The sequence below is a fragment of the Actinoplanes sp. NPDC049598 genome, from assembly GCF_040675435.1.
GTDB lineage: Bacteria > Actinomycetota > Actinomycetes > Mycobacteriales > Micromonosporaceae > Actinoplanes.
In genome coordinates this window covers 1-55412 of record NZ_JBFAOX010000035.1, presented here as the reverse complement: position 1 = coordinate 55412, position 55412 = coordinate 1, and the positions used below count along the sequence as shown (strand labels likewise).

The window sequence follows — 55412 nt, the reverse complement described above, 5'->3', positions numbered from 1 at the left end:
CACTGCCTGGATTCGGTCGACGAGACGAGGGAGCTGCTGGCGCTGGCCGCCGAGGACCCGTTGATCGGAGCCGTGGTCGGCTGGGTGGACCTGACATCGCCGGCCGTCGGCGACGTTCTCGACGAGCTGAGCGCGAGGCCGGGCGGCGCGTACCTGCGCGGTCTGCGCCATCTCGTCCAAGGCGAACCGGACCCCGGCTGGCTGCAGCGCCCGGACGTCGAGCGCGGGCTGCGGGCGGCCCGGCACCGCGGGCTCGGATACGACCTCCTCATCCGCAGCCACCAGTTCCCGCAGGCCATCCGCCTGGCCGAACGGCTACCGGAGCTGCCGATCGTCCTCGACCACGCGGGCAAGCCACCGATCGCCGGTGGCGATCTCGCGGACTGGGAACGGCAGCTGCGCCGCCTGGCCCACCATGAGCAGGTGACGTGCAAGGTCTCCGGACTGATCACCGAGGCCGACCATGCGCTCTGGAGCCCGGCCGACATCCGGCCGGTCGTCGAGGTGCTGCTGTCCGCGTTCGGTCCGCGGCGGCTGATGTTCGGATCCGACTGGCCGGTCTGCACGCTGGCCGGCGGCTGGGACCGGTGGGCCGCGACGATCGAGGATCTGCTGTCCGGCTGCTCACCCGAGGAGACCGGCGCCGTGCTGTCCGGCACCGCTCGCTCCTTCTATCGCCTGGGCCGCGGCGCCGACGCGAGGCCGACCGGGTGATGACCGGGCGACGCGGTCGCCGGAACAGAGCGCGCCGCGAGCCGGCGACCAACAGGCCGGCCCCGAACCTCTTCATCGAACCCGAGCAACCCCGCCATAGACCGAGACAGCGGCATCCGGCTCGGTGCTGGACTCGCCGGGCTGTGGACGCCACTGGGTGAGCACCTGCAGTCCCGGATCGACCAGGTCAAGTCCGTCGAAGAAGCCTTCGATCTCGGCCCGGGACCGCACCCGCATGGTCACGCCCTGCCGCCGGTAGATCTCGGTCACCGCCGCCCACGACTCGGGAGCGAAATCGCCGGTCAGGTGGGACAAGGCGACGAAACTGCCCGGTGGCAGCGCCTCGGTCAGGGTACGCACGATCCCGTACGGGTCCTGGTCGTCACCGATGAAATGCAGGACCGCGACCAGCAGAAGCCCGACCGGACGTTGGAAGTCGAGGACCGCTCGGACTTGCGGGGCGGTCAGGATCTCCGCCGGGTGGAGCAGGTCGGCCTGAACGAAGTCGGTCACGCCGGCCGGATCCCCGTCCAGCAGGCCTTGTGCGTGGGCCAGCACGATCGGATCGTGGTCGACGTAGATCACCCGCGCCGCCGGATGCACGGCCTGCGCGACGTGATGGACATTGGGCGCGCTCGGGATGCCGGTTCCGATGTCGAGGAACTGGTCGATGCCCTGCTCGGCGGCGAGGTATCGGACGGCTCGGCGAAGAAAAGCCCGGTTCTCCCGGGGCGGCACGCGGCTGGCCGGGTTGGACTTCATTCCCTGCTCAGCGGCTATCCGGTCGGCTTCGAAGTAGACGTCGCCGCCGAGAAGAAAGTTGTACACCCGGGCAGGATGCGGCCGGTCCGTATGCAACTCCATGCCCGCATCCTAGGCGCCCGCAGGAATCACTTCGACCCATCGCCGTACGTCGATTGACAGTTGAGAGGTCCGGGTGCACGCTAAGTGCCATACGACGCGTGTCCGCCGGTGCGCGACACGGCCGTGGCACGGCGGTCGGCGCTGATCACGGCGCCCGTACGGGTGAGGACAGGGCAGATCACCCGCACGTCTCACCGGCGTTCGGCGCCGGTGACCACCGCGGGCTCGGCCGCCATCCCCTCATGGGCTTTTGCGCGGGCGTGACTTCTCCGGCGCGGGCCCGACGTGCTCCAGGAGTGACGACTATGAAGATCAGACGAAGTGTGTTGTACGGCCTGGCCGCCCTGCTGGCCGTGGCCGGTCTCGCCGTCTCGGCGCCCCGTGCGGCGCTCGCGGCCTCGCTGACCGAGGTGACCAGCTTCGGCAGCAACCCGGGCGGCATGCGCATGCACATCTACGTGCCGGACTCCCGCCCGGCCAACCCGGCGATCGTGGTCGCCATGCACGGCTGCGGCGGTTCCGGGCCCGGCTTCTACTCGGGCAGCGAGTTCGCCTCGCTGGCCGACCGGTACGGATTCCTCGTGATCTACCCGTCGGCGATGCAGGAGGCCGGCTTCGGCAAGTGCTTCGACACGTGGTCGGCGGCGTCCAAACAGCGCAACGGCGGCAGCGACCCGGTCTCGATCGCCTCGATGGTGGCCTACGCCGGTCAGCGTTACGGCGGCGACCTGACCCGGGTGTACGCCACCGGCAGCTCCTCCGGCGGCATGATGACCCAGCACATGCTCGCTCTCTACCCCGACCTGTTCAAGGCCGGCGCGTCCTTCATGGGCGTGCCGTTCAACTGCTTCGCCAACGCGGCCGACTACCCGCCGGGCGGCCAGTGCACGGGCGGCAGCATGAACCGCACACCTCAGCAGTGGGGCGACGCCGTGCGCCAGGTGAACCCCGGATTCAGCGGCGCCCGCCCCCGCGTCCAGCTCTGGCACGGCACCAGCGACACCCTCGTGCCGTACTCGCTGCTGCAGGAATCGGTCGAGCAGTGGACCAACGTCTTCGGGCTGAGCACGACCCCCACGTCCAGCGACACTCCGCAGTCGGGCTGGAACCGCCGCCGCTGGGCCGACGCGTCGGGCACGGTGCAGGTCGAGGCGTACAGCATCCAGGGCGCCGGGCACTCCCTGCCCAGCAGCGGGATGGCGGCCGCCGCCGTCGCCTTCTTCGGCCTGACCACCCCCACGACTCCTCCGACGACCCCGCCCACCACTCCTCCCACGACCCCGCCCACCACGCCTCCGACGACCCCGCCGGCGACCTCGGCGTGCCGGGTCACCGCCACGGTCAACGCCTGGAACAACGGGCTGACCGCGAACCTCACCATCACCAACACCGGCAGCGCCGCGATCAACGGCTGGCAGCTCGCCTTCGACCTGCCCTCGGGCCAGACCATCACCGGCGGCTGGAGCGCCTCGTACGCACCGGCCTCGGGACGGGTCACGGCGACCAACGCCGGCTACAACGGCAGCCTGGCGCCCGGCGCGTCGACCACGGTCGGATTCCAGGCCACCCACTCCGGCAACAACGGCGCCCCCACGGCGTACGCGCTCAACGGCTCCGCCTGCGTCGCCGGCTGAGGTAAGCCCCGGTGGGGACGGCGCGAGGCGCGCCGTCCCCATCGGTGGCGTGGGAGGATCTTCGGTAGTCGTCAGCCCCCGACTATGCCGGAGCCGTCGCGTGACCAGCCCGTACGACATCGACGAGATCTTCCCGGACGACGCGGCGGGTACGGTGCGCCTGCCGCGCCGCCAGGCCGGCAACTCGCCGCAGGATCTGACGGTGACCCTGCTGGCCGACTACACCCTGCGCACCCGGGCCGAGCTGCCGTCGGCCGCCATCGTGGCCCTGCTCGCCGAGGCCGGCGTGAGCCCGGCCGGGGCCCGCACCGCTATCAGCCGGCTCGCCCGACGCGGGGTGCTGCAGGTACGGCGTCAGGGGCGGCGGAGCGCCTACCGGCTCACCCCGGAGGCGGCCGACTTCCTGGCCGTCGGCGGCAGCTGGATCGCCTCGGCGGCCACCGGCGCCGAACCGTGGGACGAGCACTGGACGCTGATCGCCTTCTCGTTGCCTCAGTCGGAACGGGCCCGGCGGCAGGAGCTCCGCAACAGGCTGCGCTGGATGGGGTACGCCCCGCTGTACGACGGTCTGTGGATCTCGCCGCACGATCTGCCGGAGAAGGCCCGGGAGCAGTTCGCCCTCATCGCGCCCGGCGCGATGACGGTGTTCCGCGCCAAGCACGTCGAGCTCGGCGCCGGCCCCCACCGGAACCCGGTGGAGGCCTGGGACATCGCCGCCATCGCCCGCGAGTACGAGAAATTCCTCGACCGTTGGCGCCACGTGCCGGCCCGGATCGCCGCCGAGCAGCCGGCCGGGGCCGAGGCGGTGCGGTTCCGCACCGAGGTGATGGACACCTATCGGCGTCTGCCCGTTCTCGACCCACGCCTGCCCCTTCACCTGCTACCGGCGGGGTGGCTGCGGCAACCCGCCCGGGATTTGTTCGTCGCCGTCTACGACGGCCTGGCCGGCACGGCGCAGGAACACGTCCGGACCGTCGCGGCGGGTGTCACCGACGGGCCGGTCACCGGTATCCGGGCGCACACCGTCGCCGACCTGTCCGCCGGCCTGCCGTCCGGCCCGGCCGAACCGGCCGTCGGCCGCACCCGGGTCCGGCGGGCCGCCCGGCCGGAAGACGCCACGGGGCGCCCGGGAGGAGCAGGCTTTCAGTATGGATAGCCCGGCACGCCCAGCTCGATGGCGGCGATTCCGTAGTCGCCGCTGCGCCCGGCCGTGATGTAGAGCGTGCGCCGCTCCGGCCCGCCGAACGCCGCGTTGGTCGCCTCCGGGCCGGCCGTGATGGTGCCGAGCTCGGCGCCGGCGGGCGTGAAGACGTGCACCCGGCCCTCGTTGTGCGACACCCAGTAGACGTTGCCCGCGCAGTCGACCGTGACCCCGTCCGGGCTGCCGATGGAAGCGAAAACCCTGCGCGCGCCGGTGCTGCCGTCGGGCTGCACGGCATACGCGTAGATGACGTTCTCCCCGTACGCGCCGACGTACAGCGTACGACCGTCGGGCGACAGGGCGATGCCGTTGGGCTGGCGCACGGTGTCGTCGACGAGTCCCACCTGGCCGTTCACGACCCGGAAAACCCCGGTGCGGCCGCGCATCTCGTCGCTGCGGCGGCCCCGCTGGAAATTGGGATCGGTGAAGTAGACGACGCCGTCGGCGCGGACCGTGACGTCGTTCGGCGAGTTGAACGCCCGGCCCTGGAAGTTCGCCGCGACCACCGTGCGGGCGCCGTCGGAGAGCCGGAACGCGGAGACGCCGCGGTTGTCATGCGTCGCCCCGATGATCTGCTGCCCGTCCGGGCTCAGCGCCAGGCCGTTGCTGCCCGAGGCGGCCACGAAGGTCTCAGCCGGCGCGCCGGGGGTCAGCCGGTGGATGGTCGACGGCTGGACCTGCTGGGCGCCGGCGGCCGGGCGGAGATCGGAGACGAGCAGATGGCCCGGCTGGTCGATCCACACGGGCCCTTCGAGGAAGGCGAAGCCGCCCTGCACCCGAGAGGCGGACAGCGTGGGGCCGGGAAGGGGTGGCTCGGACGGGGTGGAAGCCGCGCACACGCCGGGCGGCGCTCCGGCCGGAGTCCCGGGGTCGGTCGCGGCCGAGGCGACCGGCACCCCGGCCAGGACCAGGCAGGCGGCGCCGAGAACGGCGGTGACGGGCCGGGCCAAGGATCGTCTGACATCGACGTTCATGATTGTGAACGTAGCATCCGGGGGTGGATGCGCAACCGAGGACGCTCCGCGCCGAATCGCCCGTTTGCATCGATCGCCGCCGATTCTGGCCGACCTATTGAGGGTATGGGAGCGCTCCCGTAACGTGCCAGAAGGACGTGTTAACGATAACAAGCGTCAATCTCTCATCCCCGCTGTCCTTCCCCAGGTCAGGAGATTCCATGAAGCTGTCGAGATCGACCAAGATCGCTATAGTGTCGGCCGGCGCGGCCGTGCTGGCGTCGACCGCCGTCGCCGCGGCCGGGCCGGCCGGCGCCGCGGCGACCGGCTGCTCCGTGACCTACGCCGTGTCGTCTCAGTGGCAGGGCGGGTTCGGCGCCAACGTGTCGATCACCAACCTGGGCGACGCAGTGTCCGGCTGGACGCTGACCTGGTCGTACGCCGCCGGGCAGAGCGTGACGCAGGCCTGGAACGCCACGGTGACCCAGAGCGGCTCGGCCGTGACCGCCAAGAACGCCGGCTACAACGGATCGATCGCGACCAACGGCACGGTGTCGTTCGGCTTCAACGGGTCGTGGACCGGCAGCAACCCCGTTCCGGCCACCTTCGCGCTCAACGGTGTGACCTGCACGGGAAGCACCGTGCCGTCGACCCCACCGCCGTCGACGACGCCGCCGTCCACGCCACCGCCGTCGACCCCGCCACCCACGGATCCCACGTGCACGCTGCCGTCGAGCTACCGCTGGACCTCGACCGGCGCGCTGGCCGAGCCCAAGAACGGCTGGACGTCGCTCAAGGACTTCACCAACGTCGTCTACAACGGCAAACACCTGGTGTACGCGTCGAACGTGTCGAACGGCTCGTACGGATCGATGAACTTCGGCCTGTTCACCAATTGGTCGGACATGGCCTCGGCCAGCCAGAACGCGATGAGCCAGGGCACCGTCGCGCCGACGCTGTTCTACTTCGCGCCGAAGAACATCTGGGTGCTGGCCTACCAGTGGGGACCGACGTCGTTCAGCTACAAGACGTCCACCGACCCGACCAACGCCAACGGCTGGTCCAGCGCGCAGACGTTGTTCACCGGGACGATCTCCGACGCCCCGTACGGTGTCATCGACCAGACGCTCATCGGTGACGGGCAGAACATGTACCTGTTCTTCGCCGGCGACAACGGCAAGATCTACCGGGCGAGCATGCCGATCGGCAATTTCCCCGGCAGCTTCGGCGCCTCCTACACCACGATCATGAGCGACACCACGAACAACCTGTTCGAGGGCGTCGAGGTGTACAAGGTGGCCGGGCAGAACCAGTACCTCATGCTCGTCGAGGCCATCGGCGCGAACGGGCGCTACTTCCGCTCGTTCACCGCGAGCAGCCTCAACGGCACGTGGACCCCGAACGCCGCCACCGAGAGCAACCCGTTCGCGGGCAAGGCCAACAGCGGCGCCACCTGGACCAACGACATCAGCCACGGCGACCTGGTCCGGAGCAACCCCGACCAGACCAAGACGGTCGACCCGTGCAACCTGCAACTGCTCTACCAGGGCAAGAACCCCAACGCCGGTGGCGACTACAACAACCTGCCGTGGCGTCCGGGCCTGCTGACCCGGCAGCGATGAGGGGAACCGACATGAGAAGAGCGCTTCTGGCGGCCGTTCTCGGTTCCGTCACCGCCGCGGCCGTCGCGTTCGGCGCGGCCCCGGCCGACGCGGCCGTCGGCGGGTCCGGCCCTTACCCGGCCGACTACGAGACCTCGGCCGGGCTGTCCAACCACACCATCTACCGGCCGCAGACCCTGCCGTCGCAGTCGATGCCCCTGTTCGTGTGGGGCAACGGCGGCTGCTCGGCCAACGGGCTGTCCCAGCAGAACTTCCTGCGTGAGATCGCCTCGCACGGCTTCCTGGCCATCGCCAACGGCGGCCCGAACGCCTCCGGCTCGACCAACTCGGCGATGCTCACGCAGAGCATCGACTGGGCGGTGGCCGAGAACTCCCGGTCCGGCAGCAAGTACTACGGGAAAATCGACACCAGCAAGGTGGCGGTCGGCGGATTCTCGTGCGGGGGGCTGGAGGCGTACGCGGTCTCCAGCGACCCGCGCGTCACCACGACCACCATTTTCAGCAGTGGGCTGCTCAACGACGCCGACGACTACCAGTTGCGCCGGCTGACCAAGCCGATCGCCTACTTCATCGGCGGGCCCAGCGACATCGCCTATCCGAACGCCATGGACGACTGGGGCAAACTCCCGGCCGGGCTGCCCGCCTTCATGGGCAACTTGAACGTCGGCCACGGCGGCACCTACGACCAGGCCAACGGGGGCGAGTTCGGCCGGGTGGCGGTGCTCTACCTCAAGTGGCGGCTCAAGGGTGACACCACCGCCGGCGCCAACTTCGCCGGTTCCGGTTGCGGTCTGTGCCGCAGCGGCCAATGGCAGGTCCAGCAAAAGAACCTGACCCTCGACGGGGACACGCCGCCGCCCACCGAGGAGCCGGGCACGGGCTGCTCCGCCACCTACGCGGTGCAGGACCAGTGGAACGGTGGCTTCGTCGCCAACGTCACCGTCACCGCCGGCTCGGCCTCGCTCAACGGTTGGCGCGTCTCGCTCGGCCTGCCGGGCGGAGCGTCCATCAGCTCACTGTGGAACGCCGTGGCGAGCGGTAACAGCGGCGCGGTCACCGTCACCAACCAGAGCTACAACGGACGGCTGGCCGCCGGCCAGAGCGTCACCTTCGGCTTCCAAGGCACCGGAAACGGCAGCGGCGCCACGGTAACCTGCGCCGGGAGCTGAAGGACTCCGGTGACCGGACCCGCGATGGGCCGCGGGTCCGGTCACCGGCTCATCTCGGCTTCCCTGCCGCGCGTCGACCACCCAAAGGATTGGCGATTCCCGTGTCCGAACCCGAATCCCTCGCCGGCGTCCGCTCCCGCATCGATGACCTCGACACCCAGCTTGTGGCGCTGCTGGCCCAGCGCCAGCGGCTGGTCGAGACCGCAGCCGGTTTCAAGCGCGACGAGAACGCCGTCCGAGCACCCGACCGGGTCGACCAGGTCATCGCCGCCGTCCGCGCCAAGGCCACCACCGCGGGCCTCGACCCCGCGGTGGCCGAGGCGGTCTGGCGCTCGATGATCACCGCTTTCATCGAGCTCGAACTGGCCCGGCACCGCAGTGCGGCGGAACTATGACGCCGACGGCCGCCGCCGGATCGCGCGAATTCCGACCGCGGAAAAACTGTTACGTCGTCCGCCGATAAATGTCTTGGAAGCGGCCTCTTGAGCACCGGGAAACAAGCTGGCAATATCGGCGTACATAAATGGGAGCGCTCCCATTCCTCGACTTCTCACCTGAGGATCGACCATGAACGAGAACCATGATGAGCTGATGGCCCCGCCGTCCCGGCCGCTGCGCCGCAGGACCGTCCTGACGACGTTGGGAGCTCTGCCGGTCGTCGCGGTCGCCGGGTCGGTCCTCACGGCCACCGAGGCCTCGGCCGCGGCGGCCAACGTCAACCCGTCGGCGCCGCGGCAGACTATCCGGGGCTTCGGCGCCATGTGTCACGCGGCCTGGATCGGCGACCTGACGGCGGCGCAACGGGACACCGCGTTCGGCGCCGGCGACGGCCAGCTGGGGTTCTCGATCCTGCGGATCCCGGTCAACGAGAATCAGTCGGACTGGGGCCGTGATCTGGCCACGGCGCAACGGGCCGTAGCGCTCGGGGTGACCGTCTTCGCCTCGCCGTGGAACCCGCCCGCCGGCATGACCGAGACCTTCAGCCGCGGGAAGCGCCTGAAATACAGTTCGTACGCCGCGTACGCCCAGCATTTGAACGACTTCACCACCTACATGCGCAACAACGGGGTCGACCTGTACGCCATTTCGGTGCAGAACGAGCCCGACTATGCGGAGACCTGGACGTGGTGGACCGCCGCCGAAATCGTTCAGTTCCTGCGGGCCAACGCCGGCTCGATCAGCACCCGGGTCATCGCGCCCGAGTCCTTCCAGTACATCAAGTCGATGTCGGACCCGATCCTCAACGACGCCACGGCCCTGGCCAACGTCGACATCATCGGCGCGCACCTGTACGGCACGCCGTACGCCAACTTCCCCTACCCGCTGTTCCAGCAGAAGGGAGGTGGCAAGGAACTGTGGATGACGGAGGTCTACTACCCCAACAGCAGCGATTCGGCCGATGCCTGGCCCGGGGCGCTGGAGGTGGGGGAGCACATGCACCACGCCATGGTGGACGCCGGCTTCCAGGCGTACGTCTGGTGGTATCTGCGGCGCAGTTACGGCCCGATGCGCGAGGACGGCCGGATCAGCAAGCGCGGCGCCGTCATGGCGCAGTTCTCCCGTTTCGTGCGGCCCGGCTACGTGCGGGTCGACGCGACGGCGAACCCGGCGTCCAACGTCTTCGTGTCGGCGTACCGGGGCGGGGACACCGTCGTCATCGTCGCGGTCAACAAGAACACCTCGGCGGTGAGCCAGCAGTTCACCCTGGCCGGAACCACCACGTCCGGGACCGTCGCCGCCTGGCTGACCGACGCCGGCAACAACGTCGCCCGACAGAGCGCGCTGAGCATGGCCAACGGCTCGGTCACCGCCACGCTGCCCGCCCGCAGCGTACTGACCCTGGTCACCAGCGTGACCGGCCCGACCTCGCCGCCTCCGACGACTCCCTCCGCCGGCGCCGGGCCGAGGGTCGGCTACACGATGAGCACTTGGAGCTCGGGCTTCACCGCGACGGTCAGCATCACCAACACCGGCGCCTCGGCCATCAACGGCTGGACGCTGAGCTTCGCCCTGCCCTCCGGGCAGGCCATCACCTCCGGCTGGAACGCCACCTACTCGCCCTCCAGCGGGACGGTGAACGCCCGTAACGTCGACTACAACGGCACGCTGGCCCCCGGCGCCACCGTCGAGATCGGCTTCCAGGGCACCCATACCGGCAACACCGCCGAACCGGCTGCCTTCACCCTCAACGGCGTCGCCTGCACTGTGGTCTGACCGCAGCCCACGGCGCCACGTAGCCGTTTGCGCCGGTTTCCAGGCCGGTTGATCTCACAAGCCGATCGAGGATTTGGCGCCGACGTAGCTTCCCGCATTGGGGAAGCCAAGTTGCACCAGCTGGGCGAATCGCCCACTGAAGCCGAGTGACTCCAGCGACGTCACGGCGACGTAACGGACGGCGCGTATGGGGTGGGAGTCGGCGTCGGAACGAGCACGGCCGAGACTGCCGCCGACCCGCGCGACCTCGAACATCATGTGTACGACGTGACGGTTCCCGGCGCCGAAGTAGTCCGACACATAGAGGAGACGCTGGACCTTCACTTCCAATCCGGTCTCCTCCAGCATCTCTCGGCGGAGTGCGTCGTTGAGCGTTTCCCCCTCTTCCACCGCTCCACCCGGAAGACTCCACGTTCGATCAGAATCGGCATCCTGATCGAGCAGCAGGATTTCGTCATTTTCGACCAGCACGCCAGTGACCCGAATCAACACGAGGGCACGGTAACACCGTCCAGTGCCGATGGTCGCGTCGCGTCCCGCATGAAGCTCAGCTTCGAATAGAAGGTGGACTCATGCCGGATGCCCAGATCCGTCAGCACTCCGCCGAGAAATTCTGTCACTCGTTCGAGCTCAGGTGTGATCGATTCTTCGTTTGGCGGCAGGTAGCTCCTGGTGTGTACATACTCCACCTCGCATTGGCGCAAGGTCGGTTGCTCCCCGTCGCCTTCGACCCGCGACTCGTCGGCAACGATGGTGTAGACGTGCCCGGTCCTGCCGGATTCAAGGTGCGCTTCGTAGGAAACCCGTCTGAAAGCGCCCAGCCTCCGCCCGTCCAGGCCCAGCTCGTTCAGCTCACCCTCGAACGTCCCGGCCGCGAGTTCGTCTGTTCTCCAGATACGTTCCCCGCGGTCGTAGCCGTCGGACGTGAACCATTTCTTCTTGATGATCCACGGGCCGGCCGCCGTCGGCGAGAAGGACATGTAGCCGCGATGTTCCGGAGGTCCGGTGATCTCATACATGGTATTCAACGCGTCGAAACGTTTGAGCTCGTCACCGAACTCGACCGTGAAACCGTCGAGCTTCCCGCGGGCCACGCGCGCATGACATTCGCTTGTTATACCCCAGAGGTCGACAGGGGCCAGGAGTTGGTACTTGGTTTCGAGTTCCCGGTCCGGCAGAAGGCGGCGGTAGGTTCCCCGGGGATTCCCCAGTGCTCGCGCCCCGGCGTCCTGGAGTCGGCAGGCGCGGGAAAACAGGGTCCGGACGTCGTCGTCCCAGCTACCGCCTGCGGACTCCGTTTCTTCCTCGGCCAGCCTCAGGAACAGCGCGTCCTGCCCGTTGAAGCGAACTTGACCGAAGAGGCTGTACGTCTTACCCCCTTCGGAAGGGCGCACGTAGAACAACGGGATCCAGTTCTCCACGTCCTCGGCGTCCGTCGTACACGCGGCAACGAGGTCACGGACCCACTTCACGAGCCGCGAATTCTCGTACAGATCTCCTTGGCTATCAAGGACGAGCGTCCGCGGGGGACCCTGCTCGCTGAGGAGTGCGCACGCCGGCGCACCGGCAGTCAACCGTCTCCGGACGTTGTTGGTCTCATCCGCCGCCCTCCGATCGTCCGGTACGACGAGATAGGTAGCCACCTTCCCGCCGTGAAGCGCGCGAGAGTTCCCGATGATGAAGAAGGGAGATCCCATCAGATCATGCATACGGTCCACCTGAATACCTCAATTCTGCGACGGGAGACGGCGTCTGTTCCGGATTGCCGCCTCGACCTGATCTCTCGTCCCGGCGTCTGCGGTGTTCCGGGCCCGATGGCCGCCTAGATCGCCGGCTTCGCGGCCCGGTCCACCAAGGACCTCGCGATCTCCTCGGCCCGAAGGGCGAGGAGACTGAAGGATCCGGCGTCGCCCATGCCGTGGCTTGTCTCGCAAAGCCCGTTCAGGTAGATCGACGGAGCGTTGCCGTCCTGCATCTCAAGGCGATAGTCGCGTGCGACGCGAGCCTGCCCCTCGCTCCCTCGGGACACGTCATCGCGGAAGCCCTCCAGGACCTTGGGCAGAAACTCGAAGCGGCCCTCGTCATCGGCGCCCAGGTCCTTGAAACCGGTAGCCAGGACGACCAGGTCGACGTCCAGGGAACGTTCGGCCCCGCTGTGTCGCTCGCGCAGGTCGAGCGTCACGCTGTCGTCGCCGGAGTGACAGCGGATCACGTCCGTGGAGCGGAGGACCTGCGTACGCCGTGTCCCGTTGATGCGGTCCTCGTGCAAGCTGAGGTAGAGGCGTTCGATCACATCGCGGTCAGCCGCCGAGTAGTTCGTGTACCGAAGATCGGCGCTGAGTTCCCGCTTCGAGTCGTCACTGGCGGAGTAGTAGTAGTCGATGAACTCCGGGAAGTACACCTCGTCCATGAACGGGCTGGTGTCCTTCTGCCTGTAGCCGAACGTACGAAGTACGCCGTGGATCTGGGCGGACGGGTAGCGGTTCCTCAGATCGAGCATCAGCTCGACAGCGCTCTGACTACCACCGACGACGGCCACTCGCGGCCGTTCGATGCCCTCCAGCTGCCGTACGCAATCGAGGTACTTCGTGAAATGCCGCACCCTGGCATCGCCGTCGGCCGGGAAGGGAGCCGGTATGTTCGGCGTCCTTCCGGAAGCCACGACAACGGCCTTGGCCCGGAAGACCTCGCCGTCGCCGGTCACCACGTTCGCCATGCCCGGCCTGTCTCGGTCACGGCCGACCCGCGACGCGCGGGTATTGTACAGAACGTCGGCTTTGAGGTTGCTTGCGGCCCATTGCACATAGGAGGCGTACTCCTTGCGGAATGGATAGTGGAGGCCGAGGTTCAGGTATTGGAAGAAGCGTCCCGTCTCATGGAGGTAATTCACGAATGAATAGCGGCTGCGCGGGTTCACCGGGGTGATGAGGTCCCGAAGGGGATTGTTCTGGATGTCGGACCCGTCGAGCAGCATGCCTGGTTGCCAGAACGGGCCGCTCTGGCTCTCCAGGTAGACCGCGCGAAGTACCGGATATCGTTCGGCAAGTGCTATGGACAGAGCTATGTTGCTCGGGCCGTACCCGATCCCGATGACATCGACTTCCTGAATGGTCACAGTTTCCACTCCCCGTAGATTGTCCTGCTAAGAATGCCGCGCGGTCGCACTGAGGCGGGAAACGACTTCGTCGAGCGCGCCCCACCAGGCGTCCGACCAAGGATTGCCAGTCGCTCTCAGCCATGGCACCCGGAATGCGGCCTCGGTCAAACCGGGAGACGCGCGGAGTCCCAGTTCGTCGATGATCCAATGCGGCTGCACCCGATCGGTGAAATGGCGAATCGGGCCGTTCGCCAACCGGCTGATCGACGGCCCGTCCAGAGGCGCGATCGATACGCCCGAGGCGGACAGATCGATGTCGGCCTGAATCACGAGCCGGAGGGGTGCATCGGCCTGGCACGAGGTGGCCAGCGCATGTGCCAGCTGATCGGGCCAAAGATAGAGCTTTGACTTCATGACGCGACTGGATCGAGTCACGCGGAGTTCCGGGATGTCGCCGAGCGAGTCGGTGGAGATCGCGGCCGACATGGGGAGGCCGTAGATGGTCCCCGACTCGTCGATATGGAGCTTGTCGTTCGAGATGAAGGCGTACTTGCCGCTGCGAAGGGCCGACAACATGAACGATGTCTTCCCGGCCCCGCTGTCGCCGACGAAGACGATGCCGAAGTCGCCCTTCGCCAGGGCCGATCCGTGGAACTTCTTCCGTCCGCTGCTCTCGGCTACAGCCTGAATCCAACCTCGCACCAGCTGGAAGGCGTCAAGCTCCCAGTAGGTCTGCCCGTATGGGTAGACCATGTCCAGGTGGATCTGGCCCACCGATGTCGCCGTCACCGTGTAATGGGCCGGCTTGTCGAGATTCTCCACCTCGAGGGCGCCGTCAGATCGACGGAGACCACGGCCGGCTCGCTCGGCGTGCAGGGTCAAGGAGTCGGCGTCTGCGCCGAGCGGCGACAGCTCGTCGGCGAAGTGAATCGACGCGGTGAGGCTTGGTGCCGGCTCCGGCCCGAGGGCTTCCTCGAAGCCGCTGAACGTCTCGGCCCATTGATGCCAGTGGGGAAGCTCCTCCGCCGACTCCACGCGAACCGAAGCGGGCCCCATCGAATACGTGTACCTGTTCATGGCAAACCCTTAGCCTTGACGAAGTTCATGGCGTGCGCGGTCCCGACTCATCGTCCGGCCCGCGCCAGAAGAACGAGCTCACGGTTCAGTTGGTCGATCTCAGGGCGCCGGTGGAGCCATCCAAGGATGCTCAGGGCGACGGCGCAGTTGAGGGCGATTCCCGACCACAACCACAGAGGTCCCATCGCCAGCAGGGAGGTCGTCAGGATCGGGACCAGGACGGAGGCGATCGACCACGACAGGCCGTATGTGGCCATGAACCTCCCTTGGTGCTCCTCAGGCGAGAGCCGGAGCGCGAGTGCGTCCGACGGGGGGCCGGCGGTGAGCTCACCCACGGTGAAGACCACCATCGCCACGACCGTGGCAATGAGAATCACCGTGGTGCCGGAGAAGGAGCCGGCGAGGAAGAAGATGGCGGAGGACGTGATCCCGCAGAACGCCGAGAGAAGAAGCATCTTGGTCCGGGCCCGGGTTTCTCCCACAGCGACGACCGGACCTTGCAGGAACACCACCATGAGACAGTTCAGGATCCAGAGTCCCGATCCCGCCCACGCGGGTGCGTGCAATGTCTCCAGCACGTACAGGGGCACGATCGCCGGAACCGCGAGAAGGCAGAAACACAGCTGTGTCTTGGCCAGAGTCAAGGCCAGGAACTCCGGGCCCTCCATCAGCACTCGCCAGGTCGCGCGCTTCTTTCCCCTGACGCGGGCCGCTCCGGCCGCCGCGATCGGCTGGAGCATCAGAAAAAGTGCCGCCATCACGAAGCTGAGAGCCTGAACCGCGACAACTGTCCTCAGCCCGGCGTCCTCAGAGGCCGACACCAGAAGTCCGGCCACCATCGCGCCCACCGCAATGCCGAGATTCCGGGTGCTTCCGACCAGGCCGAACCATCTTTCGCGATCGCGGTCGCTCGCGATTCTTCTGATGATCAGGGGATGGGCTGACCAGTAGATCCGGTCTCCGGCGACGGCGAAAACGGCGACAAAGACGAACTGGAACAGATCGTCGACCAGCAGGTAGCCGCCATACCCGGCTGCCCGCGCCACCATGCACACGACAGCGAGGCTCTTCAGGTCGACACGGTCGGCCAGCCAGCCGCCCAGCATCGAGAAGAGGATGCCAGCCAGGCGGCTCAGAGTCAGAACCGCACCGACGGTCGCGAGAGGGATTCCGGCTTCTTTCGTGAAGAACACGAGAGAGAAGGGAATGAAGATGCCGGCACCGACAGCATCGACCAGCATAGCTGCGGCGAATCCATAGTTCCGGCCTATGTTCGGCAAGCCCATGCGATCACGCCATGGGCGCCGTGAATCCCTGGATTTCTTTAGCATCGTTCCCCTTGCACGACATCACGCGGTGCTCAGTCAATGTAGTCGACCGGTGCTGACCGCGCGGCCCAGTAAACACGCACCTCAATGTTTGTTGCAAGGGGTGGGCGCCTCCGATAAGGGTCGCCCAAGGTACTCGGCGGTCGTACCCAGGTAGGGCGTCAGCGTTCGGGCGCTCCGGCCGAAAACGAACCTGGATGGTAGGATATTGGCCGGCCGCGCGGCATTGTGCCGATCTGCCGGCGTGGGGATGTCCGGCCGTCCCGAGCTCGTGAGGATCGATGCTCGTAGCGGTGTCGGCGGCGAAATCCGGTTAGTTCGCCGGAGCTCCGGCCGGGCGGCGAAATCAGGTCGTTAGACCAGGTGGCGGGCGGGATTCTTGTCCGCGAGCGCACTTGCTCACGTCGATGTCAGAGGTGCTTCTCGGGGGCCTTGAGCTGCGTGTTCGCGTCGACGAGGCCGCTGTGAGTCCGTGCCCCCGCACTCATTGACATGTACCGAATCTTCGTGCCACGATCCCTGAGATCAACTCACTGACGTACAAGGCGGGGCGAGAACGTATGGGTCATTAGTTGCTAGCCTACGGGGGTTTAGTGACTTCGCTAAAGGGTTTCAGCATCTAGGGGCCAGAATCCAGTTGCCGAGATGATCGCGACTGGCCTGCGGCGTCAATATATTCCGAGCTTGCCGGCTCTGTGCGGCCGCATTATCGTGTCGAATCCGTGCATGACATCGGCGCAGCAGCCGGTTGGCGACTGTCCTTGCGCGCCGATATTCACAGTCGGCCGACTCTGCCACCCGGCCCGAGCCGGCTGGGTTTTCATCGGAATCGCTGATGCTGTCCGCGCGCACAATCTTGAGTCGGCCAAAGGTCCCCGCCGCGAAGCGACGGATCCGAGTCGATCGGACTTTCAAACGGATGAAACGGCCGAATGGAGGGTCATGTCATGACGGATGACACGGTGTCGAGCCCGGTGTCTGTCATATTTGTCGGGTGCGGTGAGCACGCATTCGAAACGCTACTTCCCGCGGCCTCCTCCATCGGGGAGCTGGAGGTCGTCGCCGTGGTGGACAGCGAACTGGATCGCGCCCGTAAGGCGGCACAGCAGTTCGGGGTTCCCGCTTACCTGGCCGGTGTCGAAGAGGCGCTGGAGTCCACGCATGCCGAAGCCTTGATGTTGGCCGGACCTCCGCAGATGCACGTCGAGGCGGCGACCCTGGCCATGAATCGCCGTATCCCGGTCTTCGTCGAGAAGCCGCCCGCCCCGTCGACGGACAAGATGGCCGAGCTGGCCAAGATGAGCGTCGATGCCGAGTCGGTGACGATGGTCGGGCACAATCTGCGGTACACCGACGCGTGGCGCCAGGTCGTCGGTCTCCTGGAGGGCGATGAACTGGCCAGCGTGCACGTCAATTACCACGCTTCCGGGCCCAAGGGGCCGAGGTGGGGCTACCCGCCGGTGCAGGCCTTCAAGCTGACCCACGTCGTGCACGTGTTCGATCTGCTGTCGTCCCTGCTCGGGCCCGGCGCGACCGTCCGAAATTCGCTCTCCGAGGTGGGCCCGGGCCGCGAGCGCCTTCTGCTGCAGTCCTCCTGGTCGGGACGGGGCGGCGCCGTGGGCTCCGCGGTGATCTCCACCGCCGCCCCCCGATTCGAGTGGAGCGTCGAACTGCTCACTCACTCGGGCACCTTGATTCATGTCGAGTCGCCGACTGAGGTCGAGGTGCAGCGCAGCAAGAAGCCGGGGGACTGGGGTGGCGGCCGGAGAGAGACGTGGCACACGCGGACCCTGGGCAACGGCTACTACGGCGCGGGTTACGCACGGGAGCTGACCCAGTTCGCCCAGGCCTGCCGGGGCCGTGCCGAGGCTTGCCCGACCTTCGCGGACGAGCTCGCCGTGTACGAGGCCATGGATGACATCCGAGACGAGGTGCGCTGAGAATGCGTGAGTACGTGCGAGGGTCCGGTGCCCACATCTTCACGTCGGACGGCGATGCCGTCGTCGATTTCGTCTGCGGCTACGGGCCCGTCATCCTTGGGCACGGCCATGAGCGGGTGAACAAGGCGATCGAGAACACCCTGGCGACGGGTGTCCTGCTCCCCGGGAGCGCCCGGCTCGAGAACCAGGTGCGCGAGCGCCTCCAGTCCCTGTTCGGCGACCACCGCGACGTGCACTTCCTCAAGACCGGAAGTGACGCGGTCGCCGCTTCGATCCGGCTCGCACGACTTGCGACGGGCCGGTGGAAGGTCGCTCGCTGCGGTTTCCACGGCTGGCACGACGGTCTCATCGACGGGAAGATCGGCTGGCACAACTGGGACAACGTACGCCAGGAGGCCGCGAAGGTCCCCGGCACTCTAGGAGCCTTCAGCGCGGACGGCGTCGAGCTCGCCGCGGAGTCGACCCTCGGAGAGTTTCAGCGGATCTTCAGCGACCATGGCCACGAACTGGCCGCGGTGGTCATCGATCCGATCCAGCTGCTCGACCCCGAGGTGGAACTGCCCGCCATCCGTGAGCTGGCACGGCGGAGCGGCGCCCTGTTCATCCTGGACGAGACGAAGACGGCCTTTCGGACCCACCCCGCCGGCATCGACCGGATGTACTCGCTGAGATCCGACTTCATTGTGGCCGGGAAGGGCCTGGCGAACGGTCTTCCCCTGTCCTCGGTCATTGCTGATCCGTCATTGCTGAACACGCGGAAGGCCCGCATCAAGGGGACGTTCAACGCCGAGCTGGCCGCCCTCGCGGCCGCGTCGGAGACGCTGGCGGTCCTCGAGGAGGAGGACGGAGCGCAGCGGCTGACGGCCACCGGAACAGCATTGATCGACGGGCTGAACAAGCTGTTCGCCGAGCACGATGTCGCTTCGCAGCTGAGCGCGGTGCCGTACCGATGGCCCAGCATGCCGCATGTGCACGCGGCAACCGATGATCCCGGAGCTCAAAGCCTTCGCACGGCCTTCATAGGCGAGTGCGAGAAGCAGGGCGCGCTGTTCATGGACGGACACAACTCGTTCTTGTCCCTTGCTCACGATGTGCAGGACATCGACCACTCCTGCGCGGCTGCTGCGGCCGCGCTGGAGAAGGTGTTGCGTTGAGGACCCGGGCCGATGGATAGCAGTGCGCCAGGGAAGCGCAACGGGTTCGTGATCATGGCGCAACACCGGTCCGGAAGCTCTTTCCTGCACAACCTCGTGAAAGTGCACGACGAGGTCCACTCGATCAACGAGCCGTTCTCCCAGCACATTCTGAGCTTCCGGAGGAACGAGATCGATCGTTGGACGGCCGGTCAGGTGTCCGACGGCCGGTATCACCCGACCATCCAGCCGGGTTCCATCGTTCATGAACGGCTGGCGTCGCTTGCCCGCTGGGTCCAAGCCGGTCATGAGACACACGGATTCAAGGAGACCCTTCTTTTCCGGAAGTTGGACTGGCTCGACGCCGTGGTCCGGCCTCGCGCATACGTGTACCTGGTGCGGGACCCACGAGCCACGATCGCATCGCTGTTGAAGCTCGGTGATGTCAACGCCTGGTGGTCCTACGCGGCATTCGCGGACAGGTTCATCGAAGCCGAACTGGCTCCTTTGCCCAGCGGATACACCGGCAGCCTGCTCGAGAAGACCGCCCTGGTGTGGAACGTCCGAGCGCAATGGCTCGCCGATGCGGCCACGGAAGGACGGTGGATCATCGTGCGACTGGAAGACATCATGTCGAGTCCCGATCGGGAGGGAGAGCGCATCATGACGCACCTGGGTCGCGTCTGGACGCCACGTCAAGCGAAGTGGGTCAGATCGACCTGGTCGTCCGGACTCGAGCAGCGGCGCGACGACGCCTTCTCCTACGCCCGCAGTCAGGGCGAGGTGGTCAATGGTTGGAAGAAGGCTTTCGACCGCCGCCAGGTGTCGTTCATCGAACAGCTCTGCGGGCCGTTGATGCAGCGCCTCGGGTACCCGATCTCATGAAGGACCGGCTGACGTTTGCGGTGCCGGCCGGCACATACTCCGTGGGACCCGAGGAAACCGAGATCCGCCTCGGCCGCTTCTACGTTTCGGCCGCGGCCGCCACCGTGGCCGAAGTCATCGAGTGCATCAATGCGCGCGGCGGCGAACCGAGCCCTGATTCCTATTCGTTCGTCAACTTCGTGAACGAGCACCTTCCGTTCTTCCGGAAGCCTGACGGAACGGTGACTCTGAGAAAAGGGTTTTCTTCATCGACCCCGGCCGCCGGACTCACCTTCGCCGGGGCGATGCTGTACTGCGAAATGGTCGGCGGCCGTCTGCCGACCGAAGCCGAGTGGGAAGTGTCGATTCGGATCAGCCAGGACATCGCGGCTGCTGACAACGTGGCGGACGGTCAGCGCCGTCTCGTGGATTGGCAAGATTTGCGACAATGGTGCTCCGACATATTCCATCCCGATCATCCGTACGCGGGATCGCTGGATGAGAGCCTTCCCGAGACGGAGATGCGCGTGGTCCGCGGCGGTTCGTACAACCGAAGCGAACTCGATGTCTCCTGGTATCGGCGATCGGGGAAGTGGATGTGGCACGGGGGTGACGCCACCGGCGTCCGTGTCGTGTACGAACGGGAGCCGAAATGACGTGTGTAGTTGCCGTCGAAGGAATCGACGGGGCCGGCAAATCGAGTCTCGTGGCGGAGCTGCGCTCGACGCTGACCGGTAAAGGCTATTCGGTCGGCGTCGGTAGCCGGGAGCGTCCTCTGCGCCGGGAGTACGGGCGGCGCCTACGTACCACTGATGAATTCCCCGACTCGACGCTCAGTCTGTTCTGGGGGCTCGCGAGCGCCTACGACATCCGCACGGCGGCCCTGTCCCGGGACCAGCCGAACTTTCTGATTCTGGATCGCTACGTCGCCTCTCCGATCACCGATGCGATTGCCGCAGGACTCGATCCTCGGCATTGTCTGGGCACCACAGGTCTGTTGCCCCGGGCCTGTGTCACCCTCCTGGTCGATGTCTCGGCCGAGCTGGCCCTGGCGCGCCGTCCTGACCTTTCGTACGCCGAGGCCGGCGGGGAGACCTGGTTGAGCGCCGGCGATACTCCGCAGGAGCGTTTTCTGGCCTATCAATCGGCCGCGCGGAACGCCTTTCTGGAGATGAGCCGGGACTCGTCGTGGCTGGTGCTCGATGGCGCGGACCTACTGAGTGGATCGGTTGGTGCGGCCCTGGGCGCCATCGAGGGACGACGATGCAATTGCCCGGGCCGGGATTACTGAGGCATGGCCGGGACGAGGCCGGCATCACCCGGTTGCTGGTCGAAAGGAGGAAAGAATGCAGCGAGTTCTGCTCATCAACACAAGAAAAGCCGAGACGGTCCGGCGGCTCATGGCATTGCCGGATGTGGAGCTGGTCGCGGTAACGGAGCCTCGCAACACCTTCCTGTATCCGGACGGCGTCGAGGTCTACACGATCGAGGATCTGACGGATTTCCGGGCCATACGGGGAATTGTCATGCAGGCTCAGCGCAACGGCACCCTTGACGCCGTAATCACGCCGGCCGAACGGGCGATTCAGGTCGGCGGATATCTGCGGTCGTTCTTCGGCTTACCGGGAATCGACTATGAAACGGCGAACAGGTTCACGAACAAGGCCGTGATGAAGAAGGCACTCGGTGATCACGGCATCGACGTCGCGCCGCACCGGGTCGTGTACAGCATTGCCGAAGTGCCCTCCGTCGGCGATGCGCTCGGGTGGCCGGTTGTCGTGAAGCCGGTGCTCGGGACGGGCGCATATCACGCCTTCAAGGTCGACTCGCCCCGCTCGTTCCCTGCATTCCGTGACGGCGCTGCCGGGGCCACCTTGACTCGCCTCGAACTGCCGCTGCTGGTGGAGAAGTTCATCGACATGGAGGCGGAGTACCACGTCGACGCGGTCGTACAGGACGGCGAAGTGCAGTTCGCCGCCGCGTCCAGGTACTTCACGCCGCTGCTGGACTCGCTGGAGGAATTCACCGGATCCTATTTCCTTCCCCACCGGGACCGCGATCGGATCGCTCTCGAAGCCATCAACGCCGACGTCTTGAAAGCGATGAACCTCGAGTCCGGGGTGACCCACCTAGAGGTCTACAAGCAAGGTGACACGTGGGTGGTCGGGGAAGTCGCCTGTCGCCCCGGCGGAGGAGGAATCGCCCGCGCGGTCGAGCTTCAGTACGGGATCGACATCTGGCAGGCGTACTTCGACATCTCCATGGGGCGACGGGCCGTGCTCGATGTCCAAGAGATTGACGGAATCGTGTCCAACTGCGATCTCCCGCTGCGGCCCGGCCTGGTCACCGAAATCTCCGATGTCAACGACGTGCTGCGCGTCAGCGGCGTGGTCGAGGCCAAGGTGAACTACAAGGTCGGAGACGTCATCAAGAGCCCGTACTTCGACTCCTCGGCTGCCGCCGGGATCGCGTTCTTCGTCACCGCGGATGAGGAGACGGTCGGCGAGACAGTGCGAGAGCTGACGCGCGAATTCGTATTCGAGGTCGAGCCGGAGGCTCAGGCGTGATGCCGCAAATTCCACCTGCTCTGAACGTATTCGCGACTCTGGAGTCGGAGGTGCGCAGTTACTGCCGGGGCTGGCCGGCCGTGTTCGACCGAGCCCAGGGCAGCCATCTGTACGACGAGGACGGTCGCACGTATCTCGACTTCTTCGCCGGCGCCGGAGCACTCAACTATGGGCACAACAATCCGCTTCTGAAGCGCGACCTGATCGCCTATCTGGAGCGGGACGGCATCACCCACGGGCTGGACATGGCAACCACGGCCAAACGTACGTTCCTGCAGACGTTCCACGATCTGGTGCTGCGCCCGCGCGGCCTGCGGTACAAGGTGATGTTCCCGGGGCCGACTGGCACCAACGCCGTGGAGGCGGCACTGAAGCTGGCCCGGAAGGTCAAAGGCCGGGAGGGCGTGGTGTACTTCGATCACGCCTTCCACGGGATGTCGCTGGGCTCGCTGGCGGTGACCGGAAGCGCGTACCACCGCGCCGGCGCCGGCGTCCCATTGCTGAACAGCACCTCGGTGCCGTTCGACCCCGTTCAGGAGGGGGCGGTCCCGGATTTCTCGCACGTCGAGCGGCTGCTGACGGACTCAAGTACCGCGTTCGGCCATCCGGCGGCGGTCATCGTCGAGACCGTGCAGGGTGAGGGCGGTATCAACGTCGCCAGCTCGGAGTGGCTCCGAGCCCTGGCCGACATGTGCGGGCGGCACGACATGCTGCTTATCGTCGACGACATCCAGATGGGCTGCGGCCGTACCGGACCGTTCTTCTCGTTCGAGGAGGCCGGCATCACGCCGGACATCGTCACGCTGTCGAAATCGATCTCCGGCTACGGCCTGCCCATGTCGCTCACGCTCTTCAAGCCGGAGCTGGATGTCTGGAAGCCGGGTGAGCACAACGGCACGTTCCGCGGTAACAACCCGGCGTTCGTCACCGCGACGGCCGCGCTGAAAGCGTATTGGGCCGACGGGCAGACAGAGAAACAGACCCTTGCCCTCGGCGAGCAGATCGAATCGGCTCTCGATGCGCTCTGCGGGGAGCCGTCGGCCGCCGGTGCCACATGTCGCGGTCGTGGGCTGGCCTGGGGGATCGAGTTCCCCGATCCCGCACGTGCGGATCAGGTACGGCGTCGTGCCTTCGAGCTCGGGCTGATCGTGGAGACGGTCGGTCCCCGAAACCAGGTCGTCAAGATAATGCCACCGCTGACGTGCACCGCGGACCTCATATCCGAGGGTGTCGACATTCTGGGGCGCGCAGTCCGTCAGACGAGCTGAGGAGAGGGCAGATGGAATCCACGTCGGCGAACGACTGTCGCGCGATCGTCCTGGAGCAGCTCACTCACGACCTGGCCATGAAGTGGAACAAATTGGCGCATGAGGCCGGAAACTTCTACCTCAGTGTGGAATGGCTCGCCTTCATCGCCGGTCAGCAGGGTGTCCGGTCGGCACACTGCTGCGTGCTGGATGTGAACGGCGATCTCCTCGCCGCGTTCCCGGTTTCCCGGAACGAGAGCGAGGACAACGACCTTTACCAGCCCTCCGAGGTCTTCTCGGGGATGCGTGGCGACTGGAACGGGATCGACGGCTATCTCGGCGCGAGGAACGGGTACACCAACGACATCCTGCTCACGCACGGGATGCCGGACCAGCAAGAGGACCGAGTGCTCGCCGCCGCCTTCGATGCCGCAGTCCGATGGGTGAACGAAAAGGGCTCAGCGGGGGCTTTCGCCTGGCATCTCGGTGAGTCCCAGGCGCGTATGTTGCACTCCCGCGGACTCGTCTCGTCACCGATGCTCAGTTGCCACATCGCCGAGCTCGAGATCTCCGGCCGGACCGTCGACGATTACGTTTCGACGCTGCCGCGCAAACGAGCCCAGGAGGTCCGCCGTGAGATGAGACAGGCCCGCAGGGCCGGCCTGGAGTTCGCGGTCGAAGCGCTCGCGCAGGCGTGCGATGAGGGCGGTCCGCTGATTGCTCAGACCATGCGCAGATACGGCCATGACTGGACCGGCGAGCGTGGTGTGCGATCCCTCCGGCGCCATGCCGGAGCGTTCGGGGACACCGCTGTCGTTTTCACCTGTAGGCGGGAGGGCAAGCTTCTCGGCCTGTGCGTCGCTTACGCCTGGGGCGGGGCTTTGCTGGTGCGTATGGTCGGGCTGGACTATGCCGAGCTGGTCGGCGCGTACGAGTACTTCAACGTCGCCTATTACGAGCCCATCGACTATGCCGCCCGGAACGGGATCGGCCGCGTGATCTTCGGCACGGGTTCGCTGCCGGCCAAGACCAATCGCGGCGCGCGTCTCGTCTCGCGCTGGACGTGTGTCGCTCCCGGCCGGCTGGGCCCGGACGGCAATGAGGTGGCCGAGTGGAACGACCGGAGAATCGGCCCGGCCGCCACGGACTGACGCGCGCCGGAGAAGCGCTGGGACCATAGGTGAGGATTCCGGCGCGGCCGGTCCTCGTGGCGAAATCGAGGAGGCCGCCGCCCCACTGGTTCAGCGGTCTTGTGGCCGTCCCCGATCAGGTGGCTCGCAGCAGCGCGCGGGATGCGGTGGCGTAGAGCCAGGCCTCGGCCTCGTCCCAGCTCCACGCCGCGTCGCGCAGAAGGCGGGTGTGGGCGTGGATGCCGAAGAAGTACCAGAGCACGTCGACGGCACGTTTTTCGTCGACGCCCGGGGCGAGCGCGTCCAGCTGCGCCAGCCGTTGGGCCGCGTGCACGAGGGCGGACCGGTAGGCGCGTACGGACTCGGCCAGGAGCCGCTGCGCGACCGGCTCGTGCGACGCGGTGTCGAGCAGCAGCGTGATGACGTTCTCATGGCGCAGATAGGTGGCGCCGGTGCCGGCCGCGACGGCCCGCACGACCTCCTCGCCTCTCGTCGCGCGGTCGACGCGCTTTAGCGTCACGGCGATCTCAGCGTCCTCCATGCCCGCGCGGACCAGCTGCTCGAGCAGCACCGGCTTGCCGCCGACGCTGGTGTAGACGGTGGCCACCGCGACGCCGGACGCCGCCGCGATGTCGTTGATGGTCGTGCCCGCGTAACCCTTGGCGGTGAAGCATTTCCCAGCGGCGGCCAGGATGATTTCGCGCGTCTCGGCCGCCGCCTGAGCGCGCCGCGTACCTCGCTGTGCCGTCATCTGGCTCCTTATCCGCTGCGATGCTACCGCCCCTCACCGACGGCGGAACGACACCGATTTTCAACCCTTGTTCAGTCAATCACAAGAAGGGTATTCTGATGAACGGAAGCATACGCTGGTGACCATGAAGGTTCTCTTTTCAAATGTCCCGTCGCAGGGGCACTTCTATCCGCTCCTCCCGCTCGCGCGCGCCTTCGCCCGCCGCGGTGACCAGGTCGCCGTGCTCACCGGGTCCGCGCTCGCCGCCGACATCGCGGCCGAGAGCTTCGAACACCTGCGGGCCGGCGCGTCAGCCGAGGAACTGTTCGCCGAGTCGGCCCGCCGGACCGGCACCGACGCCGGCGCGGGCACCTCGCCCGCCGCCGTGGCCGAGTTCTTCGCCGGCACCCGCCTCGACCTCGGCGGTGACGCCGCTCTCGGGCTGGCCCGGGCGTGGCAGCCCGACCTGGTCGTCAACGAGATGTTCGACCTGGTCGGTGTGTTCGTGGCGGCCGGTCTGGACGTCCCGCTGGCCACCGTCTCCACCGGTCCGGGTGTTCCGCCTGAGTTCCTGGGCGCCATCGCCGGCAACGCCGCGCCGTGGTTCGAGGCCCACGGGCTGACCGCCCCGGCCCAGCTGCCGGCCGGCCGCTGGCTGCTCGAGACCTGCCCCGACCAGCTCGGCGCCTCCCGTACGCCGACCGAGGCCGAACGGTGGACGCTGCGCCCCGAGCCGCACCGGGGCCCGGCCGGCGACAACTCGGCCGAACCCGTGCCCGCAGCCGTTCCCGGCCGCCCGCGCGTGCTGGTCACGCTCGGATCGCACTTCGCGGCCCCGGACGTGGTGGGCAAGCTGCTCGACGACCTCACCGCCGGCCCGGACGCGCTTGACGTCGAGTTCCTGGCGACCACGCTGCCCGGCACCGACGCGAGCAACGTCCCGCACAAGTCCGAGCACGCTGTCGTCCTGCCCTTCCAGCCGCTGGCCAAGTTGCTGCCGGGGGCGACGGCGGCGCTGATCCACGGCGGTGCGGGCACCACGCTGGGCAGCCTGGCCGCCGGCGTGCCGCTGGTGGTGTGGCCCCAGGGCGCCGACCAGCCCGTCCAGGCGGCCGCGGTCGACCAGGCAGGCTGCGGCATCGGGCTCGCTCCCGGCCCGGTCGAGCCGGCCGCGCTGCGGGAAGCCGTGCGCAAGGTGGTGACCGACCCGGCGTACGCCGCCGCGGCCGGCCGCGTCCAGCAGGAGATTGCGGCGATGACCGCACCCGAGTCGGTGGCCGAGCACCTCGCCGAGGCCTTGAACCGGCGCTGAGTACAGCCGGGGGACCGGGGCTGGACCCCCGGGCCCTCGGCCTGCTCCGGCCAGGAGATCTCATGACTTCTGTTTCCGACGTTTCCCAGGCCTCCGTACGGCGAGCGCGCCTGACCGCTGTGTTGTGTCTGGTCGTCGCCATCGGCCCCCTCACCACTGATCTCTACCTGCCGGCTCTGCCGTCCTTGGCCGGTGATCTGCACGTGGGCGCCTCGGCGGTCCAGCTCACGTTCACCGGCATGCTCGCGGGTCTGACGGTCGGGCAGCTGCTGTTGGGGCCGCTGTCCGACCGCGTAGGACGCCGCCGAGTGCTCCTGAGCGGGCTCTCCGTCTACGTGCTGGCCTCGGTGCTGTGTGCCGTGGCGCCCGATGTGGTCGTCCTCGACGTGCTGCGGGTCATCCAGGGCGGCGGGTCGGCGGCGGCCGCGGTCGTCGCTCTGGCCGTCGTGAGCGATGTCTTCACCGGGGGTCCGGCCGCGACCGTCATGTCGCGGCTCGCGCTCGTGCTGGGCGTCGCGCCCGTGATGGCGCCGGCCCTCGGCGGGCTGGTGGTCGCCTGGACCTCCTGGCGTGGCGTCTTCCTGTTGCTCGCCGTGGCGGGCGCGGTCATCCTCGGCGTGGCGGCGTGGGCACTGCCCGAGACGCTGCCCGCCTCCCGTCGCCGGGCCACCGGCCCGGCCACCTTCCGAGGCGTTCTCGGCGATCCGCGGTTCCGGCGCCACGCCGCGGTGGCCGGCTTGGCGGCGGCGGCCATGTTCGCGTACGTATCCGGGGCGCCATTCCTGTTCCAGCGCACCTGGTCGCTCAGCGAGCGGCAGTCGGGACTGCTCTTCGGCGCCGGGGCGATCGTGCTCGTGCTGGCGGCCCAGGTCAATGTGTGGCTTCTCCGCCGGTTCCCACCCGCGCCCATCCTTGTCGCAGCCGCGGCCGTCGGCACGGCGGCCGGCGCAGCCCTGCTGGCCGGCGTGGTTGCCGCCCTGTGGCCGGCCTTGTTCGCCGTCGGGCTGATCATGCCGAACGCGCAGGCGCTCGCCATGTCGAGGCAGGGACCGGCGGCCGGGACAGCCGCCGCGGCGCTGGGCGCGGTGACGTTCGGCGCCGGCGCCCTCGTGGCGCCACTCGTGGGCGCGTGGGGCTCACCCGCCGTGGTGATGGGCGCAGCAATCACCACCAGCCTCGGCGCGGCTACGGTGCTGTTGCTCACCGAGCGGCGAGGCGACAGGTGACCGGTCAGCCCGCGGGCTGACCGTGCAAAAGGTCGACGACCGGCGCAGCCAGGCCAGGGATCACGCCGTGACGAGCGCCTCGGTCGTGGGGTGGGACCCCCGCTGACCGGAGCCGGCTCGCCGTGGCGTGGTCAGCGTCAGCCCTCAGCGTGGCCACTCAACTGGGACGGCATTCTTTTTATCGTTGTCCTTCGATATAACTGGGTGCCAGTGATCGGACACGGGAGGCAAGGATGCGGTACAGATTGAACGCCATGATCGGCGGGGCGGCCCTCGCCCTGACGATCGTGATCGCCGGGGCGGCCGGTGCCTCGGCTGCCGGCTCACCGACAACGGGTGGCGCGCCGCTCGCGGCCACGCCCGGGCCGACGGTGACGTGCCCACCGGTGATACCGCTCACCGGCGGAGTGGCGGGGGCGACCACCGCGAGCCTGACGATCAGCTACTCGATCTTCCAGGGGCCGCCCTGCGGCTACGACCCGCCGGTCACCGTGACGCTCTTCGCCAGCTCCGAGGACGCCCGGCAATGGTCGAACCCGGTGGCCGAGGCGGTGTCCGGGCCGGAGCGCAGCGGGAAGGTGACGATCGACGGCCTGACGCCCGACACCGCGTACTGGTATCGGTTCAGCGCCGGCGGCCAGCGCGATCCGTACTGGACCGGGTCCGGGCGGACCTTGCCGGCGCAGGTCTGCGCCGCCACGGTCGCGGTTGACAGCGCGTGGGGTGGCGGCTTCGTGGCGCGGGTGACCGTACGCAACACCGGCGCCGAGACGCTCGGCACGTGGCACGTCTCGTGGCAGTGGCCCGGCGACGAGCGGATCGTGTCGCTATGGAACGCGGTGGCGGCGGACGGCGGTGACGGCGTCGCGATCAGCAACGCCCCCTACAACGGCACGTTGGCCCCGGGGGCATCGACGACCTTCGGCATGCTCGTGGCAACCACCGCGCCACCCGGCAGCCTCGCCCCGGCCTGTACGCGCTGAACCATGGCGCTGGGAGCGCTCCCAAATTTCGAGATGAAGGAGAACGATGCACAAGATCATCGCCGCTGCCGCCACCGCCCTGATCCTCGGCGCGGTGGCGGGCAGCGTTCCCGCCGACGCAGCCGGCCCCGTCCACCGCGGCGGCTGCACACCCGGGCTGCTGTTCTGCGAGGACTTCGAACGGCTGCCGCCCGGCGGTGCGAGCACGCTGGACTGGGGTGTCGACACACGCAACGGCACACTGACCGTCGAGCGGGCCGGCCGGCACAATCAGGTGCTGCACCTGCACACCGTCGACAACGGACGCGCGTTCCTGCGCGTCGACGACTTCGCCGCGCCGGGCAACCGCTTCTACGGGCGGATGCGGCTGCGCGTCGACGCTTTCCCGACCGCCCCGGACTGGGCCCACTTCACGCTCGTCGAGGCGACCGGCACGGGCAGCACGGAGATCGTCAGGCCGATCGGCGGCCAGTACGCGCCTACCGTCCCCGGTGTCTTCTGGGGCGTGGGCGCCGACGGCGGTCCGACCGGCGACTGGACGAACTGGCGGGAATCGGCGCCGGTCGTCGAGGACACCTGGCAGTGCTTCGAATGGGTGTTGGACCCGGCGGACAACCGCGTCGCCGTGTGGATCGACGGCCGGGCGCGCCCGGAACTGACCGCCTCCACCACCGAGCACGGCGGCAACGACGTACCGTTCATCCTCCCGGCCGTGGACACCGTCAAGATCGGCTGGCAGCTCTACCAGAGCGGTACCGTGCCGGGTGAGTTCGACCTCTGGATGGACAACATCGCTTTGTCCACCCAGCGGCTCGGCTGCTGACCCCGATTTCTTGAGGCGGCGCGAGCCGGTTCGGCGTCCGGGTGGCCGAGGCGGTTCAGGGCCGCCTCCCACTCCGGGCGCGCCCCGCCGCGCTCGGCTTGACTGTGTTGTAACGACACGGTTTCCACTGAGCCCAGCACGGCGCGGGAGCAGCGCATGTGTGAGCTTTACGCGGCCACCGAGGCTCGTCATGGGCGTGGCGGCAGACCGATTTCGTACTGACCCAGGAGCGCCGCATGATCGAGCCATACACCGTCCACATCCCCGACGCCGACCTGATGGATCTGACCCAGCGCCTCGACCGGGTGAGGCTGCCGGAGCCCGAGACCGATCCCTCGCAGGGCGTCCCCCTGGACCGCTTGCGGTCACTGCTCGAGGCCTGGCGCGGCCACGACTGGCGGAAGCTGGAAGAACGGTTCAACGCCATCGGTCACTACCGGGCACACATCGACGGGCTGGACATCGCGTTCTGGCACGTGCGGTCGCCCGAGCCGTCGGCCGTACCGCTGCTGCTGACCCACGGCTGGCCGGGGTCCATCCTGGAGTTCGAGGATCTGATCGGTCCGCTGACCGATCCGGTCGCGCACGGCGGTTCGGCCGAAGACGCCTTCCACGTGGTGATTCCGTCACTGCCGGGGTACGGGTTCAGCGGACGCCCGGCTGAAACGGGTTGGGGACTTACCCGGACCGCGCGGGCCTGGTCCACGCTGATGACCGAACTGGGCTACTCGCGGTTCGCCGCGCACGGCGGCGACTGGGGCGCTTTCGTCACCATCGAGCTCGCCACCCAGGTGCCCGAACGTCTGGTGGGCCTGCACCTGACGATGCCCGTCGCGTCCCCCCTTCCCGAGGATCGCCAGAGCGCCGACCCCAAAGAGCAGGCGATGATCGCCAAGCGTGATCAGTTCCTGTTCCTGGACGGCACCCACTCGATCGTTCTCGGGGCCAAACCCCAGACGATGGGCTATTCGCTGCTGGACTCGCCGGCCGGGCTGGCCGCGTGGCTGGGGGAGAGATTGACCGCGTTCGCGGACGACGACGGGGTGCCGCTGCCACGGCAGGTGGACAACATCGCGCTGTACTGGTTCACCCGCACCGGAGCTTCCAGTTCTCGGTGGTACTGGGAGGCCCGGCGCGACACACCGTTCGGCGCGGAGGCGGAGAACGCCCGTCCGGTCGAGGTTCCCACGGCGTGTTCGCTGTTCCCCGCCGAGCCGTACCCGATCGCCCGGCGATGGGCCGAGCGCCGGTTCCGCGAACTGATCAGCTGGAACGAGATGGAGCGGGGCGGCCACTTCCCGGGCTGGGAACAGCCCGCGGCGCTGGTCACGGAGATCAGAAGCGCGTTCCGGGACTGAACGGCGTCATCCGAAGCTTGAGTTACAGCTTGTCGGCGTAGAACGAGGCGAGCCGGTCGACGGCGGCGTCGACGTACTCGGGGACGTCGTACATCTCGTAGTGGCGGGCATGGGGGACGACCACGCGCTCGACCGGATTGGGCGCCAGCTTCCAGAGCCGCTCGCCGGCGGTGTCGAACCCGGTGCCCTCGAGGTTCTCGGCCAGAATGAGCAGCAGGGGCTGGGTCATGAGCTGGTCGACCAGGTGGAAGGCGTCGTAGCCGAGCAGGAGCGTGTCGCCGCGGGAGAGCCGGCGGTTGGTCGAGTGTTCGTTGATGCCCCGTTCCGTGCGGTAGTACCTGATGGCCTGCAGCAGGTCGACGTCGGTGATGCCGGCTGCTTCGGCCCCGGCCATCGTGTCGGGCAGCCAGTTGTCCCGGTGCAGCACCCCGGTGCGGACCTCCTCGAGGCGGGCCTCGGCCATCGCGTCGAGGGCGGCCACCGGGCCGTCGGCCTGGAAGCTGCGGAACGAGGCGCCGATCTCGCCCGGGTCGACCGCGCCGACGGCTTTGATGCGGTGGTCGGTACGGGCCGTGTGGATCGCGTAGCCGCCGCCGGCGCAGATGCCGAGCACGCCGATGCGGTGGGGGTCGATGCCCGGCAGGGCGGTGAGAGCGTCGATGGCGTACGAGATGTCCTCGCCCCGCTGGTACGGGTCTTCCAGGTCGCGGGGTTCGCCGCCGCTCTGGCCCTGATATGCGGGGTCGAAGACCAGCGCGGCGATGCCCCGGGCGGCAAGGCGGGAGGCGTAGTTGGCGCCGATCTGCTCTTTGACACTGCTGCCGGGTGTGGAGAGCACCACCGCGGGCAGCGGTCTCGTCGCGTCGAGCTCATGGGGCAGGTGCAGCTCGGCGTCGAGCTCGATCGGTCCACGAGGAATGGTCAGGTGCATCGGACAGCGCCTTTCTGTTCGGAGATGGGCGGCTCAGGCGAGCGGTGCCACCCGGAGTGTCGCCTCTCGGGCTGATGGTTTGGTCATCCGGCGGACGCCGAAGCCGTGGCCGTAGCGGGCCCGCAGGGCGTGGTCGACCTCGTCCTCGCGCCCGTGGTCGACGATGAACGCGACTTCGATCCGCCGGCCGTCGACCTCAATCGCGCCCTGACCGGTGCGGGTGGCTCCCCGGTACCAACTGCCGCCGGTCCCGTTGAGCGAGCGGATGATTTCGTCGTCCCCGATGCGGACATGCCCGATCAGGACGAAGGAGCGAAGTGTCCCGTCGGGTCGTGCACCCGCGACGCGAATCAGCGGCGTGTTGTCGAGCGCCGCCAGCTCGGCCGCGTCCCAGGCCCGGGTGGGTGGTGTTCCCATGGTCATCAACTCCCCTTGCCGCCGGTGCAATGAGCGGCTCGACCCATCAGACACTGCGTTCCGGGAACATGGTCAAGCGCAATTCAGCTGGACAGCTGCGCCCGGAGGGTGTCGATGTGCCAGACATTGGACATCTGAACGAACTTGCCGTCACGGACCTTGTACGTCGTGGTCTCGTGCACCTCGATCGACTTGCCGTTCGGCGCGACTCGGCCACGACTTCAGAACTCACCTCCCCTGACCGGGCCGGTGCGATCCGGGGGGCGATCGACCACCTGCCTGCCCAGCGAGCAGCACTCCAGAGCTGATCACTCATCGGGGCGTTCAGGCCTTGACCGTGTGCCTACAACAGGCTGTCGGATGACCGCATCGGTTCAGAAGGGGGAAACATGAACATCACGGTGATCGGACGGGGCACTCTCGGGGGCGGCCTGGCCGACCGGTGGGAGCGCAGCGGGCATGACGTGACCCGGCTCGGGCGCGGCGGTGGTGACGCCGGCGCTTCTGAGGTGCTGCTACTCGCCGTCCCCGGAAATGCTGTGGAGGCGGCTTTGTCATCGGTCGTCGGGCTCAAAGGCAAGACGGTGCTCGACGCCACCAACCTTTACGGCGACACCAGGCCTCCGGCCGGGTTCGCCTCGAACGCCGAGTACGTCAGGTCGGTGACCGGCGGCCCGACGGCCAAGGCGTTCAACGCCAACTTCGCATCGCTCTTCGACCGGGTCACCGATGCCCGGGCCTGGCCGAGCAATCTGTGGTCCGGCGACGACGAGGCGAAGGACGTGGTCGAGCAGCTCAGTCACGAGGCGGGCTACGAAGCGATCCGCTTGGGCCGGCTGACCATGGCCTCGACCCAGGAGGGCCTGGCCGGCGTCCTGTTCGGGATCGCCCAGTCCGGCCTGGGCGAGTTCGTCTACCGGATGGCGCCGCCTGAGAAGCTCTGAGTGGGGGAGACGGTGGGCAGCGGCGCGTCGTCCAGCTTCTCGGCGATCAGCCCTCGCTCGAGCGAGATCTGCAGGTGGGCGCCTTGGTTGCTGATGCCGTAGCCGCCCGTTGCGGCTTCCGGGGCCTTACGGATCCGGAAGAGCTGGCCTGGCCGGCGGGTGTCGCAGGCGGCGACAGCGACGGTGCCGCTGTCGCCGCCGTGTCGGTCGTCTCGCCGGCCCCGTAGGCGTGCTGGGTCAGGACGACCCCGGCCAGCAGGACGGCGCTGATGACACTGCGGGAGCGGGGTTACGACTTCAGGTTCGGCTCACTCGTCGTGCTCGCCCAGAACGGCGCGGGTGCTTTGGCCGCGACGGGTCAAATCCTGATACTCCGGGTGGGTCTTGATGAATTTCGCGATGAACGTGTGGCTGGAACACCGTCAAGCACCCCCGGCCGTACGCGGGCGGGTCTCCAACCTTGATTGACTGTGTTGCGGGGACACGGTTTTGAATGACCGCGTGTTCGACGAATGGCGGCGGCGCCGGGCCATCCAGCGCATCAAGCTCGGGGACGGGCGCGCGCTGAAACGATTCCGTTGGTGGCAGCCTCTGTCCCGGTCCCTGTTCTATCTTCCCGCGGACGCCGGCGCCGGCCGGCCGGTCGAGTACGCGGTCGACGTGAACTACATGAAGGGCAACGAGAACCTCGGCACCGACGCCTTCCTCTATCGCGACGGCCGGCTCTTCGAGCGGGCGAGGCTCCCGGCCGTGTTCCCGGTCGAGGGCGGCGCGATCGAGGTGGAGACGTCGGCCTTCGGCCTCCGGCGGTGCCACTTCGTGGCCGATGACGGGACCGAGCAGCAGCTCGTGCCGGACCCGCGCTCGGCCGAGGGACGCCGCGCCCGGCTCGACCGTGAGCGTCCGTCGCTCAGCCGCTGGATCGGTGTGATCTCCCTTGTCCTGATTCTCGTGCCACTGATCCTCGGCCTCCCGCAGACCGTCGAGGTGATCTCCCGGTTCCCGCCGCTGGCCGAGCGGTTCGGTGTCTTCGATTCGCCGATCGACGCGTCGGCCTGGCTCAACATCGCGCTCGGGATCAGCGCGACGGTGGGCAGCACCGAGCGTGCCCTGCGCCTGCGGTACAACCGGTGGCTGGACACGGTGGCGGACTGACGGCGGTCGCGCCGTGCCGGTCCGCAGCGGGGGTGGCTCGCTCATAGACGGGGGAGGACGGCCGCCGCGAGTATCACGTTGTCGACGACGGTCGCGGCGAAGCTGCGGGCGAGCGCGTCGGCGGCGGCGTCGGCGGCCCAGATGTCATGCTTGAGTCGCTTGGCGCGGGCGGTGGTCGCGGGGTTGAGCGGGATTTCGGGGTGGAAGTGGGGCAGCGTCCCGCTTGCGGACAACAGTGCCGTCAGCGCGGCGAGGCGCGGCTCCGGCTTCGCCTCGCCCACCAGCACGTCCCGTACGCCGCGGAGCAGGCTTCTCCGGCGCCCGGACTCGCCGTCCGTCAGCATCTCCCTGGGGGGCACCTCGGTCGCGACGCCGGTGCGTCGGTGGACGTCGTTGCGCTCGATGAGCCGTTCGAGCAGCGGACGGCGCAGGGCTGGTCCGATCACAGCGAGCGTCGCCTGGACGTCTCGCGGCATCGAGGCAAGGTAGTCCCATGTGGATCGAGGAAGATCATCGGCGGGTGGCCGCTCGGCGACGGCTTCCACCCGGGTCGAACCGCTCCATCCGGGCAAGGTTCGCACGTGCCCGCCGATGCTGAGTTCCGCCAGCATCGCTCCGGCGAGAGCGTAGGGAAGCGTTTCTTCGCCGGCGACGACTCCGGCGCCCCCGGGCCCGGAGGACGGCTGGAAGAGCAGAAGCAGAAGGTCTTCGGCCAGGGTCGGCGGGCCGAGCCGCTGTGTCATCGGGTGATCCTTTCGACCGGGTTCACGGCGGTCTCCTCGAGCACGTGGGTGCTCAGGCCGGAAAGTCGGGCCCCTGTTCGCGGCGCAGGTGCTCCTGCGCAAGGACGCCGGCCCGGCTCAGCACATCGACCTGGGCGGCGTTGTAGAGAGCGACGACAGCGTCGATGAATGTCTGGCGGGTGACGTGCTCGCTCTTCGACAGATGCCGGGCGGGATCGCGCAGCCAGGGATAGTCGACCAGATGCTGCGCCAGTCGCACAGCGAGCTTCTCGGCGCGGTTCTGGCGGGTCGCCTCGTCGGCGTCGGGCGGAAGGGTGTCGATGTCATGGTTGATGGGATCCGTGTCGGCGTCCACCATGTGCCGCAGGTCCCTCATCGCGTCGTGGTCGTAGAGCTGGCTGAAGACGTGGATGAGCGAGGTGCCGGACGCGGTCAGCCGCGGTACGACCGACTCGAAGCCCGCGGGCGCGTCGGCCGGCGCCCCTTCGCGCAGAATGATCGCGATGTCGGAGCGGGCCCGGCGCAGACGCTCGACCTCGGCCGCCAGGTCGGCGTCGACTTGGCGCAGCACTTCCGGGGCGGGAACGCCGCCCGAGCTGATCGCGCCGATCCTGGAAAGGGGCACACCCAGCTCTACGAGCCGCCGGATCTGCAGGAGAACGATGAGATGCGGTACCCCGTACTGCTTGTATCCGTTCGGCCGGCGCTCGGGCTCGTCGAGCAGGCCGAGCCGGTGGTAGTGCCGAATCGTGTTCACCGTGGTGCCGGCCACTTCCGCGAGCTCACGGGTGCTCCAGGCCACGTCGGTTCCTTCCTGGGTCTGACCCGGCAGTCGGCGGTCAAGGGCTGGCCCGCAGTCGACACCGTGTTCCCACCACAGAGTCAAATGCGGCGCTGACAACAGAGGCAGACGGTCACGGTCCTGAGGCATTCGGCCACCCGTTCGTCCCGGCCGGATTCCTACGATCGACGGGAAAGACGCACGTCGAGCAAGGAGAACCATGCAATTACAGGGATGTACGGCGCTGGTCACCGGCGCCGGTCGTGACCTCGGTCGCCTCTTCGCTGAGCACCTACTGCGGCGAGGGGCGAAAAAGGTGTACGCGGCCGCGCGCCACACCGAGCTCGTCGACCTGCCCGGCGTCGTACCGCTGCGCCTGGACATCACCGACCCGGCGTCGGTGGCAGCCGCCGCCGAGGCCGCCGGCGACGTGACCCTGCTGATCAACAACGCGGGCGTCTCGCTGGGTCAGAACCTGATCGATGGTGACCTGGACCAGATCCGGACGGTGGTCGAGACGCATCTCTTCGGCACCCTCACCATGGTCCGCGCGTTCGCGCCGGTGCTCGGCGCCAACGGCGGCGGCGCGATTCTCAACGTACTGTCGAATCTGTCCTGGATGAGCTTCGACGGCAACAACTCCTACGCGGTGGCCAAGGCCGCCCAGTGGAGCCTGACCAACGGCATCCGGCTCGAGCTGGCGAAGCAGCGGACCCTCGTGTCCGGGCTGGTCTTCGGGCCGACAAGAACCGCGACCATGAAGGCGTTCAACCCGGCCGCCGTGATGAACGATCCGGACGACATCGTCAGGTGCGCGCTCGACGGTATCGAGGCCCGCCGGATCGAGATCGTGGCGGACGATTACGGTGCGGCGGCCAAAGCTTCGCTGGCCGGTGAGCCGCGCGGTTTTGTCATGGCGACCAACGGCTGAGGCGGTCCCGGGTGGTTACTCCGGCGCCATCCGGGACACGGTGCGGTAGCGCAGCGGCGATTGTCCACGAGCCCGCTGGAACGCGCGGCGGAAGGCGTGCGACGAACCGTAACCGACGGTTTCGGCCACGACCTCGATCGGGTCATCGGTGTCGCGAAGGCGGACGGCAGCCATGTCCATCCGCCACGACGTCAGGTAGGCCCCGGGAGACATACCGAGCGCGGCGGGGAAACGGCGGCTAAGGGTAGCTCGCGACACCCGGACCGCCGAGGCGAGGTCGGCCGTGGTCCACGGATACGCGGGACCCCGATGCATGAGGGCGAGGGCATCGCGGACCACCGGGTCGGCCACCGTGGTCAGCCAGGGCGAGGCGGCAGGATGGGAGCCGACGGCGCCGACCGCCCGGACGAACTGCAAGAGCAGCAGATCGACGAGGCTGTTGACCGCAGCGGTGGCGCCGATCTCGGGGTGGGAGAGCTCGTCGCACAGCAGAGCGATCGTCGCGTCCAGCTTGCGGCTGCGGGCCGCCTCGACATGCAGGACGGCTTCCGGCATCGACACCGGCGTCCGGCTCACCGCAGGGTCAAGGTCGTAGTGCACCGTGATGAACCGGTTCGACACCGGTCCGGATCCCAGTCGCACCACGCCGCCTCGGTCACGGGCCTGGGAGGCGGCGGCGGCATCACAGGCCCCCATCCGTACGCCTTCGCCGCTGGACAGCCCGTGAACCGTGCCCTTCGGCAACAGCACCGCGTCGCCCGTCCGGAGTGGCCGGAGCGACTCTGGCGGGACCTCCAGCCACACGGTCCCGGAGGTGATGAGGTGCATCGTCGCGCCGGGGCAGGTGTCGAGCCACAGACCCCAGTCGCCACCGGCGTCGGTCCGGGTTCCAACGGAACCGTGCGCACCGAAGAGACGTACGGTTTCGGCCAGCGGGTCGGCGGCAGCGGTCATGAGCCGGCTCCGCGGCTCCGTCGCGCGACGGTGGCTGCGCTTCCATCGATCAGCGATCCTGGTGCGCGTGGATTGCTCATGATCAACGCAGCGCCGGCCGTGCTCCGGCGTATTCCCGGCCGGGATGGCCGCCACGGGGGAGCTGCTGCTCGGCTTGACTGTGTTGTGGGAACTTCGCTTCTGATGCCGGAAGACGTCACGGTTTTGACTCCCTTCCAACAGGAGATCCCGATGTCCCGTGTTCTTCCCCGCATCCTGACGGTCCTGGTGACGGTCGGCGCCGGCCTCGTCGCCGCGCCCGTGGTCCACGCCGACACCTCTCCCGTCCAGTTGCGGTGGGGTACCTGTCCCACCGGTGCGCCGGCTCCGCAGCAGTGCGCAACGCTGCAGGTGCCGCTCGACTACCGCCACCCTCACGGCCGGGCGATCTCGGTCGAGGTGTCACGCATCCCGGCCGCCGACCCGGCGAAGCGCAAAGGCGTCCTGATGCTCAACGGCGGGGGCCCCAGCGCCAACCTCGACGTGCCGACGGCATTGGGCGCCCTGTTGCCGGCCGAGGTGCGTGACAGCTATGACCTGGTGGCCTTCGACCCGCGCGGTATCGGCTACAGCACGCCGATGAGCTGTGGCCGCGGTACCGACGAGCTGACCCGTGACTTGCAGCTGTCAATTCTTTCGTTCCCCGCCGCCGACGGCTCGATCGGCGCTAACGTGTCGTTCGCGACGCGGATGGCCAAGCAGTGCGCCGCGAACTCCGGTGACCTGCTGAAGAACATCACCACCGCGAACGTCGCCCGCGACATGGACCAGATCCGCCGGGCGCTTGGTGAGCGCACGGTTTCCTACTACGGCCTTTCCTGGGGTACGTACCTCGGCTCGCTCTATCGGGCGCTGTTCCCGCGCACCATCGACCGGATGGTGATCGACAGCTCGGTCGATCCGAATGTCCGCGGCTACGACGATTTCCGGACTTTCGGCGGCGCGCTGGAGGACCGCTGGCCCGACCTCGCCGCCTTCGGCGCCGCCAACGCCGGCTCCGTGCATCTCGGCACCACCGCACGACAGGTGCGGAAGAACTATCTGGCGCTGACGGCGCGGCTCGACCGCCACCCGGTCATGCTGGCGGAGACCCGCACCCCCATCAACGGCAACTTCGTCCGGCTGTTCACGTGGCTGCTGTCATACAACGACGCCGCCCTCATCGCCACCGAGGAAGCGCCACTTCCGCAGATGGCTCAGCTGTGGAGCGCTGCCGGTGCTGTCGCCGCGGGCCACGCCACCACCGCCGATCGTGAGTTCCTGGCCGACCTGGCCAACGGTCTGGTCGCTGGCGGCCAGCTGCCGAACGTCCCGCAGGACAACCTCTTCTCGGTCGGGTGGGCGTACAGCTGCGGCGACAAGGCCTGGCCCCGCCAGGCCGGAACGTACGCCCGCAACGTCGCGGCCGACCGGGCCACGTTCCCGCTGACCGCGGGTGCTCCCGCGAACGTCGCGCCCTGCTCGGCGTGGGCCGTGCAGCCGTCCGGACCGGAGCCGACGGTCGAGCCGATCGGCCGGCGTAACGTGCTGATTCTGCAGAACGAGCGAGACCCGTCCACCCCCCTGAGCGGGGCCCGCGGCATGCGCGAGGCGATGGGTTCGGACGCCGTGCTGGTCACCGTCGACGCCGGCGGCCACGGCGTGCTGATCCACCCCAGGCCGAACGCCTGCGCGATCGGCGCCCTCACTGCCTATCTCACCACCGGAGCCTTGCCCGCCACCGACAAGGCCTGCGCGTAAGCCGGTCAACGCCGTTCAGACGACAGGAGAGCCGATCACGATGCGGTGGGTGGCGGTCGGGTCGGCCACAGGGCCTGGATGGACCTTGGTGCCGGCCGGGATCCGCACCTCCTGTATCGGCGGGAAGGGCGCACCGGTCCGAAGTGGGCGCGCTTTTGTTCGCGGCTGCTGCTTTAACAAAGTGCTGACCAGCGCAAACAAAGCCATTGTTCAATCTTTGTCAGCGGCTCTTCCATCGGCCGGCGGCCACTGAGAAAACTGTCCGCGCACACAGTCAGCCAAGGACAGGGGACGCACATGCTCCGTACCAGACGCCGGGTCGCGGCATCGTTGGGCTCAGCGATTGTCCTTGCGTTGTTCGCCATTCCGGTCGAGGGCGGCGCTGCGCAGGCCGCTACGCCGTGCCCGTACTACAACTTCTGCGCCTATATGTACGCCAACTTCGAAGGCCCTGTGGTCTACGCGGAGGACTGCGCCGCGATCTCCAGGTTCCGGTGGACCTCGACCAATGGGTCCTGGATCAACAACCAGACCCGGGGCACCCGCGCGAGAATCAACTACCTGGACGGCACTCATTGGTACGTGCCCGGCGCGTACTCAGAGCAATCCTCCGGCATGGGGTGGCACCGGGTCGAGTCCATCGACCCCTGCTGATCGCGCCGTATTCAGCATCCATTGGAGGCTCACATGCGTATGAATCTGTCCGCTGCCGCCACCGCGTTCGTCCTCGTCGTCGCGAGCGTTCTTGTGCCTGCGACGTCGGCCCAGGCCGACTCCTCCTGCGGCAGCGGCTTCCACTGCGGGTGGGACATCGGGTTCAGCACCGGCAAAGTCGCGTTCTTCAACAGCGACGCGGACTTCCGTGACAACACGTTCAACACGGGCGTGCCCGTGGATAACAACATCAAGTCGGCCAAGAACCGCACAAGCTCGAACTACGTGAGCCTCTATCTCTACGAACCCAATTGGGAAGGGGACGTCGCCTTCTGCGTGAACCCGGGCAGCCAGGTCGAGAATTTGCCCGATGTCGGTCAGCCAGGCGACGGACGGGGAGAGGCTAACGAGGCCAGCTCTCTCCTGCTCATCGCCAGCGGCCCACTTCCGGGCTGTTACTGAAGGGAGCGGACATGAGAACAAGGCAAGGATTCAAGACGCTTCGCCGCGTCGGTGTCGTCCTCGTCGGCGCACTGCTCAGCGTCGGCGCCGGGTTGGCCTTCCCCAGCGCCGCGCAGGCAGACCGCAATCAATGCCGTGACGAGAGCGGACTGCTGTGCTTCTGGCAGCACAAGATTTCTCAGGGGTCTTCGGCCACGTCGAGTTCTCCAACGGGGACTGGCGATATCTCGATGGTGGATGCCAGTCCGACGGCCGGCATTGGAGCAACTGCGCTTCGTCGATCAGGAACGAGGGCTTGAGCTGCGAGGCGGTTGTTTATGACCTACCCAACTATGATGGCGCGTCCTGGGTCATCAACCGGGACACCGAGGCCGCCGACCTGACCCAGTGGGGCATGCCGGGCAGTGACAACTGGAACGACAAGATCAGTTCGAACAACTGGTGGTGCGGGTAGCGATGGCAAACCTGCGATCGACCGGCGTCGCCGTGACGGTCGCGGTCGCCGCCGCGATGGCTGGCTGCGCCGCCGAGGCGCAGCCGGCCACCCTTTCAGCGGCGGCGCTCGACCTGGCTGTCCGGTCCGAGCCCTACCAGCGGGAACAGTTGCTTCTCGCGCGCGCCGAACGCACGCTCACCCGCGAATGCATGGCCGCGAAGGGCTACTCCTACACGGAGACCGGCACCGGCACTGTGCTCGACGATCCGTGGCGTCCCGACCTCGCGGGTCGCCGCCTGCACGGGTACGGGCTCGCCGAGGGGGACCCTCCGGCCAATGGCCCGGAGCAAACGCAGCCGGGATACATGCGAGCCCTGACCGGGGACGAGAACCGGCGCGCCACCCTGAGCCTGTCCAGCGGCCCCCGATTCACCTGCGCCACCACCGGATGCCTCGCCGAGAGCCGGGCCAGCCTCTACGGCGACGTGACCGACGCGGCCCGGGCCGATTATGTGCCGCAGGAGGCGTACAACGCGCTGCTGCCGTCCATCGTCGGTGACCCACAGACACACGAGGCGGTGCGGAACTGGTCGCGGTGCATGCGCGACCGGGGCCACCCGTACGCGTCGGCGAGCGAGGCCCGCGCGGCCGCCGCCGAGGCCCACCGCGCCGACCGGCCCCGCGCCGAGGCCCAGCGCTTCGAGATACGGGTGGCGGTGGCCGACGGCGAGTGCGCTCTCGCCGCCGGGTTCCCCGGCCTGATCGACCGGGTGGGCCGCCTGCATGCCGGCACGCTCACCGCCCGCCAGCGCGCGGACCTCAACACGGCGGCCGAACTGCGCGCCGCCGGTTTGCGGCAGGCCCGCGGCATCATTGAACGCTGACGACACGCTGTGTTTCGGCCTTGCCCGAATGTCTCTTCTACGCCCGCGACCGATGGCGCAGCCTCGCACCATGACGCTCACAAGAACATGGCGAATCCTGGCCGTCGCGTTCGTCGCGATGCTCCTCGCGGCCTTCGCCCAACCTCCGAAGGCGGCCCAGGCGGCCTCGCGCTGGCGCATCGAGCACCGCAACTTCGCGTCGATGTGCCTGGACGGCAACAACGCCGGTGGTCAGGCGTATCTCTGGCAATGTGTGTCGGCCACCAACCAGTACTACTACTTCGATCTGGTCGAGGGTCTGTATTACCGGCTGCGCAACGCGAAGACCGGCCGATGTGTGGGCAGCAACGGCGTCCACGGCGACTCGCCGATCTACAACCTGGCCTGCGACGGCAACTGGGCGACGCACTGGTCGGTCGTCTTCGCCGGTAGGGAGAACGGCCGCGACTACTACAAGTTCCAGCCGCGGTACGTGAACGGTTACTGCATCACGCCGTCGGACGAGTACAACGGCAGCGGGATCGTCATGCGCGTGTGCCAGACCAGCTTCGACGACTGGACCTGGTATCAGATGTAATACGTTCGCTCACGGGGGAGAGAACGGCCGATGACCGGAACGCTGAACGACGCCCGCCGGGGACGCCGCGAGAACGCGATCGACAACACGCAGCCGGCCCATCGTGTCGCGTTCGCCATCCGCCTGCGTGCCCTACGCGATGAGTGCGGGCATCCGCCATACCGCAGGCTCAGCGAGCTCGCACATTGCAGCATCGCGTCGCTGTCGGTCGCGGCGGCCGGCCGAAGGCTACCGACGTGGGAGACCACCAGGGGTTACGTAACCGCGTGCCTCGAGCATGCCGGCCGGGGTGACGACGTCAACCGTGATCTGCGCGGCTGGCGCCGGTTCTGGGAGGACACCCAGGCCCGCGAGAGGGCCAGCCGGTTGGCGGCGCCGCCGGTCCGGCGCCGTCACCCATGGCATCAGACCGTGCCGGCGTGGGCGGTCCTGATCGTCGTGCTGCTTCTGACGCTGGCGGCCGGGGCGGCCGGCGCCGGCGTCCTGTGACGGGAGGACGGCTAATTGATCGATGTGCATCGATTCCTGTCGGCATGGTGACAAGTTGGTATGTTCTTCGCGCGTGAGTCCTCACCGTGGATGCCATGGGGAGCTTGCGAATCCACTTCGGCGTAGCCGACCTCAGCCGAACGCAGGTCTTGGGCGTACACGACCCGATGTGGGAGATCGTCTGCGCTGTACACCGCCTTCAGACCCCGCTCGGCCGCCACGATTACATGGCTTGGCGCCAGAAACTGCGCGCGAATCTGCATCAGGCCGGAGGCTTGCCGGCGATCCGTGAATTCCTTATCCCGCTGCTGCCGCGGTCTGCCTACTTTCCTGACTTGCTCACTCCAGCTCCAAGCGCGCACCTCGACGTCACGATCGACCGGATTCAGCGCACCGACGTCCGCCGGCTGCGGCGGGAGCTGGGCCGCCTGGATCCGCCCGCGTACGCCCGTAATGCCGTCGCCGACGTCGCCGAGGGACGCCCGGCGGCGCTGAATCGGCTCGGCGCCGCGCTGCGCGGCTTCTACTGACTCGCGATCCAGCCGCACCTCGCGACTGTCTCAGCGACGCTGGCCGCGCACCGTGCCTGGCGTGCCACTCAGGTGCTCACCGAAGGGCCCGGCACCCTGCTGCAGGGTCTCGGGCCCACTGCGCGGTGGGACCCGCCGGTTCTCACCGTCACCGGCTACCCGGTGGACCGTGACCTTGAGCTCGGCGGTCGCGGTCTCACCTTGGTGCCGTCGTACTTTTGCTGGGGTCGCCCGATCGCGCTCGCCGACCCCGACTTGCCGCCGGTGCTCGTGTACCCAGTGCCGCGCACCTCCGACGAACTCGTCTGCCCGTCTCCGGAACTCACAACGCTGCTCGGCCGTACCCGGTCTGCGGTGCTCCAACTGACCTGGGCCGGCGCCACGACCTCCGAGCTGGCTCGGCTCATCGGCGTCTCCTTGGCGACGGCCAGTGAGCACGCCACCGTGCTGCGTAACGCGGGCCTGATCGCCAGTCACCGGCACGGCAACATGGTGATCCACCAGGTGACGGACCTCGGAACATCCCTGCTCCGCCGCCGCTGACCCGTCATTGGAGCTTCGCGTTCAACCTGCCCTTTCGAGCGCCTCGACGACTACCGTCGGCCAGGCGAGCAGAGCACCGGCAACAGCACCGGCTCCACCGGGACTGCGGCACGGTGAATTCCTCGTCCGCCCCTGTCCCCGGCGCTCCGCGTCGATCAGCTGAGGGAAGACCAGATCCGCGACGCGGCGACCGCTGCCGTGACGCTTCCGTGTAACGTGCGTCGGCCAGACTCGGGGCATGATCGATCTGTTGCTCACCAACACCTCCCGCGGCGACATCGGCATCGACAAGGGGCGGATCGTGCCGGCCGGGCCGGCCAAGGAGACGCGTGACCTGGGTGGCCGGTTGGTCACACCACCGCTGGTCGAGCCGCATATCCACCTCGACGCGGTGCTCACCGTCGGACAGCCGCGGCCGAACCGGTCCGGGTCGCTGTTCGAGGGGATCGCGATCTGGGCCGATCGGGTGCGTGACCTCAGCGTCTCCGACGTCAAGGACCGCGTGCGGCGGGTGCTGCGCTGGCAGCTGGCCTGCGGGGTGCAGCACGTGCGCAGCCACGTCGACGTCTGCGACCCGCAGCTGCGGGCGCTGCGGGCGCTGGTCGAGCTGCGGGACGAGGTCCGCGGGATGATGGACCTGCAGCTGGTGGCCTTCCCGCAACAGGGGATCCGGTCGTTCGACGGCGGCGAGGACCTGATGCGCCGGGCGGTCGACCTGGGCGCCGATGTGGTCGGCGCGATCCCGCACTACGAGCTGACCCGCGAGGACGGCGTCGAGTCGGTGCGGTTCGCGATGGCGCTGGCCCAGGAGCACGGGTTGCGGGTCGACATCCACTGCGACGAGACCGACGACGAGCACTCGCGGTTCCTGGAGACGATGGTGGCCGAGACCATCCGGCGCGGGCTGGGCGGGCGGGTGACGGCCAGTCACACCACGGCCATGCATTCCTACAACGCGGCGTACGCCGCACGACTGATCGCCAATATCGCCCGGGCCGGCCTGCACATGGTGACGAACCCGCTGGACAACGCGGTTCTGCAGGGGCGCTTCGACGCGGGACCGATCCGGCGCGGGCACACCCGGGTCAAGGAGCTGCTCGCCGCCGGGGTGAACGTGGCCATCGGGCACGACTCGGTGATGGATCCGTGGTACCCGCTGGGTTTCGGCGATCCGCTGCAGGCCGCGTTCGTGCTGGCCCACCTCGGGCACATGAGCGGCGACGACGAGTTGCGCACGCTGCTCGACATGATCACCAGCGGGCCGGCCGCGGCGCTCGGGGTCTCCGACTACGGGATCCGCGAGGGCGGCCCGGCCGATCTGGTGGTGTTCGACGCGACGAGCGAGGCGGAGGCGTTGCGGTTGCAGCGCCCGCGCCTGCTGGTGCTGCGGGCGGGCCGGATCGTCGCCGAGTCCGAGCCCGCCCATAGCACCGTGGTCTGGAACGGCGTACCCGAGGAGGTCGATTTCACTCGATGACGGCGGCCTCCTCGGCGTCGCGGTCGCGCTGGAAGCGGAACAGGATGAAGAAGACCACCGCGGCCAGGACGAAGCCGACCTCGAAGGTGATGTCGCCGAGCGCGGGCGCGTGCTTGGCGACGAGCCCGACGTAGTTGGTCTGGTTGGAGAACAGCCAGATGGAGACCGCCATGCCGACTCCCATGGCCACCACGCCCGCCCATGGGTTGTGCTTGGAGTCGTAGAGGAATCCGTCGACCCGCTTGCCGCGGCGCAGGAACCAGTCGGCGAAGATGACGGCCAGCCACGGGCCGATCCAGTACGAGATGATCAGCAGGAAGTTCTCGTACTTGTGGCCGGCGTCGCTGAGCCCGGACCAGGCCAGCAGGAAACCGAACACGCCGAACACGCCGGAGACGATGGCCCGGCGCAGCCCGAGCGGCACGGTGATGCCGAGCGCCAGGAACGACATCGAGCCGGAGTAGATGTTGATGGCGTTGGCACTGATCGCGCCGAGCGCGATGGCCAGCAGGGTCAGGTCGCCGACGAACGAGGGCAAGTGGCTGGTGAACGCCTCGGTCGGGTTCTCGATGCCGGGGGCCGCGATCGTGGCCGAGGCGGCGCCGACGATCTGCAGGAACGTGCACGAGACGAAGACGCCGAGACCGGCCCAGACGCCGGTCGCCACCTTGCTGGTCGACGGGGGCAGATAGCGGGTGTAGTCGGCGGCGTACGGGTTCCAGCCGGCCGCGTACCCGAACGAGGCCCCGACGGTCAGCAGGAACCCACCGGTGCCGCCGGTGGCGCTGGTGGCGCCGGCCACCGCCGACGGGGTCGCCTTGGTCAGCGTGATGATCGAGGTGATCAGGAAGATCACCGCGAGGATCGGGAACGCGTACCGCTCGAACGCCTGCACCAGGTTGTGCCCGAAGAACGCGATTGCCACCTGGGCGATCACCACGATCGCCAGGCAGAGCAGGTTGGGCAGCCCGGTCAGGGTGGCCAGGGCCAGCGCGCCACTGACGCTGTTGACCGCGAGCCAGCCGATGCCGGCCACGACGGCGTTGAGGCCGGCCGGCAGGATGTTGCCGCGGTAGCCGAAGCCGATACGCGAGAGCACCATCTGCGGCACACCCATCAACGGCCCGCGGGCCGAGAGGATGCCGTGGGTCGCCGACCCGAGCGCCGTGCCCAGCACGATCGCGGCCACCGCCTGGCCGAATGTCTGCTGGAAGTACAGCACCGAGATGACACCCACGAAGACCGTCGCGAACTCGAGGTTCGGCGACATCCACGTCCAGAACAGGTTCAGCGGCCGGCCGTGCCGCTCGCTCAACGGAATGAAACCGGCGCCACCCGGCTCCACCGCGGTCAGCCGGGCCCCGTACGTGCCCTCCCGGACCTCGGCCGATACCTCGGCCGGTGTTCCCAGCGCAGTCATATGTCCTGCCTCCGATCCTGACGGACCTCGATCGTTGGAGTACACCGCTGATCTGCGCCGCCCGCGTTCCGGGCGTATTTCCGGTTCATTGCCGGCCTGGAGGCGACAGTTGTAACACTCGGTCCGTACGGTCGGGTCCTCCTCCTAGGCTGGGATGTGATTCATGAGGACACCGGACATTCCGCTGTTCGACATCGGCGCGTGGCGGGCCGCCGGCGGCGAGGAGCGCACCGCGCTGGCGGCCCGGCTCGACCGGGCCATGCAAGATTCCGGGTTCTTCCTGGTCAGCGGGCACGGTATCGACGACTCCGTCAAGGAGCGCATCCGCGAGTCGTCCCGCGCCTTCTTCGCGCTGCCCGGGACCGTCAAGCAGGCGTACGCGACGGGTGTCGGTGGGCGAGGTTGGATCCCCTTCGGCCGGGAGGCGAACGCGTTCTACGGGGAGGTCGCCGACGCGGAGAAGGCCGACCTGAAGGAGACCTTCACCCTCGGGCGGGCGGACCCGGCCGGCGACCCCGCCTGGTTCACGGCCAATGTCTGGCCGGGCGAGGTGCCCGGCCTGCGCGAGCCGGTCACCGCGTACGCCGCCCAGGTCCAGGACCTCTATCGGGAACTGCTGGAGGTGCTGGCCACCGCGCTCGGCCTGGAACCCGGATATTTCGTCGAGCGGACGCGGAACGCGCCGTACACGTTCAACATCAACCGCTATCCGGCGCTGACAGTCACCGGCGCCCCGCTCGAGGGGCAGTTCCGGGTCGCACCGCACACCGACTGGGGGATGCTGACCATCCTCGACCGGCAGCCGGGCTACGGCGGCCTCCAGGTGCAGACCCTCGACGGCGAGTGGGCGGACGCGCCGTACGTGCCGGGCGCCTTCACGGTCAACATCGCCGACCTGCTCGCCCGGTGGACCGGCGACCGGTGGCGTTCCACCCGGCATCGGGTGCTGCCGCCGTCGGACGCCGATCCGAAGGAGGAACTGATCAGCCTCATCGTGTTCTGCGAAACCGACATGGACCGGGTCGTCACGCCGCTCGCGCCGCCGGTCGGCGGCGGCACGGAATATCCGCCCGTGGTGGCCGGCGACTACTACCGGGAGCGGGAGGCCGCGGCCTCGGTCGGCTGACGTGCGGCGTCCGGGCCCGGCCGGGGGAGGCGGGCCCGGAACGCGAGGAGTCAGAACAGCCCGTTGCCGTGCGGCAGCGTGGCCGGGATCTCCGGGGTGAGGTCCCAGTGCTCGACGATCTTGCCGTCCTCGACCCGGAAGAGGTCGTAGAACGCCGTCGGGGTGGGGCCGAAGGTGCCCTCGGAGACGGTCAGCACGAAGTCGCCCTGCGCGATGACCTTGTGCACGGTGGTGTAGACCATCGCTATGCCCTGCTCGGCCAGCGCCTGGAGGGCCGCGCCGAGGCCGTCGAGGTTGTCGCCGATGCCGGCGTTGTGCTGCGCGTACGACTCGGTGCTGAGGTAGTCGGTCAGCATGTCGACCTTGCCGCCCTTGAGGACGTTCTCCACGAAGCCGGCCACGAGCGTACGGTTGGCCTCGGTCTTGTCGAGATCGGTCACCTCGGTCGGTCCGTCGGTCTGGGAGCGGCCGGAGACGGTCCTCTCGACCACCGGGCTCAGCGCGTCCCAGTGCTCGGCCAGCTTGCCGTCGGCGACCCGGAAGATGTCGAAGGCGACCAGCGGCACCGGCCCGAAGCCGTGGTAGGTGCCGTGCAGGGCGACCAGATCGCCGTCTTCGAGAACCCGGTGCAGGTCGTAGCGGAACCCCTCGGGCAGCGAGGCGATCAGACCGAGCAGACCTTCCGGGCCGTCCGGGGCCAGGCTGCTGTGCTGTACGTATCCAGGCGCGACCCAGCGGTCCACGGCTGACGGGTCCTGGTCGCCGAACAGCTGTCCCGTGGCGGTCAGCACGGTGTCTTTGGCGGTCATCGCTGCGCTCCTCGTTGCGGTGGCTGAACTTGCTGCTCAAACCGTAGGAGCGCACATCGGGACCGCGAGGGTACGGTGGCGACTCGTGATGGTGAAAAACCGACACGATATCCGACGGCTCGATTTCTCCGCTCCGGCCGGGATCCCGCCCGCGATCGAGGTGATGCGGCTGAGCCGGCTGTGGTCCAAGGTCGGGCCGAGCCTGCTCGCCGGACCTCAGCGGCCCACCTTCCACCACCTGATCACCTTGGACCGGGGCACGTTGCGGCACACAGTCGACTTCGCCGAGCATCTGCTGACCCCGAAGGCGTTCTTGTGGGTACGCCCGGGCCAGGTCCAGCAGTGGAGCGACCTGGCCGGCACCGAGGGCACCCTGATCCTGTTCGAGCCGGACTTCCTCGACCATGACCCGCACGGGCCGGTCCGGTACGAGGCCGACCAGCGGCTGACCGCCTCGGCCGAGCACCTGGCCGATGTCTTCGCCGACCCCGGGCCGCTGCCGTTGGAGACGCGGCAGGCGGTGCTCCGGCACCTGCTCACGGCCTTGGTCCTGCAGCTCTCGGCAACGGCCGGGGCGTCGGCGCCCCCGCCCGGCGACACGTTCGTGCGCTTCCGCGACGCCGTCGAACGCGGCTTCGCCCGTACCCACCGGCTCGAGGACTACGCCCAGGCGCTCGGCTACTCGGCCCGGACCCTGTCCCGCGCCGCCCAGGCCGCCGCCGGTGTCAACGGCAAGGACTTCATCGACCAGCGCATCATCCTCGAGGCCAAGCGATTGCTGGCCCACAGCGACCACACGGCCGCGCAGATCGCGGCCCGGCTCGGCTTCACCAGCGCCACGAACTTCAGCAAGTACTTCCACATCCGCACGGGCGTCACGCCGATCACCTTCCGCGCCGGTCAGGCACCAGGCACCCAGTAGAACTCGGCCGTTCACCGGTTGCCGACGCCGGCGCGGTAGAACGTGTATGCGCCCAGCCGAAGGGCGCCCGCGCCCGTCTCGGCAGCGGTGGTGAAGCCGGTCCCGTTCAGCACCTCGAGCACGTGTCCTCCGGTTGTCATGTGCGCGGCCGCATCGATTCCCCGCCGGGCCGGAGCTATGTCAACGTTCTCGATATTGATAGGCGTCGATCTATGAGGTCGGTCCAGTGAGACGACGGCTGCTAGTCCTTGGTGTCGCGCTGCTGCTCGCGGTGGGGCTCTTCACCCCGGCCGGATGGGCCGCGGCCCTGACCGTCACGCCGGGCGCCGTGTGGACCGACACGTCGCGGAACCCGATCCAGGCGCACGGTGCGGGCATCATCAAGGTCGGCGACACGTACTACTGGCTCGGTGAGGACAAGACCGGCGGCTCCCCGTTCCAGAACATCAAGTGTTACTCGTCCACCGACCTGGCGACGTGGCAGTTCGCCGGCAATGTGCTCACCCGGCAGTCGAGCGGCGACCTCGGGCCGAATCGGATCGTGGAGCGCCCGCACGTCATCTACAACGCGAGCACGGCGACGTACGTGATGTACATGCACATCGACAACATCGGCTACACGGAGCGCAAGGCGGGGGTCGCCACAAGTAGCAGTGTGTGCGGCGCCTACACCTACCGGGGCAGCTTCAAGCCGCTGGGCCACGACAGCCTGGACGACAACCTGTTCCTGGACGGCAGCACGGCGTACTTCCTCAGCGAGGACCGCACCAACGCCAAGCTGCAGATCTACCAGTTGTCGGCCGATTTTCTCAGCGTCACCGCGCTGGTCAAGACCCTCGAGCAGTACGAGTCACCGGCGATGGCCAAGATCAATGGCACGTTTTACCTGTTCGGCTCGCATCTCACCGGCTGGTCGACGAACGACAACCAGTACACGACGGCCACCTCCATCACGGGCACGTGGAGTGCGTGGCGCAGCTTCGCCCCGGCCGGCACCAATACCTGCAATTCGCAGACCACCTCGATCCTGCCCGTCACCGGCAGCTCGACCACCAGCTACATCTTCCTGGGCGACCGGTGGAATCCGGGCACGCTGAGCGACTCCCGCTACGTCTGGCAGCCCCTGACCATCAGCGGCACCACGGTGTCGATGACCTGCCGGTCCAGCTGGACCATCGATACCGCGACCGGTGTGGTCGGCACGGGCGGCGGCGCGAGCACAGGCGTGCTTCGCAGCGCCGCCTCCGGCCGCTGCCTGAACGTGCCCGGCTCGAGCACAGCCAACGCGACGCAGACCGACATCTATGACTGCACCGGCGGCGCCAACCAGTCCTGGACGTATACCGCGTCGCAACAGCTCGTCGGGATCGGTGGCAAATGCCTGGACGTGTACGGCCAATCCACCGCTGCGGGGGCGAGGGTCGACATCTACGACTGCAACGGCGGCGCCAACCAGCAGTGGGCGCGTACATAAGTGCCTCGTCTCGCCTCGCCCGTCAGGAGAAACCATGCGTAAGGTTCGCTTACTGCTCCTCTCCGTCCTCATGACAGCGCTGCCGGCGGTGAGCCCGAGCGGCGCCGAAGCGATGACCGCCTCTCCCGAGTGCGGCGTCCGGACGAAGCCGGCGGCCCCCGGCGCCGCGGCGACGACGACCGTCTGGATGGCCGGTGACTCGACCATGGCCAACCCCCGCACCGGCTGTCCCGTCGGCTGGGCGACCGAGTTCGACGGGCAGTTCCACAGCAACATCGTGGTGAACAACCTGGCGATTGCCGGCCGCAGCATCCAGACGTGGCTTTACGAGGGTGGCGTCTCCGCGAACAAGAACTCCGCCGGCGAATGTGCCCTCACCTCGACTAGCCCCTCGGTCAACTGGCAGAAGGTGCTCGATGGGATGAAGGCCGGCGACTACCTTTTCATCCAGTTCGGCATCAACGACGGCGACAGCGCCTGTCCCAAGCACGTCGGCGGCGCCCGCTACCAGCAGCTGATGACCATGATGGCGCAGACCGCCCAGGCCCGGGGCGCCTTCCCCGTCCTGGTCACGCCGGTCGCGGCCATCACCTGTTCCGGAAGCACGGCCACCTTGAACCGCGGCTTCTCCCCGGAGACCTTCGCGGCCGGCACGGCCACCGGCGCTCCCGTCATCGATCTACGGACCCTCAGCGTCGCCTACTACAACTCGCTGCACCTATGCCCCAACAACGGCGACTACACCGCCGGGCCGGTAGGACAGTTCTTCTGCAACGACCACACCCACTTCGAGGCCTACGGCGCCCGCCGGATCATGCGCCTGGTGACCGGCGCGCTGAGGACACAGAACATCGCGCTCGCCGGATCCTTGCTGTAGCGGCAACCAGCTTGAGTGAACTCCTCGTACGGCGGCGCACCGAGCCAGGGCCGCGCGGCCGCCGCCCGGTCGGGCCGGCGATAACGGCGCCGAACTTCTGGTCGGAGCACCCGTCATCCTTCGAACGGTCCGGGGACACATCCGCGCGAGCACGCGCCTCGAAGTCGTCGCCGAGAAGCTACGCCAACAAGGGGAACGCCACGCCCATGGCCAAAGCGCCCACCAGCGCTCCGAACACGACCTGGCCGAGCGAATGCTCCTTGAGACGGACACGGGCCCATCCGACGGCCGTCACCACCACGCACCCCACGGCGGCGACAGGCCAGCCGTGAAGCACGGTCAGGGCCGCGACGCTTCCCGCCGCTACGAGCGCGTGAATTGAGACGCCCCAGCCGAACAACAAGGTGACCGGGACGGCGACGAGGAGGGACAGCACCATCGAGGCGATCAGCATAAGGAGCGTCCGGGGCGCGCCGGCCAGCGCAAGCGCCCCGATGCCGGTGGCCGTCGACACGAGGATGATGAGCAGTGGTTTCCTGCGTTGGGAGTGAACGATCACGTGCTTGTCAGTCCATCGGCCGCGCCGAACTCCTCGAAGGATGTAGAGGACCGGTAGCAGGCTGGCCGCCCCGATGGCGATGGCACCCCAGGTGAGTGCTTCGGCGAGAGAGTCGGCAACGTGCCACACAACGACAGCGAGGAGAGCGGCTACCAGTAAGCCGGGGGAGAAGACCTCGGTGATCAGGCGCGCAGCTCGATCTGCGGAAGCTGCGCCCCGTGGCTCAGCGGGCAACTGCCCGTCGTTCTTGCCGGATCTCGGTGGCGAGCCATCGTGCGCCGATGTCGTCTCCGGCTCCACTGATGCCATTACCTCGGTCCTCGCTAGGTGTGATCCGTCGGTCAGGGTATCGGCATGCGCTCATCGGCTGATCCCGAAGGCGTTGCTGTGGGTCGCCCGGGCCAGGTCCGGCAGTGGAGCGACCTGTCCGCCGTCCAGGGCACCGTGATCCTGTTCGAGCCGGACGTCCTCGACCACGACCCGCACGGCCCGGTCCGGTACGAGGCCGACAAGCGGCTGACCGCTTCGGCCGAGCACCTGGCCGACGTCGTCCCGTGAGCGCGCCGAGGGTCAGGTGGTGGCGGGAACCAGGTTGTCGGGGGTCTCGCCCCGCGCGAACTGGGCGATCTGGGCGGCCACGACCCGCCAGGCCCGGACCCGGTAGTCGTGCACGCCACCGCCGACGTGCGGGGTGATCAGGACGCCGGGGGCCGTCCAGAGCGGATGACCGGCGGGCAACGGCTCGGGGTCGGTCACGTCCAGCACCGCCCGTAGGCGCCCCCGCCGCAGTTCGGTGAGCAGCGCACCGGTGTCGACCAGGGCGCCGCGAGCGGCGTTGACCAGCACGGCGCCGTCGGGCAGGAGAGCGAGGAAATCCCGGTCGACCAGATGGTGAGTGCCGGGCGAGTGGGGCAGCATGAGGGCCACCACGTCGTGTTCGGGCAGCAGTGTGGGCACTTCGTCCAGGGTCCGTACGCCGGGCCGGTGGCGCCGGGCGACCATGGTGACCTCGACGTCGAACGGGGTCAGCATCCGGCGCAGGCTGGACCCGAGATCGCCCGCCCCGAGAATCAGGACGCGCTTGCCGTGCAGGGAATCGGTGGTCCGCCAGCGCCAGCGCCCCGCGGCCTGATCGGCGGCGAAGCCGGGCAGGTCACGGTGAACGGCCAGCAGCCCGGCCAGGGCCCACTCGGCGGTGGCCGCGCCGTGCGCTCCGCGGGCGGTGGACAGCAGCACCCCGTCCGGCAGCCGGCCCTGCCACTGCTCGATGCCGGCGTGCAAGGTCTGCACCAGGCGCAGGGCGGGCAGCCGGGTCATCAGAGCGGTCAGGCGTTCCACCGATCCGAACGGCACGACCATGACTTCCGCGTGGTGACCGCCCGCCGGCACGCCGTCTTCTTCCGAATAGCGCAATGGCGTCACCGCCGGCACTCCGGCCAGTGCTTCCAGGCCGTGGTGATCGGGCACAAGGACCGTTATGGGGGACCCTATTGCTGTTTTGCGCACGAAGGGTCCTGGATGGAACCGGAAAACGGCGGACTGGCTATTTCTGATCGGGTGTGCAGTATCAATCCGGCTCCACTTCGATGATCATTCCGGCCGCCACGGTGCGATTCGCGGATTCGTTGATCATGATGAAGCCGCCGGTGGTGCGGTTACGGCCGTACGGGTCGGCGGTCAGGGGTTCGGTCGTTTGCACCCGCACCCGGCCGATGTCGTTCGCGAGCAGGCCGGCGGCGGCCTCGTCGTGGCCGAGGGTGTTGACATCGAGGCGGTAGCGCAGGGCGCAGACCATCGCCCGGGTGGTCCGGGTGGTGTGTTTGACGATGAAGGTGTCACCGACCCGTAACGGCTGCGATTCGTCCATCCAGCAGATCATCGCCTCGAGGTTGCGGGCGGCGGCGGGGGCGCCGCCGGACCCGCAGATCATCTCGCCGCGGGAGATGTCGATCTCGTCGGCCAGCCGGACCGTGACCGACATCGGCGGGAACGCCTCGTCGACCGGGCCGTCGGCGGTGTCGATCGCGGCGATCTTGCTGGTCAGCCCGGAGGGCAGCACCATCACGTCGTCGCCCGGCTTGAGCACGCCCGAGGCGACCTGGCCGGCGTACCCGCGGTAGTCGGTGACCGTGGTCGACTGCGGGCGGATCACGTACTGCACCGGGAAGCGCACGTCGACCAGGTTGCGGTCGCTGGCGATGTGCACGTGCTCCAGGTGGTGCAGCAGCGACGGCCCGTCGTACCAGGGACTGTTCTGCGAGCGCGACGCGATGTTGTCGCCGTTGAGCGCCGACACCGGGATGATCGTCAGGTCGGTGATCTCGAGCTTGGCCGCGAACGAGGTGAACTCGT

General features: G+C 68.1%; 57 protein-coding genes and 1 pseudogene (1 of these 58 running past the window's edge). 38 read left to right on the top strand and 20 right to left on the bottom strand.

Annotated elements, in window-relative coordinates:
* Window positions 1-714: the 3' portion of an amidohydrolase family protein gene (locus AB0J66_RS44515; RefSeq protein ID WP_364674008.1), read on the top strand. The gene continues 183 nt to the left of window position 1, outside the view; the window shows 714 of its 897 coding nt (coding positions 184-897); its start codon lies beyond the left edge, outside the window; its stop codon occupies window positions 712-714.
* Between the two features lie 72 nt (window positions 715-786).
* Here AB0J66_RS44515 and AB0J66_RS44510 read toward each other — a convergent pair whose 3' ends face one another.
* Window positions 787-1578, bottom strand: a complete 792-nt coding sequence (locus tag AB0J66_RS44510; protein WP_364674006.1) for an SAM-dependent methyltransferase — start codon at window positions 1576-1578, stop codon at window positions 787-789.
* A 305-nt stretch (window positions 1579-1883) separates the two neighbouring features.
* Here AB0J66_RS44510 and AB0J66_RS44505 point away from each other — a divergent pair, with 305 nt between their 5' ends.
* Both AB0J66_RS44505 and AB0J66_RS44500 read left to right on the top strand, forming a co-directional pair.
* Window positions 1884-3212 carry a PHB depolymerase family esterase gene (locus AB0J66_RS44505; protein WP_364674003.1) on the top strand — a complete coding sequence of 443 codons (1329 nt, stop codon included), beginning with the start codon at window positions 1884-1886 and terminating at the stop codon, window positions 3210-3212.
* A gap of 100 nt (window positions 3213-3312) precedes the next feature.
* Window positions 3313-4368 carry a PaaX family transcriptional regulator C-terminal domain-containing protein gene (locus AB0J66_RS44500; RefSeq protein WP_364674000.1) on the top strand — a complete coding sequence of 352 codons (1056 nt, stop codon included), beginning with the start codon at window positions 3313-3315 and terminating at the stop codon, window positions 4366-4368.
* Here the strand turns inward: AB0J66_RS44500 and AB0J66_RS44495 are convergent.
* Window positions 4356-5387: an SMP-30/gluconolactonase/LRE family protein gene (locus AB0J66_RS44495; protein WP_364673997.1), complete on the bottom strand. Its 1032-nt coding sequence runs from the start codon at window positions 5385-5387 to the stop codon at window positions 4356-4358. The two genes, AB0J66_RS44500 and AB0J66_RS44495, sit on opposite strands and share 13 nt — an antisense overlap.
* A 200-nt stretch (window positions 5388-5587) precedes the next feature.
* Here AB0J66_RS44495 and AB0J66_RS44490 point away from each other — a divergent pair, with 200 nt between their 5' ends.
* The 4 genes from AB0J66_RS44490 (at window position 5588) to AB0J66_RS44475 (ending at window position 10371) form a co-directional block, all read left to right on the top strand.
* Window positions 5588-6988 (top strand): non-reducing end alpha-L-arabinofuranosidase family hydrolase, encoded by a 1401-nt coding sequence (locus AB0J66_RS44490; RefSeq protein WP_364673995.1) that lies wholly within the window; start codon window positions 5588-5590, stop codon window positions 6986-6988.
* A gap of 11 nt (window positions 6989-6999) precedes the next feature.
* Window positions 7000-8157 carry a cellulose binding domain-containing protein gene (locus AB0J66_RS44485; RefSeq protein ID WP_364673993.1) on the top strand — a complete coding sequence of 386 codons (1158 nt, stop codon included), beginning with the start codon at window positions 7000-7002 and terminating at the stop codon, window positions 8155-8157.
* A gap of 101 nt (window positions 8158-8258) precedes the next feature.
* Window positions 8259-8552 (top strand): chorismate mutase, encoded by a 294-nt coding sequence (locus AB0J66_RS44480; RefSeq protein WP_364673990.1) that lies wholly within the window; start codon window positions 8259-8261, stop codon window positions 8550-8552.
* A 172-nt stretch (window positions 8553-8724) separates the two neighbouring features.
* Complete coding sequence (locus AB0J66_RS44475) at window positions 8725-10371, top strand: cellulose binding domain-containing protein (RefSeq protein WP_364673988.1); 1647 nt, start codon at window positions 8725-8727, stop codon at window positions 10369-10371.
* A 54-nt stretch (window positions 10372-10425) separates the two neighbouring features.
* Here AB0J66_RS44475 and AB0J66_RS44470 read toward each other — a convergent pair whose 3' ends face one another.
* The 5 genes from AB0J66_RS44470 to AB0J66_RS44450 form a co-directional block, all read right to left on the bottom strand.
* Window positions 10426-10863, bottom strand: coding sequence for an NUDIX hydrolase (locus tag AB0J66_RS44470; protein WP_364673985.1), 438 nt, complete (start codon window positions 10861-10863; stop codon window positions 10426-10428).
* Window positions 10857-12080, bottom strand: coding sequence for a hypothetical protein (locus AB0J66_RS44465; RefSeq protein WP_364673983.1), 1224 nt, complete (start codon window positions 12078-12080; stop codon window positions 10857-10859). Before AB0J66_RS44465 ends, AB0J66_RS44470 begins: the two co-directional genes overlap by 7 nt.
* A gap of 113 nt (window positions 12081-12193) precedes the next feature.
* The gene (locus AB0J66_RS44460; RefSeq protein ID WP_364673980.1) at window positions 12194-13486 is read right to left on the bottom strand and encodes a SidA/IucD/PvdA family monooxygenase; all 1293 of its coding nucleotides are present in this window, start codon (window positions 13484-13486) and stop codon (window positions 12194-12196) included.
* A 27-nt stretch (window positions 13487-13513) separates the two neighbouring features.
* Window positions 13514-14545, bottom strand: a complete 1032-nt coding sequence (locus tag AB0J66_RS44455) for a hypothetical protein (protein WP_364673977.1) — start codon at window positions 14543-14545, stop codon at window positions 13514-13516.
* A 47-nt stretch (window positions 14546-14592) separates the two neighbouring features.
* Window positions 14593-15786 (bottom strand): MFS transporter, encoded by a 1194-nt coding sequence (locus tag AB0J66_RS44450; protein ID WP_364673974.1) that lies wholly within the window; start codon window positions 15784-15786, stop codon window positions 14593-14595.
* Between the two features lie 1034 nt (window positions 15787-16820).
* Here AB0J66_RS44450 and AB0J66_RS44445 point away from each other — a divergent pair.
* From AB0J66_RS44445 to AB0J66_RS44410, 8 genes are read left to right on the top strand one after another with little or no spacing between them, the layout of a single operon-like run.
* A complete protein-coding gene (locus AB0J66_RS44445; protein ID WP_364673972.1) occupies window positions 16821-17813 on the top strand; it encodes a Gfo/Idh/MocA family oxidoreductase in 993 nt (330 codons plus the stop codon).
* A 2-nt stretch (window positions 17814-17815) separates the two neighbouring features.
* Entirely contained in the window at window positions 17816-18967 is a 1152-nt protein-coding gene (locus tag AB0J66_RS44440) for an aminotransferase class III-fold pyridoxal phosphate-dependent enzyme (protein ID WP_364673969.1), read from the top strand.
* A 12-nt stretch (window positions 18968-18979) separates the two neighbouring features.
* Window positions 18980-19831 carry a sulfotransferase gene (locus AB0J66_RS44435; protein WP_364673967.1) on the top strand — a complete coding sequence of 284 codons (852 nt, stop codon included), beginning with the start codon at window positions 18980-18982 and terminating at the stop codon, window positions 19829-19831.
* Window positions 19828-20466, top strand: coding sequence for an SUMF1/EgtB/PvdO family nonheme iron enzyme (locus AB0J66_RS44430; RefSeq protein WP_364673964.1), 639 nt, complete (start codon window positions 19828-19830; stop codon window positions 20464-20466). Before AB0J66_RS44435 ends, AB0J66_RS44430 begins: the two co-directional genes overlap by 4 nt.
* A complete protein-coding gene (locus AB0J66_RS44425) occupies window positions 20463-21101 on the top strand; it encodes a hypothetical protein (protein WP_364673961.1) in 639 nt (212 codons plus the stop codon). Before AB0J66_RS44430 ends, AB0J66_RS44425 begins: the two co-directional genes overlap by 4 nt.
* 55 nt (window positions 21102-21156) lie before the next feature.
* Complete coding sequence (locus AB0J66_RS44420; protein WP_364673959.1) at window positions 21157-22377, top strand: hypothetical protein; 1221 nt, start codon at window positions 21157-21159, stop codon at window positions 22375-22377.
* A complete protein-coding gene (ectB, locus tag AB0J66_RS44415) occupies window positions 22377-23645 on the top strand; it encodes a diaminobutyrate--2-oxoglutarate transaminase (protein WP_364673957.1) in 1269 nt (422 codons plus the stop codon). The genes AB0J66_RS44420 and ectB overlap by 1 nt, the downstream gene beginning before the upstream one ends.
* An 11-nt stretch (window positions 23646-23656) precedes the next feature.
* Complete coding sequence (locus AB0J66_RS44410; protein WP_364673954.1) at window positions 23657-24775, top strand: GNAT family N-acetyltransferase; 1119 nt, start codon at window positions 23657-23659, stop codon at window positions 24773-24775.
* Between the two features lie 115 nt (window positions 24776-24890).
* Here AB0J66_RS44410 and AB0J66_RS44405 read toward each other — a convergent pair whose 3' ends face one another.
* On the bottom strand, window positions 24891-25505 hold the full coding sequence (locus AB0J66_RS44405) for a TetR family transcriptional regulator (protein WP_364673951.1): 615 nt from the start codon (window positions 25503-25505) through the stop codon (window positions 24891-24893).
* A gap of 124 nt (window positions 25506-25629) precedes the next feature.
* On the opposite strand from AB0J66_RS44405, the gene AB0J66_RS44400 reads away from it, so the two are divergent.
* From AB0J66_RS44400 to AB0J66_RS44380, 5 genes are all read left to right on the top strand, one after another.
* Window positions 25630-26796 (top strand): glycosyltransferase, encoded by a 1167-nt coding sequence (locus tag AB0J66_RS44400; protein WP_364673949.1) that lies wholly within the window; start codon window positions 25630-25632, stop codon window positions 26794-26796.
* A 62-nt stretch (window positions 26797-26858) separates the two neighbouring features.
* The gene (locus AB0J66_RS44395) at window positions 26859-28022 is read left to right on the top strand and encodes a Bcr/CflA family efflux MFS transporter (protein ID WP_364673946.1); all 1164 of its coding nucleotides are present in this window, start codon (window positions 26859-26861) and stop codon (window positions 28020-28022) included.
* A gap of 233 nt (window positions 28023-28255) precedes the next feature.
* Window positions 28256-29005 (top strand): cellulose binding domain-containing protein, encoded by a 750-nt coding sequence (locus AB0J66_RS44390; RefSeq protein ID WP_364673945.1) that lies wholly within the window; start codon window positions 28256-28258, stop codon window positions 29003-29005.
* Between the two features lie 46 nt (window positions 29006-29051).
* Entirely contained in the window at window positions 29052-29828 is a 777-nt protein-coding gene (locus tag AB0J66_RS44385; protein ID WP_364673942.1) for a hypothetical protein, read from the top strand.
* Window positions 29829-30064: 236 nt separating this feature from the next.
* The gene (locus tag AB0J66_RS44380; protein WP_364673940.1) at window positions 30065-31186 is read left to right on the top strand and encodes an epoxide hydrolase family protein; all 1122 of its coding nucleotides are present in this window, start codon (window positions 30065-30067) and stop codon (window positions 31184-31186) included.
* Window positions 31187-31208: 22 nt separating this feature from the next.
* Here the strand turns inward: AB0J66_RS44380 and AB0J66_RS44375 are convergent, their stop codons facing one another.
* Both AB0J66_RS44375 and AB0J66_RS44370 read right to left on the bottom strand, forming a co-directional pair.
* A complete protein-coding gene (locus AB0J66_RS44375) occupies window positions 31209-32117 on the bottom strand; it encodes an alpha/beta hydrolase (protein ID WP_364673938.1) in 909 nt (302 codons plus the stop codon).
* A gap of 33 nt (window positions 32118-32150) precedes the next feature.
* On the bottom strand, window positions 32151-32540 hold the full coding sequence (locus AB0J66_RS44370; RefSeq protein ID WP_364673936.1) for a DUF2255 family protein: 390 nt from the start codon (window positions 32538-32540) through the stop codon (window positions 32151-32153).
* A 383-nt stretch (window positions 32541-32923) separates the two neighbouring features.
* On the opposite strand from AB0J66_RS44370, the gene AB0J66_RS44365 reads away from it, so the two are divergent.
* Window positions 32924-33478, top strand: a complete 555-nt coding sequence (locus tag AB0J66_RS44365; protein WP_364673933.1) for a hypothetical protein — start codon at window positions 32924-32926, stop codon at window positions 33476-33478.
* 501 nt (window positions 33479-33979) lie between these two features.
* Window positions 33980-34633, top strand: a complete 654-nt coding sequence (locus tag AB0J66_RS44360) for a hypothetical protein (RefSeq protein ID WP_364673930.1) — start codon at window positions 33980-33982, stop codon at window positions 34631-34633.
* A gap of 41 nt (window positions 34634-34674) precedes the next feature.
* Here the strand turns inward: AB0J66_RS44360 and AB0J66_RS44355 are convergent, their stop codons facing one another.
* Together AB0J66_RS44355 and AB0J66_RS44350 are read right to left on the bottom strand one after the other, a co-directional pair.
* Window positions 34675-35376, bottom strand: a complete 702-nt coding sequence (locus AB0J66_RS44355; protein ID WP_364673928.1) for a GPP34 family phosphoprotein — start codon at window positions 35374-35376, stop codon at window positions 34675-34677.
* 52 nt (window positions 35377-35428) lie between these two features.
* On the bottom strand, window positions 35429-36178 hold the full coding sequence (locus AB0J66_RS44350) for a MerR family transcriptional regulator (protein ID WP_364673925.1): 750 nt from the start codon (window positions 36176-36178) through the stop codon (window positions 35429-35431).
* Between the two features lie 199 nt (window positions 36179-36377).
* Between AB0J66_RS44350 and AB0J66_RS44345 the strand changes: the two genes are divergently transcribed.
* A complete protein-coding gene (locus tag AB0J66_RS44345; protein WP_364673923.1) occupies window positions 36378-37088 on the top strand; it encodes an SDR family oxidoreductase in 711 nt (236 codons plus the stop codon).
* Window positions 37089-37103: 15 nt separating this feature from the next.
* Here AB0J66_RS44345 and AB0J66_RS44340 read toward each other — a convergent pair whose 3' ends face one another.
* Window positions 37104-38177 carry an AraC family transcriptional regulator gene (locus AB0J66_RS44340; RefSeq protein ID WP_364673921.1) on the bottom strand — a complete coding sequence of 358 codons (1074 nt, stop codon included), beginning with the start codon at window positions 38175-38177 and terminating at the stop codon, window positions 37104-37106.
* 96 nt (window positions 38178-38273) lie between these two features.
* On the opposite strand from AB0J66_RS44340, the gene AB0J66_RS44335 reads away from it, so the two are divergent.
* Window positions 38274-39821, top strand: a complete 1548-nt coding sequence (locus AB0J66_RS44335; protein ID WP_364673918.1) for an alpha/beta hydrolase — start codon at window positions 38274-38276, stop codon at window positions 39819-39821.
* A 15-nt stretch (window positions 39822-39836) separates the two neighbouring features.
* Here the strand turns inward: AB0J66_RS44335 and AB0J66_RS44330 are convergent, their stop codons facing one another.
* The gene (locus AB0J66_RS44330) at window positions 39837-40028 is read right to left on the bottom strand and encodes a hypothetical protein (protein WP_364673916.1); all 192 of its coding nucleotides are present in this window, start codon (window positions 40026-40028) and stop codon (window positions 39837-39839) included.
* Window positions 40029-40175: 147 nt separating this feature from the next.
* Here AB0J66_RS44330 and AB0J66_RS44325 point away from each other — a divergent pair, with 147 nt between their 5' ends.
* From AB0J66_RS44325 to AB0J66_RS44285, 9 genes are all read left to right on the top strand, one after another.
* Entirely contained in the window at window positions 40176-40475 is a 300-nt protein-coding gene (locus AB0J66_RS44325) for a hypothetical protein (protein ID WP_364673914.1), read from the top strand.
* Window positions 40476-40508: 33 nt separating this feature from the next.
* On the top strand, window positions 40509-40937 hold the full coding sequence (locus AB0J66_RS44320; RefSeq protein ID WP_364673911.1) for a peptidase inhibitor family I36 protein: 429 nt from the start codon (window positions 40509-40511) through the stop codon (window positions 40935-40937).
* A gap of 154 nt (window positions 40938-41091) precedes the next feature.
* The gene (locus AB0J66_RS44315) at window positions 41092-41391 is read left to right on the top strand and encodes a hypothetical protein (protein ID WP_364673908.1); all 300 of its coding nucleotides are present in this window, start codon (window positions 41092-41094) and stop codon (window positions 41389-41391) included.
* 2 nt (window positions 41392-41393) lie between these two features.
* Complete coding sequence (locus AB0J66_RS44310) at window positions 41394-42257, top strand: hypothetical protein (protein ID WP_364673905.1); 864 nt, start codon at window positions 41394-41396, stop codon at window positions 42255-42257.
* Window positions 42258-42327: 70 nt separating this feature from the next.
* Window positions 42328-42834, top strand: a complete 507-nt coding sequence (locus AB0J66_RS44305) for an RICIN domain-containing protein (protein WP_364673903.1) — start codon at window positions 42328-42330, stop codon at window positions 42832-42834.
* Window positions 42835-42864: 30 nt separating this feature from the next.
* Window positions 42865-43323 (top strand): hypothetical protein, encoded by a 459-nt coding sequence (locus AB0J66_RS44300; protein ID WP_364673900.1) that lies wholly within the window; start codon window positions 42865-42867, stop codon window positions 43321-43323.
* Window positions 43324-43427: 104 nt separating this feature from the next.
* Window positions 43428-43853: a hypothetical protein gene (locus tag AB0J66_RS44295; protein WP_364673898.1), complete on the top strand. Its 426-nt coding sequence runs from the start codon at window positions 43428-43430 to the stop codon at window positions 43851-43853.
* Window positions 43854-43925: 72 nt separating this feature from the next.
* Entirely contained in the window at window positions 43926-44396 is a 471-nt protein-coding gene (locus tag AB0J66_RS44290; RefSeq protein WP_364673895.1) for a helix-turn-helix domain-containing protein, read from the top strand.
* 238 nt (window positions 44397-44634) lie between these two features.
* Window positions 44635-45873: a cytosine deaminase gene (locus tag AB0J66_RS44285; protein ID WP_364673893.1), complete on the top strand. Its 1239-nt coding sequence runs from the start codon at window positions 44635-44637 to the stop codon at window positions 45871-45873.
* On the opposite strand, the gene AB0J66_RS44280 is transcribed toward AB0J66_RS44285, so the two are convergent.
* Window positions 45863-47293: a cytosine permease gene (locus AB0J66_RS44280; protein ID WP_364673890.1), complete on the bottom strand. Its 1431-nt coding sequence runs from the start codon at window positions 47291-47293 to the stop codon at window positions 45863-45865. The two genes, AB0J66_RS44285 and AB0J66_RS44280, sit on opposite strands and share 11 nt — an antisense overlap.
* Before the next feature lie 163 nt (window positions 47294-47456).
* Between AB0J66_RS44280 and AB0J66_RS44275 the strand changes: the two genes are divergently transcribed.
* A complete protein-coding gene (locus AB0J66_RS44275) occupies window positions 47457-48419 on the top strand; it encodes a 2-oxoglutarate and iron-dependent oxygenase domain-containing protein (protein ID WP_364673887.1) in 963 nt (320 codons plus the stop codon).
* A 50-nt stretch (window positions 48420-48469) separates the two neighbouring features.
* Here the strand turns inward: AB0J66_RS44275 and AB0J66_RS44270 are convergent, their stop codons facing one another.
* Entirely contained in the window at window positions 48470-49228 is a 759-nt protein-coding gene (locus AB0J66_RS44270; protein WP_364673885.1) for a nuclear transport factor 2 family protein, read from the bottom strand.
* A gap of 88 nt (window positions 49229-49316) precedes the next feature.
* On the opposite strand from AB0J66_RS44270, the gene AB0J66_RS44265 reads away from it, so the two are divergent.
* Window positions 49317-50150, top strand: coding sequence for a helix-turn-helix domain-containing protein (locus AB0J66_RS44265; RefSeq protein ID WP_364673882.1), 834 nt, complete (start codon window positions 49317-49319; stop codon window positions 50148-50150).
* An 11-nt stretch (window positions 50151-50161) separates the two neighbouring features.
* Here the strand turns inward: AB0J66_RS44265 and AB0J66_RS44260 are convergent, their stop codons facing one another.
* On the bottom strand, window positions 50162-50290 hold the full coding sequence (locus AB0J66_RS44260) for a hypothetical protein (protein ID WP_364673879.1): 129 nt from the start codon (window positions 50288-50290) through the stop codon (window positions 50162-50164).
* Window positions 50291-50376: 86 nt separating this feature from the next.
* Here AB0J66_RS44260 and AB0J66_RS44255 point away from each other — a divergent pair, with 86 nt between their 5' ends.
* Window positions 50377-51624 (top strand): family 43 glycosylhydrolase, encoded by a 1248-nt coding sequence (locus AB0J66_RS44255; RefSeq protein ID WP_364673876.1) that lies wholly within the window; start codon window positions 50377-50379, stop codon window positions 51622-51624.
* A 34-nt stretch (window positions 51625-51658) separates the two neighbouring features.
* Window positions 51659-52501, top strand: coding sequence for a carbohydrate esterase (locus AB0J66_RS44250; protein WP_364673874.1), 843 nt, complete (start codon window positions 51659-51661; stop codon window positions 52499-52501).
* A 178-nt stretch (window positions 52502-52679) separates the two neighbouring features.
* Here AB0J66_RS44250 and AB0J66_RS44245 read toward each other — a convergent pair whose 3' ends face one another.
* Window positions 52680-53369, bottom strand: coding sequence for a phosphoesterase PA-phosphatase (locus tag AB0J66_RS44245; protein WP_364673871.1), 690 nt, complete (start codon window positions 53367-53369; stop codon window positions 52680-52682).
* 78 nt (window positions 53370-53447) lie between these two features.
* On the opposite strand from AB0J66_RS44245, the gene AB0J66_RS44240 reads away from it, so the two are divergent.
* Window positions 53448-53618: a hypothetical protein gene (locus tag AB0J66_RS44240; RefSeq protein WP_364673868.1), complete on the top strand. Its 171-nt coding sequence runs from the start codon at window positions 53448-53450 to the stop codon at window positions 53616-53618.
* Between the two features lie 12 nt (window positions 53619-53630).
* On the opposite strand, the gene AB0J66_RS44235 is transcribed toward AB0J66_RS44240, so the two are convergent.
* Window positions 53631-54527 carry a 2-hydroxyacid dehydrogenase gene (locus AB0J66_RS44235; RefSeq protein ID WP_364673866.1) on the bottom strand — a complete coding sequence of 299 codons (897 nt, stop codon included), beginning with the start codon at window positions 54525-54527 and terminating at the stop codon, window positions 53631-53633.
* 100 nt (window positions 54528-54627) lie between these two features.
* A pseudogene (locus AB0J66_RS44230) lies at window positions 54628-55412 on the bottom strand (sulfate adenylyltransferase); the annotation flags it as partial.

What these genes read in the sequence shown, in the direction of transcription:
- AB0J66_RS44275 (WP_364673887.1), top strand. Translation starts at nt 47,457, where the DNA reads ATGAGGACACCGGACATTCCGCTGTTCGACATCGGCGCGTGGCGGGCC.
- AB0J66_RS44245 (WP_364673871.1), bottom strand. Translation starts at nt 53,369, where the DNA reads ATGGCATCAGTGGAGCCGGAGACGACATCGGCGCACGATGGCTCGCCA.
- AB0J66_RS44305 (WP_364673903.1), top strand. Translation starts at nt 42,328, where the DNA reads ATGACGCTCACAAGAACATGGCGAATCCTGGCCGTCGCGTTCGTCGCG.
- AB0J66_RS44505 (WP_364674003.1), top strand. Translation starts at nt 1,884, where the DNA reads ATGAAGATCAGACGAAGTGTGTTGTACGGCCTGGCCGCCCTGCTGGCC.
- AB0J66_RS44495 (WP_364673997.1), bottom strand. Translation starts at nt 5,387, where the DNA reads ATGAACGTCGATGTCAGACGATCCTTGGCCCGGCCCGTCACCGCCGTT.
- AB0J66_RS44335 (WP_364673918.1), top strand. Translation starts at nt 38,274, where the DNA reads ATGTCCCGTGTTCTTCCCCGCATCCTGACGGTCCTGGTGACGGTCGGC.
- AB0J66_RS44435 (WP_364673967.1), top strand. Translation starts at nt 18,980, where the DNA reads ATGGATAGCAGTGCGCCAGGGAAGCGCAACGGGTTCGTGATCATGGCG.
- AB0J66_RS44320 (WP_364673911.1), top strand. Translation starts at nt 40,509, where the DNA reads ATGCGTATGAATCTGTCCGCTGCCGCCACCGCGTTCGTCCTCGTCGTC.
- AB0J66_RS44410 (WP_364673954.1), top strand. Translation starts at nt 23,657, where the DNA reads ATGGAATCCACGTCGGCGAACGACTGTCGCGCGATCGTCCTGGAGCAG.
- AB0J66_RS44400 (WP_364673949.1), top strand. Translation starts at nt 25,630, where the DNA reads ATGAAGGTTCTCTTTTCAAATGTCCCGTCGCAGGGGCACTTCTATCCG.
- AB0J66_RS44300 (WP_364673900.1), top strand. Translation starts at nt 42,865, where the DNA reads ATGACCGGAACGCTGAACGACGCCCGCCGGGGACGCCGCGAGAACGCG.
- AB0J66_RS44280 (WP_364673890.1), bottom strand. Translation starts at nt 47,293, where the DNA reads ATGACTGCGCTGGGAACACCGGCCGAGGTATCGGCCGAGGTCCGGGAG.
- AB0J66_RS44345 (WP_364673923.1), top strand. Translation starts at nt 36,378, where the DNA reads ATGCAATTACAGGGATGTACGGCGCTGGTCACCGGCGCCGGTCGTGAC.
- AB0J66_RS44370 (WP_364673936.1), bottom strand. Translation starts at nt 32,540, where the DNA reads ATGACCATGGGAACACCACCCACCCGGGCCTGGGACGCGGCCGAGCTG.
- AB0J66_RS44425 (WP_364673961.1), top strand. Translation starts at nt 20,463, where the DNA reads ATGACGTGTGTAGTTGCCGTCGAAGGAATCGACGGGGCCGGCAAATCG.
- AB0J66_RS44455 (WP_364673977.1), bottom strand. Translation starts at nt 14,545, where the DNA reads ATGAACAGGTACACGTATTCGATGGGGCCCGCTTCGGTTCGCGTGGAG.
- AB0J66_RS44405 (WP_364673951.1), bottom strand. Translation starts at nt 25,505, where the DNA reads ATGACGGCACAGCGAGGTACGCGGCGCGCTCAGGCGGCGGCCGAGACG.
- AB0J66_RS44330 (WP_364673916.1), bottom strand. Translation starts at nt 40,028, where the DNA reads ATGGCTTTGTTTGCGCTGGTCAGCACTTTGTTAAAGCAGCAGCCGCGA.
- AB0J66_RS44285 (WP_364673893.1), top strand. Translation starts at nt 44,635, where the DNA reads ATGATCGATCTGTTGCTCACCAACACCTCCCGCGGCGACATCGGCATC.
- AB0J66_RS44355 (WP_364673928.1), bottom strand. Translation starts at nt 35,376, where the DNA reads ATGACACAGCGGCTCGGCCCGCCGACCCTGGCCGAAGACCTTCTGCTT.
- AB0J66_RS44395 (WP_364673946.1), top strand. Translation starts at nt 26,859, where the DNA reads ATGACTTCTGTTTCCGACGTTTCCCAGGCCTCCGTACGGCGAGCGCGC.
- AB0J66_RS44380 (WP_364673940.1), top strand. Translation starts at nt 30,065, where the DNA reads ATGATCGAGCCATACACCGTCCACATCCCCGACGCCGACCTGATGGAT.
- AB0J66_RS44465 (WP_364673983.1), bottom strand. Translation starts at nt 12,080, where the DNA reads ATGCATGATCTGATGGGATCTCCCTTCTTCATCATCGGGAACTCTCGC.
- AB0J66_RS44265 (WP_364673882.1), top strand. Translation starts at nt 49,317, where the DNA reads ATGGTGAAAAACCGACACGATATCCGACGGCTCGATTTCTCCGCTCCG.
- AB0J66_RS44310 (WP_364673905.1), top strand. Translation starts at nt 41,394, where the DNA reads ATGGCAAACCTGCGATCGACCGGCGTCGCCGTGACGGTCGCGGTCGCC.
- AB0J66_RS44450 (WP_364673974.1), bottom strand. Translation starts at nt 15,786, where the DNA reads ATGCTGGTCGATGCTGTCGGTGCCGGCATCTTCATTCCCTTCTCTCTC.
- AB0J66_RS44250 (WP_364673874.1), top strand. Translation starts at nt 51,659, where the DNA reads ATGCGTAAGGTTCGCTTACTGCTCCTCTCCGTCCTCATGACAGCGCTG.
- AB0J66_RS44430 (WP_364673964.1), top strand. Translation starts at nt 19,828, where the DNA reads ATGAAGGACCGGCTGACGTTTGCGGTGCCGGCCGGCACATACTCCGTG.
- AB0J66_RS44260 (WP_364673879.1), bottom strand. Translation starts at nt 50,290, where the DNA reads ATGACAACCGGAGGACACGTGCTCGAGGTGCTGAACGGGACCGGCTTC.
- ectB (WP_364673957.1), top strand. Translation starts at nt 22,377, where the DNA reads ATGCCGCAAATTCCACCTGCTCTGAACGTATTCGCGACTCTGGAGTCG.
- AB0J66_RS44270 (WP_364673885.1), bottom strand. Translation starts at nt 49,228, where the DNA reads ATGACCGCCAAAGACACCGTGCTGACCGCCACGGGACAGCTGTTCGGC.
- AB0J66_RS44365 (WP_364673933.1), top strand. Translation starts at nt 32,924, where the DNA reads ATGAACATCACGGTGATCGGACGGGGCACTCTCGGGGGCGGCCTGGCC.
- AB0J66_RS44375 (WP_364673938.1), bottom strand. Translation starts at nt 32,117, where the DNA reads ATGCACCTGACCATTCCTCGTGGACCGATCGAGCTCGACGCCGAGCTG.
- AB0J66_RS44440 (WP_364673969.1), top strand. Translation starts at nt 17,816, where the DNA reads ATGCGTGAGTACGTGCGAGGGTCCGGTGCCCACATCTTCACGTCGGAC.
- AB0J66_RS44390 (WP_364673945.1), top strand. Translation starts at nt 28,256, where the DNA reads ATGCGGTACAGATTGAACGCCATGATCGGCGGGGCGGCCCTCGCCCTG.
- AB0J66_RS44485 (WP_364673993.1), top strand. Translation starts at nt 7,000, where the DNA reads ATGAGAAGAGCGCTTCTGGCGGCCGTTCTCGGTTCCGTCACCGCCGCG.
- AB0J66_RS44385 (WP_364673942.1), top strand. Translation starts at nt 29,052, where the DNA reads ATGCACAAGATCATCGCCGCTGCCGCCACCGCCCTGATCCTCGGCGCG.
- AB0J66_RS44445 (WP_364673972.1), top strand. Translation starts at nt 16,821, where the DNA reads ATGACGGATGACACGGTGTCGAGCCCGGTGTCTGTCATATTTGTCGGG.
- AB0J66_RS44510 (WP_364674006.1), bottom strand. Translation starts at nt 1,578, where the DNA reads ATGGAGTTGCATACGGACCGGCCGCATCCTGCCCGGGTGTACAACTTT.
- AB0J66_RS44475 (WP_364673988.1), top strand. Translation starts at nt 8,725, where the DNA reads ATGAACGAGAACCATGATGAGCTGATGGCCCCGCCGTCCCGGCCGCTG.
- AB0J66_RS44420 (WP_364673959.1), top strand. Translation starts at nt 21,157, where the DNA reads ATGCAGCGAGTTCTGCTCATCAACACAAGAAAAGCCGAGACGGTCCGG.
- AB0J66_RS44490 (WP_364673995.1), top strand. Translation starts at nt 5,588, where the DNA reads ATGAAGCTGTCGAGATCGACCAAGATCGCTATAGTGTCGGCCGGCGCG.